At 49.5% G+C, this 57671-nt stretch carries 51 protein-coding genes; 31 read left to right on the forward strand and 20 right to left on the reverse strand.

Annotated elements, in window-relative coordinates; translation table 11 throughout:
• A partial coding sequence (locus JUF13_RS09705) for a KxYKxGKxW signal peptide domain-containing protein (RefSeq protein ID WP_203639507.1) occupies positions 1 to 476 on the reverse strand: 476 nt, incomplete at its 3' end.
• Between the two features lie 523 nt (positions 477 to 999).
• Here JUF13_RS09705 and xylA point away from each other — a divergent pair.
• Positions 1000 to 2349, forward strand: a complete 1350-nt coding sequence (gene xylA, locus JUF13_RS09710) for a xylose isomerase (RefSeq protein ID WP_125765399.1) — start codon at positions 1000 to 1002, stop codon at positions 2347 to 2349.
• 473 nt (positions 2350 to 2822) lie between these two features.
• Positions 2823 to 4331, forward strand: a complete 1509-nt coding sequence (xylB, locus tag JUF13_RS09715) for a xylulokinase (protein ID WP_203639509.1) — start codon at positions 2823 to 2825, stop codon at positions 4329 to 4331.
• Between the two features lie 132 nt (positions 4332 to 4463).
• On the opposite strand, the gene JUF13_RS09720 is transcribed toward xylB, so the two are convergent.
• On the reverse strand, positions 4464 to 4745 hold the full coding sequence (locus JUF13_RS09720) for a hypothetical protein (RefSeq protein ID WP_203639510.1): 282 nt from the start codon (positions 4743 to 4745) through the stop codon (positions 4464 to 4466).
• 404 nt (positions 4746 to 5149) lie between these two features.
• On the opposite strand from JUF13_RS09720, the gene JUF13_RS09725 reads away from it, so the two are divergent.
• Positions 5150 to 6523, forward strand: a complete 1374-nt coding sequence (locus JUF13_RS09725) for a sugar porter family MFS transporter (RefSeq protein WP_203639512.1) — start codon at positions 5150 to 5152, stop codon at positions 6521 to 6523.
• A 335-nt stretch (positions 6524 to 6858) separates the two neighbouring features.
• A complete protein-coding gene (locus JUF13_RS09730; protein WP_203639514.1) occupies positions 6859 to 8232 on the forward strand; it encodes a sugar porter family MFS transporter in 1374 nt (457 codons plus the stop codon).
• Between the two features lie 292 nt (positions 8233 to 8524).
• Here the strand turns inward: JUF13_RS09730 and JUF13_RS09735 are convergent, their stop codons facing one another.
• Complete coding sequence (locus tag JUF13_RS09735; RefSeq protein ID WP_203639516.1) at positions 8525 to 9745, reverse strand: RNA-guided endonuclease InsQ/TnpB family protein; 1221 nt, start codon at positions 9743 to 9745, stop codon at positions 8525 to 8527.
• 242 nt (positions 9746 to 9987) lie between these two features.
• Here JUF13_RS09735 and JUF13_RS09740 point away from each other — a divergent pair, with 242 nt between their 5' ends.
• The gene (locus tag JUF13_RS09740) at positions 9988 to 10767 is read left to right on the forward strand and encodes a (S)-acetoin forming diacetyl reductase (protein WP_125765394.1); all 780 of its coding nucleotides are present in this window, start codon (positions 9988 to 9990) and stop codon (positions 10765 to 10767) included.
• 821 nt (positions 10768 to 11588) lie between these two features.
• Entirely contained in the window at positions 11589 to 11963 is a 375-nt protein-coding gene (locus JUF13_RS09745; RefSeq protein WP_308439872.1) for an iron chaperone, read from the forward strand.
• Positions 11964 to 12016: 53 nt separating this feature from the next.
• Here the strand turns inward: JUF13_RS09745 and JUF13_RS09750 are convergent, their stop codons facing one another.
• Positions 12017 to 12532, reverse strand: a complete 516-nt coding sequence (locus JUF13_RS09750) for a universal stress protein (RefSeq protein WP_164511360.1) — start codon at positions 12530 to 12532, stop codon at positions 12017 to 12019.
• Positions 12533 to 12552: 20 nt separating this feature from the next.
• Positions 12553 to 13062, reverse strand: a complete 510-nt coding sequence (locus JUF13_RS09755; RefSeq protein WP_125765392.1) for a YbhB/YbcL family Raf kinase inhibitor-like protein — start codon at positions 13060 to 13062, stop codon at positions 12553 to 12555.
• A gap of 194 nt (positions 13063 to 13256) precedes the next feature.
• Here JUF13_RS09755 and JUF13_RS09760 point away from each other — a divergent pair, with 194 nt between their 5' ends.
• Positions 13257 to 14441 carry an ArgE/DapE family deacylase gene (locus JUF13_RS09760; protein ID WP_203639518.1) on the forward strand — a complete coding sequence of 395 codons (1185 nt, stop codon included), beginning with the start codon at positions 13257 to 13259 and terminating at the stop codon, positions 14439 to 14441.
• A gap of 296 nt (positions 14442 to 14737) precedes the next feature.
• The gene (locus JUF13_RS09765) at positions 14738 to 15499 is read left to right on the forward strand and encodes a potassium channel family protein (RefSeq protein ID WP_203639520.1); all 762 of its coding nucleotides are present in this window, start codon (positions 14738 to 14740) and stop codon (positions 15497 to 15499) included.
• Between the two features lie 30 nt (positions 15500 to 15529).
• Here JUF13_RS09765 and JUF13_RS09770 read toward each other — a convergent pair whose 3' ends face one another.
• A complete protein-coding gene (locus JUF13_RS09770) occupies positions 15530 to 16138 on the reverse strand; it encodes a hypothetical protein (RefSeq protein WP_125765389.1) in 609 nt (202 codons plus the stop codon).
• A gap of 206 nt (positions 16139 to 16344) precedes the next feature.
• Between JUF13_RS09770 and JUF13_RS09775 the strand changes: the two genes are divergently transcribed.
• The gene (locus JUF13_RS09775; RefSeq protein ID WP_125765388.1) at positions 16345 to 17208 is read left to right on the forward strand and encodes an aldo/keto reductase; all 864 of its coding nucleotides are present in this window, start codon (positions 16345 to 16347) and stop codon (positions 17206 to 17208) included.
• Positions 17209 to 17693: 485 nt separating this feature from the next.
• On the opposite strand, the gene JUF13_RS09780 is transcribed toward JUF13_RS09775, so the two are convergent.
• Positions 17694 to 18083 carry a hypothetical protein gene (locus tag JUF13_RS09780; protein ID WP_203639522.1) on the reverse strand — a complete coding sequence of 130 codons (390 nt, stop codon included), beginning with the start codon at positions 18081 to 18083 and terminating at the stop codon, positions 17694 to 17696.
• 170 nt (positions 18084 to 18253) lie between these two features.
• Between JUF13_RS09780 and JUF13_RS09785 the strand changes: the two genes are divergently transcribed.
• From JUF13_RS09785 to JUF13_RS09810, 6 genes are all read left to right on the forward strand, one after another.
• Entirely contained in the window at positions 18254 to 18790 is a 537-nt protein-coding gene (locus JUF13_RS09785) for a GNAT family N-acetyltransferase (protein WP_203639524.1), read from the forward strand.
• A 460-nt stretch (positions 18791 to 19250) separates the two neighbouring features.
• The gene (nhaC, locus tag JUF13_RS09790; RefSeq protein ID WP_203639525.1) at positions 19251 to 20693 is read left to right on the forward strand and encodes a Na+/H+ antiporter NhaC; all 1443 of its coding nucleotides are present in this window, start codon (positions 19251 to 19253) and stop codon (positions 20691 to 20693) included.
• Positions 20694 to 21097: 404 nt separating this feature from the next.
• Positions 21098 to 21592 carry a hypothetical protein gene (locus tag JUF13_RS09795; RefSeq protein WP_203639527.1) on the forward strand — a complete coding sequence of 165 codons (495 nt, stop codon included), beginning with the start codon at positions 21098 to 21100 and terminating at the stop codon, positions 21590 to 21592.
• A 494-nt stretch (positions 21593 to 22086) separates the two neighbouring features.
• Complete coding sequence (locus JUF13_RS09800) at positions 22087 to 22449, forward strand: hypothetical protein (RefSeq protein WP_203639528.1); 363 nt, start codon at positions 22087 to 22089, stop codon at positions 22447 to 22449.
• A gap of 80 nt (positions 22450 to 22529) precedes the next feature.
• A complete protein-coding gene (locus JUF13_RS09805; RefSeq protein ID WP_203639529.1) occupies positions 22530 to 23183 on the forward strand; it encodes a hypothetical protein in 654 nt (217 codons plus the stop codon).
• A gap of 126 nt (positions 23184 to 23309) precedes the next feature.
• On the forward strand, positions 23310 to 23603 hold the full coding sequence (locus JUF13_RS09810) for a hypothetical protein (RefSeq protein ID WP_203639530.1): 294 nt from the start codon (positions 23310 to 23312) through the stop codon (positions 23601 to 23603).
• Positions 23604 to 23720: 117 nt separating this feature from the next.
• Here the strand turns inward: JUF13_RS09810 and JUF13_RS09815 are convergent, their stop codons facing one another.
• Complete coding sequence (locus JUF13_RS09815; RefSeq protein ID WP_203639531.1) at positions 23721 to 24386, reverse strand: metal-dependent transcriptional regulator; 666 nt, start codon at positions 24384 to 24386, stop codon at positions 23721 to 23723.
• A 392-nt stretch (positions 24387 to 24778) separates the two neighbouring features.
• Here JUF13_RS09815 and JUF13_RS09820 point away from each other — a divergent pair, with 392 nt between their 5' ends.
• From JUF13_RS09820 to JUF13_RS09845, 6 genes are all read left to right on the forward strand, one after another.
• Positions 24779 to 26371 carry an Nramp family divalent metal transporter gene (locus JUF13_RS09820; RefSeq protein ID WP_125765378.1) on the forward strand — a complete coding sequence of 531 codons (1593 nt, stop codon included), beginning with the start codon at positions 24779 to 24781 and terminating at the stop codon, positions 26369 to 26371.
• A 3-nt stretch (positions 26372 to 26374) separates the two neighbouring features.
• The gene (locus tag JUF13_RS09825; protein WP_203639532.1) at positions 26375 to 26806 is read left to right on the forward strand and encodes a universal stress protein; all 432 of its coding nucleotides are present in this window, start codon (positions 26375 to 26377) and stop codon (positions 26804 to 26806) included.
• Positions 26807 to 27305: 499 nt separating this feature from the next.
• The gene (locus JUF13_RS09830) at positions 27306 to 28868 is read left to right on the forward strand and encodes an Nramp family divalent metal transporter (protein WP_203639533.1); all 1563 of its coding nucleotides are present in this window, start codon (positions 27306 to 27308) and stop codon (positions 28866 to 28868) included.
• 12 nt (positions 28869 to 28880) lie between these two features.
• Positions 28881 to 29312, forward strand: a complete 432-nt coding sequence (locus tag JUF13_RS09835) for a universal stress protein (protein ID WP_203639534.1) — start codon at positions 28881 to 28883, stop codon at positions 29310 to 29312.
• Positions 29313 to 29474: 162 nt separating this feature from the next.
• A complete protein-coding gene (locus tag JUF13_RS09840; protein WP_203639569.1) occupies positions 29475 to 30176 on the forward strand; it encodes a B3/B4 domain-containing protein in 702 nt (233 codons plus the stop codon).
• 95 nt (positions 30177 to 30271) lie between these two features.
• Positions 30272 to 31039 (forward strand): CPBP family intramembrane glutamic endopeptidase, encoded by a 768-nt coding sequence (locus JUF13_RS09845; protein WP_203639535.1) that lies wholly within the window; start codon positions 30272 to 30274, stop codon positions 31037 to 31039.
• 65 nt (positions 31040 to 31104) lie between these two features.
• On the opposite strand, the gene JUF13_RS09850 is transcribed toward JUF13_RS09845, so the two are convergent.
• Positions 31105 to 32091, reverse strand: coding sequence for a GMP reductase (locus tag JUF13_RS09850; RefSeq protein ID WP_203639536.1), 987 nt, complete (start codon positions 32089 to 32091; stop codon positions 31105 to 31107).
• 25 nt (positions 32092 to 32116) lie between these two features.
• Positions 32117 to 33403 (reverse strand): adenylosuccinate synthase, encoded by a 1287-nt coding sequence (locus tag JUF13_RS09855; protein WP_203639537.1) that lies wholly within the window; start codon positions 33401 to 33403, stop codon positions 32117 to 32119.
• A 274-nt stretch (positions 33404 to 33677) separates the two neighbouring features.
• Here JUF13_RS09855 and purB point away from each other — a divergent pair, with 274 nt between their 5' ends.
• From purB to JUF13_RS09875, 4 genes are all read left to right on the forward strand, one after another.
• Complete coding sequence (purB, locus tag JUF13_RS09860; RefSeq protein WP_203639538.1) at positions 33678 to 34976, forward strand: adenylosuccinate lyase; 1299 nt, start codon at positions 33678 to 33680, stop codon at positions 34974 to 34976.
• A gap of 48 nt (positions 34977 to 35024) precedes the next feature.
• Entirely contained in the window at positions 35025 to 35255 is a 231-nt protein-coding gene (locus JUF13_RS09865) for a hypothetical protein (protein ID WP_203639539.1), read from the forward strand.
• On the forward strand, positions 35256 to 35423 hold the full coding sequence (locus JUF13_RS09870; protein WP_203639540.1) for a hypothetical protein: 168 nt from the start codon (positions 35256 to 35258) through the stop codon (positions 35421 to 35423). It abuts the gene before it with no gap.
• 146 nt (positions 35424 to 35569) lie between these two features.
• Positions 35570 to 36022, forward strand: a complete 453-nt coding sequence (locus JUF13_RS09875; protein WP_203639541.1) for a hypothetical protein — start codon at positions 35570 to 35572, stop codon at positions 36020 to 36022.
• 383 nt (positions 36023 to 36405) lie between these two features.
• Here JUF13_RS09875 and JUF13_RS09880 read toward each other — a convergent pair whose 3' ends face one another.
• Both JUF13_RS09880 and JUF13_RS09885 read right to left on the reverse strand, forming a co-directional pair.
• Positions 36406 to 37344, reverse strand: a complete 939-nt coding sequence (locus JUF13_RS09880) for an alpha/beta hydrolase (RefSeq protein WP_203639542.1) — start codon at positions 37342 to 37344, stop codon at positions 36406 to 36408.
• Positions 37345 to 37421: 77 nt separating this feature from the next.
• Positions 37422 to 38216, reverse strand: coding sequence for a tyrosine-protein phosphatase (locus JUF13_RS09885; protein WP_203639543.1), 795 nt, complete (start codon positions 38214 to 38216; stop codon positions 37422 to 37424).
• A gap of 168 nt (positions 38217 to 38384) precedes the next feature.
• On the opposite strand from JUF13_RS09885, the gene JUF13_RS09890 reads away from it, so the two are divergent.
• Both JUF13_RS09890 and JUF13_RS09895 read left to right on the forward strand, forming a co-directional pair.
• Positions 38385 to 39269 carry an alpha/beta hydrolase fold domain-containing protein gene (locus tag JUF13_RS09890; RefSeq protein ID WP_203639544.1) on the forward strand — a complete coding sequence of 295 codons (885 nt, stop codon included), beginning with the start codon at positions 38385 to 38387 and terminating at the stop codon, positions 39267 to 39269.
• A gap of 568 nt (positions 39270 to 39837) precedes the next feature.
• Complete coding sequence (locus JUF13_RS09895) at positions 39838 to 41682, forward strand: S53 family peptidase (protein WP_225893605.1); 1845 nt, start codon at positions 39838 to 39840, stop codon at positions 41680 to 41682.
• A 534-nt stretch (positions 41683 to 42216) separates the two neighbouring features.
• Here the strand turns inward: JUF13_RS09895 and JUF13_RS09900 are convergent.
• The 4 genes from JUF13_RS09900 to JUF13_RS09915 form a co-directional block, all read right to left on the reverse strand.
• Entirely contained in the window at positions 42217 to 43881 is a 1665-nt protein-coding gene (locus JUF13_RS09900) for a MucBP domain-containing protein (RefSeq protein WP_203639546.1), read from the reverse strand.
• A 279-nt stretch (positions 43882 to 44160) separates the two neighbouring features.
• Positions 44161 to 46023, reverse strand: coding sequence for a DUF5776 domain-containing protein (locus JUF13_RS09905; protein WP_203639547.1), 1863 nt, complete (start codon positions 46021 to 46023; stop codon positions 44161 to 44163).
• Positions 46024 to 46424: 401 nt separating this feature from the next.
• Positions 46425 to 47081, reverse strand: a complete 657-nt coding sequence (locus tag JUF13_RS09910) for a DUF6198 family protein (protein ID WP_125765362.1) — start codon at positions 47079 to 47081, stop codon at positions 46425 to 46427.
• 81 nt (positions 47082 to 47162) lie between these two features.
• Complete coding sequence (locus JUF13_RS09915) at positions 47163 to 47888, reverse strand: gamma-glutamyl-gamma-aminobutyrate hydrolase family protein (RefSeq protein ID WP_203639548.1); 726 nt, start codon at positions 47886 to 47888, stop codon at positions 47163 to 47165.
• 643 nt (positions 47889 to 48531) lie between these two features.
• Here JUF13_RS09915 and JUF13_RS09920 point away from each other — a divergent pair.
• The 3 genes from JUF13_RS09920 to glpK all read left to right on the forward strand — a co-directional run bounded on the left by JUF13_RS09920 (position 48532) and on the right by glpK (position 51863).
• Positions 48532 to 48792 carry a hypothetical protein gene (locus JUF13_RS09920; RefSeq protein ID WP_125765360.1) on the forward strand — a complete coding sequence of 87 codons (261 nt, stop codon included), beginning with the start codon at positions 48532 to 48534 and terminating at the stop codon, positions 48790 to 48792.
• A gap of 404 nt (positions 48793 to 49196) precedes the next feature.
• On the forward strand, positions 49197 to 49847 hold the full coding sequence (locus JUF13_RS09925) for an endonuclease III domain-containing protein (RefSeq protein ID WP_203639549.1): 651 nt from the start codon (positions 49197 to 49199) through the stop codon (positions 49845 to 49847).
• Positions 49848 to 50345: 498 nt separating this feature from the next.
• Positions 50346 to 51863: a glycerol kinase GlpK gene (gene glpK / locus JUF13_RS09930; RefSeq protein WP_203639550.1), complete on the forward strand. Its 1518-nt coding sequence runs from the start codon at positions 50346 to 50348 to the stop codon at positions 51861 to 51863.
• Positions 51864 to 52007: 144 nt separating this feature from the next.
• On the opposite strand, the gene JUF13_RS09935 is transcribed toward glpK, so the two are convergent.
• Positions 52008 to 52865, reverse strand: a complete 858-nt coding sequence (locus JUF13_RS09935) for a DUF368 domain-containing protein (protein WP_203639551.1) — start codon at positions 52863 to 52865, stop codon at positions 52008 to 52010.
• A 648-nt stretch (positions 52866 to 53513) separates the two neighbouring features.
• Between JUF13_RS09935 and JUF13_RS09940 the strand changes: the two genes are divergently transcribed.
• Positions 53514 to 54257: an SDR family oxidoreductase gene (locus tag JUF13_RS09940; protein ID WP_203639552.1), complete on the forward strand. Its 744-nt coding sequence runs from the start codon at positions 53514 to 53516 to the stop codon at positions 54255 to 54257.
• Positions 54258 to 55149: 892 nt separating this feature from the next.
• Here JUF13_RS09940 and JUF13_RS09945 read toward each other — a convergent pair.
• The 3 genes from JUF13_RS09945 to JUF13_RS09955 all read right to left on the reverse strand — a co-directional run bounded on the left by JUF13_RS09945 (position 55150) and on the right by JUF13_RS09955 (position 57588).
• A complete protein-coding gene (locus JUF13_RS09945) occupies positions 55150 to 55527 on the reverse strand; it encodes a MerR family transcriptional regulator (RefSeq protein ID WP_203639553.1) in 378 nt (125 codons plus the stop codon).
• A 12-nt stretch (positions 55528 to 55539) separates the two neighbouring features.
• Positions 55540 to 56283: an SDR family oxidoreductase gene (locus tag JUF13_RS09950; RefSeq protein ID WP_203639554.1), complete on the reverse strand. Its 744-nt coding sequence runs from the start codon at positions 56281 to 56283 to the stop codon at positions 55540 to 55542.
• A gap of 855 nt (positions 56284 to 57138) precedes the next feature.
• Positions 57139 to 57588 (reverse strand): hypothetical protein, encoded by a 450-nt coding sequence (locus JUF13_RS09955; RefSeq protein ID WP_203639555.1) that lies wholly within the window; start codon positions 57586 to 57588, stop codon positions 57139 to 57141.
• Positions 57589 to 57671 lie beyond the last annotated feature (83 nt).

Genomic DNA, 57671 nt, shown 5'->3' on the forward strand with positions numbered 1-57671 from the left:
TAAGCAAGATCAAAAGCCGTCAGTTTTTGAAAAACATGAAAACTGACGACTTTTTTGGAAGGTATGAATAATTCAGGGTAGTTGTTCTTATGTAAGTTTGAAGGATTCGTTTCTTCATTATCTTGTAGGGTAACATTTTTATCAGGCGCATCACTAGGTGCAGGGTCGTTATCTGGTTGACTGTCCTTAGGCTCAGTCGGGATGTTATCTTCAGAGGATTGAACTGGGGCAGAATCAGAATCGGCCTTGGGCAGAGTAGTGGGGTTGTCTTGGCTTGATGGTTGTTCAACTGTTTTTTCGGGACTAACTTGTTCCGTCTGTGGTGCGGCAGAATCTGAATCTGCGGGTGTATCAGCGAAGGCTGTTTCACCACCAAAACTCAATAGTAGGCCAGCCGAAATGAGGCCGGCGAAGACCCACGACTTGCCACTCTTGTACATTTTATAATGAATTGAATGATTATTAGTATCTAGCATGACAATTCCTCCCCTAATGTCTGTGCAATCACTGCTAAGGTCAATGATGGTGGGGGATGACTGCCTATATTTATCAGTTGCTAACCCACACCATTCATCACCAGTATAGTGGGTAGTTTAAATAAAATCTACCATATACTAATAAAAGTTAAACATAGTTATTATATGAAAATACCGTCAACGTCTTTAGCAATTATAAGCTGTCATAGTCGTATTTATCCCCCATGGAAGGACATGCCCTTTTACGGATTTGTGCCTATATTTTAGTTGGATTAACTAACCACACGCTTTTCCTTAGTTGGCTAAATCAACAAACGAAAGTAAACTAACCTGCGAGAGTCAGTCAGATTCGACGATTCACCAAGCAACTTTCGAAAATCACGCCATGAATCACCCCAATACGCTCACCAAAAAGTTTTTCAACTTTCTTCAAGAAAACGCTTGCAATAACGAAAAAAGATTGTATACTAGGATTTGTAAGTTGGTTGTCGCAACGAACTAACTAGGAGGGTATTATAAAATTATGACTGAAGAATACTGGAAAGGCGTCGACAAGATTCAATACGTCGGCCATCAAGATAAAAAATCAGGTTTAGGTTTCCAATACTACAATCCAGAAGAAGTTATTGCTGGTAAAAAGATGAAAGACTGGTTACGGTTTGCCGTAGCTTACTGGCACACCTTTGATCAACGCTTAGTCGACCCATTCGGTGACGGGACTGCGCAACGTCCTTACGACAAGTACACCGACCCAATGGACTTAGCTTTGGCTAAAGTTGACGCTGCATTTGAATTCTACAACAAATTAGGCGTTGACTACCTTTGCTTCCATGACCGGGACTTAGCTCCTGAAGGCGACACGTTACGTCAAACTAACGCTAACCTGGACAAGGTTGTTGACAAGATTGTTGAATACCAAAAGACTTCTGGCATGAAGGTTCTCTGGAACACCTCAAACATGTTCTCCAACCCTCGTTTCGTCGAAGGTGCTGGGACTTCTCCATACGCTGATATCTTTGCTTACAGTGCTGCCCAATTGAAGCACAGCTTGGAAATTGGTAAGCGTGTCGGTTCTGAAAACTATGTCTTCTGGGGCGGCCGTGAAGGTTACGAATCACTCTGGAACACCAACATGAAGCAAGAACAAGAACATGCTGCTAAGTTATTCCACATGGCTAAGGACTACGCTAACGAAATTGGCTTCGACGCACAAATGCTGCTCGAACCAAAGCCTAAGGAACCAACGACGCACCAATACGACTTTGATGCCGCTACCACGATTGCCTTCATGAAGGAATACGACTTGGAGAAAGACTTCAAGCTGAACCTTGAAGGTAACCATGCTAACTTGGCTGGTCACACTTACCAACACGAAATTCGCGTTGCTCGTGAAGCCGGCATGCTCGGTTCATTGGATGCCAACCAAGGCGACAAGCTGATCGGCTGGGATATCGATGAATACCCATCTAACTTGTACGAAACCACTGCCGCAATGTACGAAGTTGTTGAAAACGGCAGCATCGGACCTCGTGGTGGGTTGAACTTCGATGCTAAGCCTCGTCGTTCATCATTTGCCCCAGAAGACCTCTTCTTAGGCCACATTGTTGGGATGGACAGTTTCGCTGCCGGCCTGCGTGTTGCTGCTGCTATGAAGGAAGACGGCTTCTTGGACAACTTGAAGGCTGACCGTTACAGCTCATACGAATCTGGTGTCGGTGCTGACATCGAAAGCGGCAAGGCTGACTTCAAGTCCCTTGAAAAGTACGCTATCGACAAGCCACAATCAGAATTGATTGCTGCTACGCACTCAGATCACCTTGAAGAAGTTAAGGACACGATCAACCATTACATCGTTGAAACCCTTAGCAAGTAATCTTCAGTTGAATACGAAATAACTGACATTAAATTGGCGGACGAACGGTGTGTTCGTCCGCCAATTTTCGTGACTGGATTGTGCGAAGTGGGCAAGTGTTATTGAGAAGTACAATCCGGTAAAATAAGGCTAGCTGATTGGGCGGTTTAAACCAATCTAACAACCAGTTAGTCAATCAATAAGTGAAATGCGATTAGTTTTGTTGGGCTAAACACCCGTTAGCCGCAGGGGTAGTGAAAATGAGCCTAGCCGTGGGAATTCTCTTAGCAGCGGACCTTGCTGGTTAGAGAATTGATAGTTTTGAGACTCGCTTTTGGAGGCTCAAAATAAGTCTGGAGACCGTTCTATGGCTCCAGACGTTCGCCCACAGCGTCCCGGTCTCATTTTCACTACCCCGGAGGCGCTGCCAACGAGGTGTTTCACACAATTCAAAACCTAAACCAAATGAAAAAGCCATCTAGGAGGTATAACCCATGGGGAAGTACGTACTCGGCGTGGACCTCGGCACCAGTGCCGTCAAGGTTTCCGCCCTCGACCATAGCGGGCAGATTGTTGCCCAAGAAAGTTTTGATTACGATTTGATCCAGAAGCAACCCGGCTACAACGAACAGAATCCGGAAGACTGGGTTTCTGGGACGACCGTGGCCATCGTGCGCTTGATTTTAAACGACCACCTGGCCGCTGAAGACATCGAAGGCCTGAGCTACTCTGGTCAAATGCACGGGCTAGTTTTGTTGGACGAAAACAAAAAGGTCCTGCGTCCGGCCATTCTCTGGAACGATACCCGGAGTACGCCACAACGTGAAGAGATCGAAGCCAAATTGGGCGACGAGTTTGTGGACATCACCCGGAACCAACCGCTGGAAGGCTTTACGCTGACCAAGCTGTTGTGGGTCAAGGAAAATGAACCCGACATCTGGGCCAAGGCCAAGTACTTTGTGCTGCCGAAAGACTACGTGCGTTACCGGATGACCGGCAACCTTGCCATGGATTACTCCGACGCCACCGGGACTGTTTTACTCGACGTTGCCAAAGGTGAGTGGAGCGAAAAAATCTGTGACACCTTCGACATTCCGATGAGCATGTGCCCACCATTGATCAAGTCGGTGGACTTTGCGGGGACGGTCACGGCCGCTTACGCCGAATTCTCTGGATTGACGACTGCCACCAAGGTCTTTGGTGGGGCCGCTGACAACGCTGCTGGGGCCGTGGGCGCGGGGATTTTACACCCGAACATGGTGCTCTCCAGCATTGGGACCTCCGGCGTTGTGCTGAAATACGAAGACAATGCCGACGTGAACTACCATGGCGTCCTGCAGTTTGAGGACCACGCCATTCCTGACAAATACTATTCCATGGGTGTGACCTTGGCTGCCGGCTACTCGTTGAGCTGGTTTAAGAAGACCTTTGCGCCGGCCGAAGACTTTACAGAATTCGTGTCGAGTGCTGCCAAGTCTACGGTTGGGGCCAATGGCCTGCTGTACACGCCGTACATCGTGGGTGAACGGGCGCCATACGCGGACGCTGATATCCGGGGAAGCTTCACCGGTGTCGATGGGACGCATCAACGCTACGACTTTGTCCGCGCCGTGCTGGAAGGCATCAGCTACTCTTTTAGAGATCTCTTTGATATCTATGAGGAAAATGGCGGTGACTTCGATACGGTCGTGTCCATTGGTGGTGGGGCCAAGAGTCCCCTCTGGCTGCAGATTCAGGCCGACATCTTTAACCGTAAAGTGGTCAGCCTGACTAACGAACAGGGACCAGGGATGGGGGCGGCGATGATTGCGGCCACCGGTCTGGGCTGGTTTGACTCGCTCCAAGACTGTGCCGAAACCTTCGTGCACTTCGGCAAGGCTTACGAACCAAACCCTGAGAACGTCAAGAAGTATGCCAAAATGCATGCGATTTACAAGCAAGTTTATCAACAAACCAAGAGCATCAGTGCGCAGTTACTGGCGTACCGGAAGGCTGAACTGTAGCCTGCTGGTCAGTGGCGACTGGCAACACGCTGTTTAATAGAGACAATACCCGAACTGACAATGACGTTGGTTGGGGTATTTGTCGTGGGATGAAAAAGGACCCGGAATAGGATTCCGAGCCCTTTGTGTTAACTAAATTAAGTGTAGCGACTGGCTAACGATGGTGGCGGCGAAGGCAAGCAAGGTTAAGCCCAGTGCGAGCCAACGTAACGCCCAAGCCACGGTATGCATGCGATTCACGCCCCGGTTGTCAGAAACAAATCCGTGAAAGGCAAAGTAGGTGATTGCTAGAATGATTAGGTAATTGACGATTGGCTTGTAAAAACCGCCCATATTATAGATGAGTGGCAATTGTGCAATGGCTAAAAGGCACCATAGATCGAAAAGGACCAGTAAAGGTGTTGTGGTTTTCATGTAGATTTCCTCCTAAAAATTTCCCCATACCTTTAGTGTAGCAGACCGCCCGCGAAAGATGAAGGTTGGTGGGAAATAGGCAGACTGACTTAACGTGGTTAGACCAATTTCACGGAAAATTTTCAGCCGAGAATTTTGGGTAACTCGTAAACCGCTAAAGCAAGGATTAAACCTAACCTTAGCGAGTGGTCGATGGCTTTCAGAAACTCGTCAAATAAGCTAAGATTCATATTTTTTAAAAGAAAACGCTTTCAAAAATAACTGAAAGATGGTATTCTACTTGCTGAGGTTGGTTTACCCGACCAACCAACAGCAAAACCAACTTACATGTTCAGCTATACTTCCACATACGTTGTCACTTTTTAAAGAATTTATGGCGCAAAGCCACATAAGGAGCGAAATCTATGCGAAAAGTTTCGACCGGATTTGTTTATTTTTTTGGCGCGTTGGGCGGCTTACTCTTTGGTTACGATACCGGGGTAATCTCTGGCGCAATCCTATTCATCCAAAAGCAGATGCACCTGGGTTCCTGGCAACAGGGCTGGGTCGTGAGTGCCGTGCTCTTGGGCGCGATCCTGGGGGCCGCCATCATTGGGCCATCCTCTGACCGCTACGGGCGGCGCAAACTGTTACTGTTATCAGCTATTATCTTCTTCGTCGGGGCGATTGGCTCCGGGTTAGCGCCAGAATTCTGGACGCTGATCATTTCCCGAATCATTCTCGGGATGGCCGTGGGGGCCGCTTCGGCGCTGATTCCCACGTATTTGGCCGAATTATCTCCCGCTGACAAACGGGGAACGGTCTCCAGTCTGTTCCAGCTGATGGTCATGACTGGGATTCTGCTGGCCTACATTACCAATTATGCCTGGGCAGGTGTGCCAACCGGCTGGCGGTGGATGTTGGGCTTTGCGGCGATTCCCGCTGCCTTACTATTCTTGGGGGGATTGATTCTGCCCGAGAGTCCTCGGTTCCTGGCAAAAACGGGGCATATGGATCAAGCCCGGGCCGTCTTGGATACCATGAACAAACACGATACGGCCGCAGTTGACGCGGAATTGAACCAGATTCAAGAACAGGCTCAGATGAAAAATGGCGGCTGGTCCGAACTGTTTGGGAAAATGGTCCGGCCATCGCTGATCATTGGATTGGGCCTGGCCATCTTCCAACAGGTCATGGGCTGTAACACGGTGTTGTACTACGCCCCAACCATTTTTACCGACGTTGGTTTCGGCGTGAACGCGGCTTTGCTGGCTCACATCGGGATTGGGGTCTTCAACGTGATTGTCACGGCGATTGCGGTGGCTATCATGGATAAGATCGACCGGAAAAAGATGTTAAACATCGGTGCCGTTGGGATGGGAATTTCCCTGTTCGTCATGAGTATCGGGATGAAATTCTCCGGTGGCTCACAAGCCGCAGCCATTATTTCTGTGATTGCGCTGACCATCTACATTGCCTTCTTCTCAGCAACCTGGGGTCCCGTGATGTGGGTCATGATTGGGGAAGTCTTCCCACTCAACATTCGGGGACTCGGAAACTCCTTTGCCAGTGTGATCAATTGGACGGCTAACATGGTCGTTTCCCTGACGTTCCCAGCCCTTCTGAACTTCTTTGGGACCGGGAGCCTGTTCATCGGTTACGGTGTGTTGTGTTTCGCTTCCATCTGGTTCGTCCAGAAGAAAGTCTTTGAAACGCGGAACCGTTCGCTGGAAGACATTGAAGCAACACTGCGGGCCAAGGCTGGCGAGACGGCTAATGACTTGAGTACCGCTAAATAATCTAAACACCCACGTGACTGTAGGCGTTTGAACACTAAAGATGGTTGTTCGCAATTTGCAGGCAGCCATTTTTAATTATTACAAAATAAACCGTTAAACAGAAAACGCTTTCAAAAATAGATGAAATGTGATAACATAATTGTCATGGTTGGTTGCGACAATCAACCAACTGGAATACCAACTTACACTTATTCACATAGATAGGCGTTTGCCACGCTACCAATCCAGAAATCAGACCGCGAGACGGCCGGTTGCCCGATTCCTAACTGACAGAACACCACAAGATTCTCGAAATTATTACGTCAACGGCTAAGGGCCGCATAAGGAGCGAGATTATGCGAAAAGTTTCAACCGGATTTGTCTATTTCTTCGGTGCGCTCGGTGGATTACTCTTTGGGTATGATACCGGTGTCATCTCCGGAGCCATCTTATTCATTCAAAAACAAATGCATTTAGGTTCCTGGCAACAGGGCTGGGTCGTTAGTGCCGTCCTGTTAGGGGCCATCTTAGGGGCCGCCATCATCGGGCCATCGTCTGACCGTTACGGCCGGCGGAAATTATTACTGTTATCTGCTATTATCTTCTTCATCGGGGCGTTAGGCTCTGCCTTTTCACCCGAATTCTGGACGCTGATTGTGTCACGGATTATCTTAGGGATGGCCGTCGGGGCTGCCTCAGCCTTGATTCCCACGTACCTGGCAGAACTCTCACCAGCTGACAAACGGGGGACCGTCTCCAGTCTGTTCCAACTGATGGTTATGAGCGGGATTCTCTTGGCCTACATCACCAACTACAGCTTTTCTGGCATGTACAGTGGCTGGCGCTGGATGCTCGGGTTCGCTGCGGTTCCAGCAGCCTTGCTCTTCTTGGGTGGGTTGATTTTACCCGAAAGTCCGCGGTTCTTGGTCAAATCAGGCCACATGGATCAGGCACGTGAAGTTCTCGAAACTATGAACAAGCATGACGAAGTTGCCGTTAAAAAGGAAGTTGACGCCATTGAAGCTTCAGCCCAAATTGTGAGCGGCGGCTGGTCCGAATTATTTGGAAAGATGGTTCGTCCTTCATTGATCATCGGGTTGGGCCTGGCTATTTTCCAACAGGTCATGGGCTGTAACACGGTGCTCTACTATGCACCAACCATTTTCACCGACGTTGGTTTCGGGGTGGACGCTGCCTTACTGGCCCACATTGGAATTGGGGTCTTCAACGTGATTGTGACCGCGATTGCTGTGACCATCATGGATAAGATCGACCGGAAAAAGATGTTGAACATCGGTGCCGTTGGGATGGGAATTTCCCTGTTCGTTATGAGTTTTGGGATGAAGTTCTCCGGTGGCTCGCAAACGGCGGCTATCATTTCCGTGATTGCCTTGACCATCTACATTGCCTTCTTCTCCGCAACTTGGGGTCCCGTGATGTGGGTCATGATTGGGGAAGTCTTCCCATTGAATATCCGGGGCTTAGGGAACTCCTTTGCTTCCGTGATTAACTGGACGGCGAACATGATCGTTTCCTTAACCTTCCCATCTTTGCTGGACTTCTTTGGGACCGGGAGCCTGTTCATCGGTTACGGTGTGCTGTGCTTCGTCTCCATCTGGTTCGTCCAAAAGAAGGTTTTCGAAACCCGGAACCGCTCTTTAGAAGACATCGAAGCCACGTTGCGGGAAAAGGCTGGCGAAGAAGCCACGACTTTGAGTGCAACGAAGTAAGTTAAATAGATAACTAACTGAGGGCCTGACACTGTTGTCGGGCTCTTTTTGACGGATCGGTTTCTTTGCGCAGAGGTTCCAACCGGAAAATTCTAGGTGGAGTCTTTCAGAAAGCTATCGGCACAGAGACGGCCTTTTTAAGTGAGCAAACTGTCAATTGCCCCTGAATAAATTCAGAGGCTTGTCGCTCACGTGTCTGGCGACACAGTAGTCCAACATGCCTGGCAGGCACTCCTACTCGTAGTGGCAACATCATCGGGTAATTGACGGCTACCCGTTTAACTATCAGGATCTACCCAACAGTCGTTAGTTTCTTAATCTTTGGGTGCTTGACACCATTCAACCACTCTTGACCAAGCATTTCGATGTTCATGGCTCCTAATCGGTCATTATTACACCGATACTGGCATTGTTTACACCAATACTCATGTGTATCGTGATGGCGGCTGGCTTTCTCAACTAGTCCACACTTGGGACAGCGTTGTGAGGTGAATGCTGGATTCACCTTCACGACGTTGCTTTGAATGGCCTGAGCTTTATACGTTAAGAACGATTCTAGCTGGAAGAAAGACCAAGAACGATGGCTGTTACGCAAAGACCTAGGTAAATCATCAGTGTTGAATGTTACGTTGGTCAAGTCTTCCAAGACAAAAAGTGTATGCGAACCATATAGGGCAACGAGTGTCTTGGCTATCCGGTGATTCAAATCGGACATCCAGCGGTTCTCTCGTTGAGCTAGTTGCTTAAGTTTTTTCTTGGCAGACTTGGTACCTTTACTCTGCAGTTGTCGCCGAATTTCTAGGAACCTCTTTCGCTTGCGTAAAACTTTCTGTCCGTCAAAGAACAACGTCTTGCCCAAGTGATCATAGATTGTTGCCAGGAAACGTAAACCGCGGTCAATGCCGACAATCTTCGGACAGCCCTGTTTATCAAAGTCGTCAACTTCCTTGGTGATACCAATATGGAGAAACCATTTGCCACGATTGTGGACTAACTTTGCGGTACCAAATTTCCAATTTCCGTGAAAATAGTCTTCGAAGCCTTTGTCGGTAAAGCACAGCTTCGTCCGCTTACCCAGGGTGGTGATTGATATTTGTTTCATCTCATCCACAAAGGAATAATTTCTTTGACGAACTAAATCTGCCTGTGGTCGACGAAAATAGATGGGTTTCACCAGCCAGTTCAAGTCTCTGGGAACTTGAATCCACTTGTTGTCTTCGTTCTTATAACGGCGAGAATGTTGCTTCATCTGTTCCTGAACAGTTTTGTAACGTGCTGCGACCGTCCGAAAGACAGACTGAATCATTTGACTGTTCAATGGCGATTCTTGTCTGAGGACTTGGTACAGCTGGTGATTGATTTTTAACCAACTTAACGGAAACTCGTGGTCAAAGATCCATTGACTGACAATATTAGCTAATCGCTGGTACTCTCGGCTCATTGCCAAAAATTCCGTCGACTGTTTACTGTCTGGATAGAGTCGCAATTTAATCGTTCGACCTAATTTAACCAATGGCTACCTCCCCTGAAGATTGGTCTAAGTATACCATGCTTAGTCTTCCAATAGGAGAACATATGTTTTAGAAAATGTTAAGTTCTGGCATTCATCTCGCGATTGAAATCGCAGGTTTCCTGCTTATTCTTTAATGAACATTTTTTCACGATTTGTAGTGTAATCGCTTTCCTTTTCATAACTTTTCCGTTATGATAAGAGCGTACCTGGAAATTTACTTATTCTGAAGGAGTGAATGGCACATGGCATCAAATGGAAAAGTAGCAATGGTTACTGGCGGCGGACAAGGAATTGGTGAAGCTATTTCTAAGCGCTTAGCTAGCGACGGTTTCGCAGTTGCAATTGCTGATTTGAACTTAGATAATGCCAACAAGGTTGCTTCTGCTATCGAAGCTGATGGTGGAAAAGCCGTTGCAGTCAAGACGGATGTCTCCGACCGCGACAGTGTCTTTGCGGCAGTTAAGGAAGCCTCAGAAAAGCTTGGCGGCTTTGACGTTATCGTCAACAACGCCGGCCTTGGCCCAACTACCCCAATCGACACGATCACCCAAGAACAATTCGACACAGTTTACCACGTTAACGTTGGTGGTGTTCTGTGGGGGATTCAAGCTGCTCACGCTAAATTCAAGGAACTCGGCCATGGCGGGAAGATTATCTCAGCTACTTCTCAAGCCGGTGTTGTCGGGAACCCTAACTTGGCCCTCTACAGTGGGACTAAGTTTGCCATCCGGGGGGTTACACAAGTTGCTGCCCGTGACTTAGCTGCCGAAGGAATTACGGTTAACGCATACGCACCAGGGATCGTTAAGACGCCAATGATGTTTGACATTGCCCACAAGGTTGGTCAAAACGCTGGTAAAGACGACGAATGGGGTATGCAAACCTTTGCTAAGGACATTACCTTAGGCCGTCTGTCAGAACCAGAAGACGTTGCTAATGGTGTTGCCTTCTTAGCAGGTCCAGATTCAAATTACATCACCGGTCAAACTCTCGAAGTTGACGGCGGGATGCAATTCCACTAAACATTTAATGATTCACAAAGATTGATTGGTAAGGTCACCACGCAGAGATGTGTGGTGATTTTTTGTATAAGAGTGCGGAACGAGCCGTTTAGGTCCTGAGCATTAACGTCGGCTAAGTGATGACCCTGGGCTTGGGTCATTGCTTAGCCGGGGTTAAGCGCAGGGACCTGGCTCGTGGAGCACGTTTCGGAAGCTGCCAGGTCCTGGATATAGGGGCGAGAGAAAGATTAACGGTCTAAGCAAATAGAAGATTATAGGGTTTGACGTTAAGCGGAACTGTCTGCCCGGTAGTGGCACGTTTCGGAAGCTGCCAGAATCAAGGATATAAGGGCGAGAGAAAGATTACCGGTCTAAGCAGGTAGAGAATTATGGGTTAAGCAAAACTGTCTGCAGTATCACGCCCCAACAGCGATAAGAAAACTGACCCAAATAATATGTAAGCGTAAACGCATTACCCCAATATCTATCCCCACAAACCGTAAACAAAAACATCCAGCAACGGAGGGTAAGGACGTTGCCAGGTGTTTTTGGCACTACTTTGATTGGAGTTCTTGGACGGCGGCAGTTAGACTGGGACTGCCAAAGCCGACCAGGAGAAGGGACAGCAAAACTAATTCGATGAGATTGGGTGTGTTGGTTTGAGACATTGATGAGGCCTCCTTAGGTATAATCGAAGTTCATTGTAGCAAGCTTATATAATGATTGCGTGTGGTTTATGTATTGAAGATGTAAAGGCCAAAATTGACGATTAATGCGGCAATAATCCCCCGGAAAACCATGGTACAATAGGGACGATTAATTAACCGTTTAGGGGTGAAAGCATGATTGCAGAATTTGAAGAATATCTCGCTAAGATTGATGATCCAGCGCACCAAGACCGCTTAAGGACCGTGTTGAATTGGGTCCAGGACACCTTCCCACAACTAGAGCAGCGGTTTGCTTGGAACCAACCGATGTTTACCGACCACGGGACCTTCATCATTGGGTTTAGCGTGGCCAAGGCGCACATGGCTTTTGCCCCGGAAGGACCCGTGATGGTCCAATTTGCCGATCAGATTGCCGCTGCGAAATATAATCCGGGCAAGAAGTTTGGTCGCATCAAATGGACGCAGGACGTGGACTACGACTTATTGAAGCAAATTATTGCTTTTAACATTGCCGATAAGGCCGACGTCACGACGTTCTGGCGCAAATAAATCAAAAAATTCCTCGCCGGCTGAAATACAGCTAGCGGGGAATTTTAGCGTTTTTAAGAAAATTTTGGTTGGTTCTTGTTCTTTGTCGCAACTGTTGAAGCGTCAATGGCCAAACCATTTTCATCGGTCCGGACCACGAAGACGTCGACCGCCGTCATTCGGCTAACGTAAGCCGTGACGGAGCCTTCAACCATCCGGGCAACGGCGCTCATCCCGGTGGCCCCAATGACGATCAAATCGTTCTTATGGTCGGTGACGAACTCGTGGGAAATGACCGTCTTGGGATTGCCGAAACGCACGTGAATGGCCATATCCTTGAAGCCGGTGGCCGCACGGGTCGTTTGGACCAGGGAGTCCAGGTAGGACGTGGCGTCTGCGACCAAGTCGTGAATCACGCCACCGGGCATGGAGCCACTCGCATAGAAACCGTAATGGTTGATGCGCAAGACGTTTAAGAGGTCAATGTGGGCATTGTCTTGTTGGGCAACGATGACCGCTTTCTTTAAGGCCAGTTCCGCTTGGACTGAACCGTCTACGGGAACCAGGATGTTGGTATAGTGCTGTTCCATAATTAGCCTTCTTTTTAAGTTTAAACGCGTCCGCGTAACGTAATCGTTGCGGTGTCGAGGACGTGGCCGTTGATTTGATGGAGCAGGTCGTTCAACCAGAAGCCCTCGTCCAGGTCTAGCTTGGTGTTCAGGGCGTAGACGGTCAGGCTGTAATCGTGGTCGCCGTTAGGTGGGAAGGGACCCGTGTAGTTTTGGAAAATGGCTGGGTCCGTGTTATTAATGAGGGAACCGGCATTGCTGTTGCGGCCGTGAACGTGGGGAATCGCGTTCGTCCGGGACACATCCGCGGTAATTTCACGCGTGGTGCCAGGGAAGTTCGCGGCCACCCAGTGAATCCACGGAAAGCCACTGACGGGAACGGCATCGAAGTCGATGAGGTTCAGCGCAATGGTCTGTGTTTTCTTGGGAATCTTGGATAGGCTGATAGGGAACGACTTGACGGGCGTCCCATCGTAAACGTCGTCGCCAGTGGCGTGCTTACTGTATTCGTCGGCTAAGAAGCCGTTTTCGGTTGGCACAAAAATTCTCATAAAACCCCTCCTATGATCAATCCTTAACATTATTATACCGCAGGAGGTAGTCGTTCCGCGAATATTCATTAATAATGTATAAAAATGCGTATAAAATAGATATAAGTAATAAAATTACAGAAATTGGTTGATTTTTTGGTTAACGGGCGTATGATGAATAACAATAAGTTTGGTACCGAGAAAGGATGACGCCCATGACGCCCGCAAAGAAAATTGAAATTTTACAAAAATTAATTCAAATTAAATCCGTTAACGACCACGAAACCGATGTGGCCGACTACATTGCTAGCCTATTCGCCTCGTATCCACAGGCCAAGGTCGAGAAGGTGCCGTTTGCAGAGAACCGCGACAATCTGGTCGTGACAATCGGCAACCCGGACGGGCCGATGATTGGCCTGTCTGGGCACATGGACGTCGTGTCCGCGGGGGATGAAGCGGCTTGGCAACACGCACCGTTTGCCGGTGAAGTTGTGGGCGACCAGCTCTTTGGTCGGGGCGCTTCCGACATGAAGAGTGGTCTGGCGGCAATCGTCATTACCATGCTGGAATTTTTGGAAACGGGCACGCCGCTAGCCGGGAGTATTCGCTTGCTGGCGACGGTCGGTGAGGAAACCGGTGAATACGGCGCCGCTACTTTGACTGATGCGGGCTACGCAGACAACTTAGCCGGGCTGGTCATCGCAGAGCCCAGTGGCCTCGACAACGTCGTTTACACCGCGCGGGGCGTGATTGATTACAAGGTCGTTTCTACCGGGAAGGGCAGTCATAGCGCGCACCCAGAGAAGGGCATCAACGCCATTGATAATTTGATGAAATTTTATAACGCCGTGGGTCCCCTGATGGCACAACACACCAAGACCGACCCTGTGCTGGGCGGCCTGTTACACAACGTTGATCTGATTTCTGGTGGGGAGCAAATCAATTCGATTCCCGCCCATGCCGAGTTGATGGCCAACATGCGGACGATTCCGGCTTACCCCAACCAGGTCATCTACGACGAGCTAGAGGCCTTGATCGCCCAACTGAACCAGGAGGATGGCGTGCAGCTTGAACTGAGCTACAGCTACCCTGAGGAGGCCATTCCGGGTGATCCCGATGCGCCACTGGTGCAATTGGCTAAGCAAATCAGTGATACGGTCTGTGATCACGATACGCAGGTGGTCGGGTCAGGCGGCGCCAATGATGGGGCGGAATTCTTGCGAGCTAAGGGCGATTTCACCAGCATTGAAATGGGTCCTGGCAGTAATACCTCACATCAAGTTGACGAGTACATCTCCGTCACGGAATATCTGCAGGCCATTGAGGTCTACAAGCAGTTAGTGCCGGCCTTCTTTGACCAGGTTGCTGTGAAAAATGCGCACGCAACCGCTAATGATTAACTAAATTGAACCGGGTCCAACCAGTTGACTAGGAACTGGTTGGGCCCGGTTTTTGCTTGGGTGGAGAATGATTTGGGGGATGGGTACGATGACTGTAGAAATGACTTTGCCGTTTGGGTATACTGGGGAGAACTTTGGCTAGAGACACCTTTTTAGACGAAACATTAAGTTTGCAATTATTTTCTTACTAAATCACTAAAATTAACGATTATGGCTGGAAAAAATGTGGAATCTGACTATATTAGAAGGTAACTTATGTCGGACAACAAATAAGTCATGGGGGAAGGGGAAACACTATGGCCAAGCAATCACGTGGCCTGATTGCCTATCACGTGGGGGTTACTGCCTTGACGTTGGGCTCGGTACTGAATGTCGGGTTACTCTTTTTAAAGCAGGGAAACTACGCAGTCGAAATGGCGATTGCCAACGGGTTGTTGGCGATTTTTGCCATGGATTATTTGGTGCGCCTGATGATCACCAAGAATCGTAAAATTTTTCTGATTCAGTCGGCGTTTGACCTGCTGGGTATCATCCCGTTACACCCGGTCTTCGCCTTCTTTCGGCTGGCCCGCTTAGTCCGGCTGATTCGGTTCCATCATCTGTTCTGGCGGTTAGGCATCTCTGGTAAGTGGACCAAAGCCTATCACCGGTTCATTTATCAAACGGGGTTTATCTATTTATTCTCAATTAGTGTGGCGATCATTGTATTGAGTGCTTTTCTCTTTTCGCTGACGGAGAAGCAGAGCCTGGCCGATTCGCTGTGGTGGGCCATCACGACGGCGACCACCGTGGGGTATGGGGATGAGACGCCCCACACGGCCTTTGGTAAAATCATTGCCAGCTTCCTGATGGTTGGCGGTATTGGTTTTATTGGGTTGCTGACCAGTACGATTACGGACTTTATCGCTGACCGGGCCTCTCAATCGGCTACGGCGCAAGAGGTCCAGCAGCAGACGGATATCACCGCGCTCTTAACGAAAATTGATACGCTAACCGGCAAGGTCGACCAGTTACAGAATCAGCTCGACCGACTGGAAAAATCGACGCCAAAAAAATAGCCCGAACCCGGTTAGGCTCGCGCTAAAAAGTTAACGGACAAACTGTAAATTGTAATTACCTTGACCATCGGACGTGATGGTATAGGTGGTGTAGCCTGCCTGCAACCATTGGTCCTTAGACGCTTGGGCCCAGTTTTGAGCGTCAGCGACAGAGGAGAAGGTATGGGTGCTAGCAAACGTGGCATCGGCATGGCTGCTAGCCGAAGAAGAACTCGTTGAATTGGCCGAACTCTTTTTGGTTTGGGCCTGATTCAATAATTTCTGCTCGCGGTCTTGCACGGCGCTGTTAGACTCTTCATTGATGGTGCTTTGTAATTTTTGTTTTTGCGTCACGGTTAACCCGTTGTCATTGTAGCTGCTGTACGTTGATTTAAAGCTCTCGAAGGCGGCCTGTTCCGACGCGGATGATGACTTGGCCACGACGGAGGCACTGGTGCTCGATGATGCACTGGTGTTGGAGCCAGCGTTATTGTGATGATTGATGGCTAAGACCAACAAGATGGCAATCGCCAACGTAATCAGTGTCATGATCCAAGGCCACCAACGTCGCGGCTTCCGTTGCCGCTGGCGGGTAGGTTGGTCCGGCCCCTGATTAAAGTTATACCGTTGTACGCGTGATTTTGGTTCTTGGTTGTTCAACTGAAAAACCTCCATGTCCAGAACGGTGTGAAAAAACGAGTTTGCCGCCGAGACGACAAACTACCACACCCTCCATAATACCTCAAAACGCCAAGAGAAGAAAATTTTACTCCTGATTTCGGCCATTTTTCAATCATTCTAATCCCGATATTTCCGAACGTATTGTATGATAGGAGTGGAACTAACTTTGAAAGGTGGTTTTATTTTTGCATAATGATATTCCCGAATTACCATTAAATAATGGCAACCGGATTCCACAGCTCGGTCTGGGTGTCTTCCAAGTCGATAACGCTGAGGATACGAAGAATTCAATCAAGTGGGCCTTGGCCGCTGGCTACCGCCACATTGATACGGCCGCATACTACGGCAACGAGCAGTGGGTGGGCGAAGCCATCCGCGAGAGTGATGTCAAACGCGAAGACGTTTTCGTGACATCTAAGCTTTGGAACAGTGTCCGGGGCTACGATGAAACCAAGGCAGCCTTCCAAGAAACGCTGGATAAGTTAGGCTTTGACTACTTAGATATGTACCTGATTCACTGGCCAGCACCTGGCTATCTGGATAGCTGGCGGGCCATGGAAGACCTGTACAAGGCCGGCAAGATCAAGAACATTGGGGTGTCTAACTTCAATCAAAAGCAGATGGAAGATATCCTGGCAAACGGCACGGTTAAGCCCGTCGTTGACCAGATTGAAACTCATCCCTACTTACAACAGGACGAAATGCACGCCTACCTGGAAAGCAAGGGAATCCTGCATGAGGCCTGGAGTCCATTAGGTGGCGGTTCAAACAACGCCTTAACGGACCCGGTCATCAATGAATTGGCCGCTGCCCATGACGTGAGCGCCGCCCAAATCATCTTACGTTGGCACGTGCAACGCGAAGAAATCGTGATTCCAAAGTCCATCCACGAAGAACGCGTCCAACAAAACCGCGACATCTTCGCCTTTGGCTTGGATGAAGACGAAATGAAGGCCATCGCAGACCTCGACGCTGGCAAGCGCGTGGGTCCTAATCCCGATGACGAAGAATGGTTGAAGAAGTCCCAGACCTATTCGGGACGGAAGTAAAAGAGAAGAGTGCGGAAAGAGCCGCTTAGACTCTGAGCATTAACGGAAATAGGGCTTCTGGTCGACAACGTCGGCCAGAAGTCCTATTTTGGTTAAGCGCAGGAGTCTGGCTCTTTCCGCACGTTTCAGAGGCCGCCAGTTTCCGGATAGACTGGCGAGAGCAAAGTTAGCGGTCTACGACAGTATCATCAGCTAAAATTTTACTAACTCAAAAATATTCGGACAGCAAGTAAAAGCCCCATAAACACCTACGCAACATAGCGTGAGTATTTATGGGGCTAAAATGATATCTGAAAAGTTCGACGGAGATAATCCGATACAGAACAAGGGCCTAAACGTACAATGTAAAAAGTCCACCAATGTAAGTGACCAGAGACGGGCCAAGTTGACCAGCTGCGAGGCGGAAGACCGTTTCTCAGGCTGGAGCCGTTCCCCACAGCAGGGCAGCTTGAGCCCGCCGCCGGGAACGTAAATTTACCAATAAACTACTTATACAGCGAAATCCCCTGTTCCTTAGCCAAAGGAATCAGCTTATCGGATAAGACGTTTACCACATTAATCGGTACCTTCGCAAAGGGACTAAAGAAGTCCGGATGGTCGGGGTCGGGAACGTCCTGGGTCTCCTTGCGATTGGGCACTAACGCCTCTAAATCAGCCTTATGGAGACCCAGTTCCTTAGCATAGTAGACGATTTCACGGTAGGTAACGTTTTTAAAATAAAAGTAGTAACAGAGCGCGGCAACGACAAAGTACCAGAAGATGGTCCACTCTAGACCAATTTTACTGGGGTCTAAAAAGCCAATCATGATGGCCGCAACCACGAAGACGACGTAAATCAGGGCTGAAATAGCGGCCCAACGCTGTTTGTGCGTCAAATTTAAGTACCTCGATTTCCTTAATTGTGTTGGTACCAGTGTACGGGGTTTGGGGTGGTAAATTCAAGCGATTTCGCTAAAATCTAACTGGAAAGGTCGATTTTCCGCGTCAATCGTGTATAATAACACGGTAATGTTGCCAATCGCTTAGGAAATGAGAGGTAGACGAAGTGAGTTTAAGTTTTGAAACAATCCAACCAACAGATTTCAAACAGGTAGACCAATTGGTTTCAGCAGCGTTCACCCCCGTCGAAGAGAGTGACGGTCGCGAGGTCGACTTGATTCACCAGCTCCGGTCAACGTATGAGTACCAGGGCAGCCTGGAAGTCGTTGCGAAGCCCGCAGTTGATCAGGTCGTGGGCCACGGCTTACTGAGCCCGGTCACGATTCGAGGCAACCAACACAAGACGACGGTGGTTGCCTTGGCGCCACTGGCCGTTCATCCCGACTGGCAAGGCAAAGGTGTCGGGAGCCAACTACTAAGTGAGTTAGAGACACGGGCCCGGCAAGCTGGCTTTCCCGCTATCAGCGTGGTCGGCGACATGAACTACTATGGCAGTCGCGGCTACGTGATGGCCGAAGACTTTGCCATCCACAACACGTTACCCGTGCCGATGGGCAGCCACTTGATCAAGCCATTAACGGCAGGGGCCTTGGCCCACGTTGGTGGGATGCTAGAATATCCCGGCGTGTTTTACAATGATTAACGTTTGCTGAGAACGGCTGAACTTGATGGCGGAAAAATTAATTAAACTTTTTTGAAATCACCGTTAAAGTCAATGGCCGCACCGGATTCAACGACCAACCATTAAGATTAAAATTAAATTAGAGGTTGACGGGTATCTGTCGTCGTGATAGTATCAAAGTCAATCAAATACAGAACGCTAATTTCCATTACCAAGTAGCGTGTCATCTGAGTGTCAGAAAGTCGGTGGTTGCTGCGAACCGATCAGGGTGATTACGATGAAATACAGTGGAATGTCCTGGTACGCCAGGCGGAGAATGACTAGAACCGTTACCTTCTAGAGAGTGGAGTTACTGGGTCTAGAACCAGTGGCTCAAGTTGGGTGGTACCACGGTTTAGTCTTAATCGTCCCTGTTGCATAGTTGCAGCGGGGACGATTTTTTTATTACATAAAACTTGGCAAATAAGAGGGAGCGATTTTTATGAAAGAACAATCCAACAAGAGTCACAAGCCGGTTAGTTTCGGCGAAGCCATTATTATTTTATTAGCAATGTTAGCCATCATGGGTCTCGGTGTTATCAAATTTGGGCTTTCCCCAACTACGCCAGTCCTGCTGGTTATCGCGTTAGTGATTCTGTGGGCGAAGGTCCGCGGCGCCGACTGGGATACCATCCACGGCGGGATTACTGAAGGAATCAAGACCGGGATCATTCCCATCTTTATCTTCCTGTTGATTGGGGCCTTGATCAGTGTCTGGATCGCCGCTGGGATCATTCCATCTATGATGGTCTTCGGGTTCCATTTGATCTCTGCGCAATGGTTCGTGCCATCCGTCTTCCTGGTCTGTGCCATCGTTGGGACGTCCATCGGGAGTGCCTTCACCATCATCTCCACGATTGGGATTGCCCTGTTCGGGATGGGGACCACGATGGGCTTCAACCCCGCATTAGTCGCTGGGGCCATCATCTCCGGAGCTATCTTCGGTGACAAGACTTCACCTCTATCTGACTCCACGAACCTGGCATCAGCCATCGCTGAATCCGAATTATTTGCCCACATCAAGAACTTAATGTGGTCCACGATTCCCGCATTCTTTGTTTCCCTGATCCTCTACTTCATTCTGGGGACCGGGGCATCCGACAGTAACGCCATGGGTAAGATCAATACGACTGTGGCCACGTTAAACGCCAACTTCTCCATTACTTGGTGGGCGGCCTTACCAATCATCGTCATGTTCGTCTGTGCTTGGCGGAAAATCCCAGCCATTGAAACCTTGTTGTTAAACGTTGGTTTAGGGATCGTGATGTTATTCATCGAAAAGCCTTCAACGTCAATTAGTAGTGTCGCTACCATGATTGAATCTGGATTCGTTTCTAAGACCGGTAACGCCAGTGTTGATGCGTTACTGAGCCGTGGTGGGATTAGCGCCATGATGGCGACTGTCTCCTTGATTATCTTGACGCTGACCTTAGGTGGCCTCCTGATGCAGTTTAACATCATCCAAACGGCCATGGTGCCATTGGCTAAGCGTTTAAAGAGTTCTGGTTCCTTAGTCACCGCTGCCATCCTGTCCGGGATCGGTGTGAACATCTTCGTTGGGGAACAATACCTCTCCGTGATCTTACCAGGGAAGGCTTTCAAGCAAACCTTTAATGATCGTGGATTAGACAACTTGGCCTTGAGCCGGGTCTTGGAAGATGGCGGGACCGTCATCAACTACTTGATTCCTTGGGGGGTTGCGGCCGTCTTCGCTGCCAATACGTTGGGCGTCTCCACGTTGGCTTACCTACCATTCTGTTTCTTCAGTCTCTTCTCACCCGTCTTCTCCATCCTCAGTGGGTTCACTGGCGTTGGCCTGAAGCGGTTGCCATCATCTGATGATCAAAGCGCCACGGCTGCCTCAATGGCCGCTGACGGACGTTAATCGCTAGTTAGAATAGAAGCATCGCGGGTGGTTGCACGACCAGCAGTCGTTCTTGTGGGTGGCCTCAGGTTAGGGGCCGAGGATGAGTGGGTGGTTGTGAAATGACCGTGATGGATATGAATGTTAGTTAAAATAGTCGTTTTCGCTGGATAGTCTTTCCAGCGGGAGCGGCTATTTTTTTTGAAATTGGTGAGTTAAATGGTTTTTGGCTATAACTATTAGCGGTAAAAATAGAAAAGGTATTTACTATGCTTGACATTAGGCTTACTCTTAAATGTAAAGAGATGAAAATAGCCACGGTAGCAAATGTGTGTGGGTAACAACAAGTGCAAAAGATGGTTAACAGTCACTTTTACAGGATGTACACTGTTAGCCTATTAGAGCCGTTACAGCATAGTGGGAAAATGGCTAATTTATGGGGACAGGAACTCAGTAGAAATGGATTTGATTGGATGAACTTCGTTACTAAACGGCAACTTGCAATAAGCGCTCTATTCTTTAATTTAGTCTCTATAGGAGTACTGACAAAATGGAGAATTGGGTGGTTTCATCTGAATCAATCAGGGACTATTTCCGCTGTCTTGTGTTTGGGGTGGTGTGTAGTAGCGCTGGGACTGGTGATGTTTCAGCATGGAGAAGAAACTAGCGAGAACATCGGTAGTTTTCGCTACAGAAGTTTATCCGAATGGGAAAAATTTGGTGTTGCAATAGTCTTTATCGCGGACGTTTTCCTGGCCAATACGGTCATAATTGGGTTCTTCATTATTTTCTTTATGATCTATTGGATTGTGACTTTTCGGATTGGTCATCGTCATATTTCAGGTGAAGCTGGCTATCAAATTGTGGGATCCATGCTGTGGGTTAATTTGATACCTATTTGGACGCTGTTCTCGGTATAAATTAGTTGTGCATCTGTCTGGTCAATCTTAAGCCGGTGAGGGTTCTACAGGTAATTGGCTTACAAGTAAAGGGGCAAACATGAATCAGAGAAGAACAATCGCAACGTGGCTAAACATAATCATGGCCCTCTTAGTATTGGCTATTGCATTGGTAAATGGATTAAGCACTGTGGCAAGCAATCACGAATTGGCTCCAGGACCATGGAAAGTAAGCTGGATAGTTGTCAATATTGAGATGTGGGTAAACTTGTTTTGGGGCGTAGCTATCTTGATTAAGCGGGTTCCAAATTGGTTCTTATTTATCTTAGGATTAATGGGAACATCTTTATTTGGTTATCTGAATATCTACGTTCAGTATTTTTTCTGGTTCCAGGACTTGATCTTAAGTCTGGCTTGTCTATTCTTCGCATATGGGACTTATCGCAATTATAAAGTTAGGACGAGCAATGCTTAACGTGAGACTTGTATGAGAGCGGGTGGCGGAGGAGTTTAGTATGAACAGAAAAAGAACAATGAACAAATGGGGCAATATGATAATCGGGTTGGTGGTACTGTTTCTAGCTTTGGGACACGGACTAGAAATTTTAGCAAGCAATGCTGGTGCTGGTTCGGAACCGTGGGGAATACGCTGGACAATCGTGAATATTGGCATGTGGGTAAATTTACTCTGGGGTATCTTAATTTTCGTGAGGCGCCTACCTAACTGGATTTTACTGATTGTGAGTGTGAGTGGCTTAGCCTTTTTTGCTTATTTTAATTATTATGTTCAATATTTCTTCTGGCTTCGGGTTTTGATTCTGACAATTGTTTGTGGGTATTTTGTGTATGGGACTTATCGAGACTACCGGGAACGGTAGCTAAAGGTGCATCAGATATGCTTTACAGAGTCTATTTTAAGCAGTGATTCGAAAAAATATAAGGAAAGTTGGTGAGTGGTATGCGCGATAACATTAAGCAATGGCTCAAAAAGCCTGTTAGCTGGTTGGAGATGATACTAGTATTGTTGGTGTTGTTTCTGACATTTACCCCATTTATTCCGAGCAATGCCGTTAGACTGTGTATTTTGCAAAGTGGTCATCCAATTGCGGCTGTGCTTTCAGGACCCAGCAAGCTGCCTAAATCAGAAATTAAGTACTACAGTGGCAGCAAGAGTCAGTTACATTATCAAATCAATGTGCCTTTTTCTACAGAGAGCGCAGACGTGGACGTTGTAGTGGTACATAAGGTTTCTAAGAATCATTTCTATGATAAATATGTTGCGACGCCTGCCTATGCGGTTGGACCGTGGTTAATGTACTTATGGAATGGTTGGGGAGAAGGGATGACATTGCGTAATAATCAAATACCCATGAAATTATTTGGATTCTTTGGGCTCGTAGTTACGGCATTTTGTATTCTAGGTTACATGATAAATGAGGAAGCCATTTCCGCTCAGGCGGCTTCCCCGATTAATAATTGGGTGTGGGGGATAACCACAGTCTTTGCGATAGCATTTACAATCTGTTCATTCTTAAATCAAAAGCGATTCGCGATTATTAGTTTTAGTTTTATGGTGCTGGGGATGGTTATCTATTTTGGATTTTTGAGTTAGATAACGTTCTAAGCGAACAGATTGAAGGAGCTTGGCATGAATAGAAAAAGAATGACGAACAAATGAGTCAATCTTGCGTTGGGTACTGTGATACTGTTCGTTGCACTTAGTAATGGAGTAGATATTTTGGGGAGTAATGCCAGTTGGGGACGGAATTCATGGGGAATAGGCTGGACAGTTGTGAATATTGAGATGTTGGTGAATTTGTTTTGGGGCGTTTTGATTTTCGTAAAGCGTGTACCCAATTGGATTTTAATGGTATTTGGTGTGATTGAAATTCCTTTGTTTATCTATTTCAATTTCTATATCAAATATTTTTTCTGGTTTCAAATCGTAGCCTTGATGATTGTTTGTGGCTATTTTGCATATGGCACCTATAGAGATTACCGGGAAAATAACAGGGTGTGTATTGGCAGATGATTGTCGTAAACTTAAGGCTAATAATTTTCCATTTTATCTCCATAACAATCTAAAAAGGCAGCAGGCACGACGTAGTTTCTAAAGTCGTGTCCGCTGCCTTTAACGTATTCTAATCGTTTAACTTTCAACCGAAGCCATAACTGGCACCGTATACAAGTACGTGGCCACCAGCGCGTTCACGGTCACTTCCCGGTCGTCCGGCAGCTGTAGATAGAGCAGATGGAGTTCCTCATCGCGCGCGGTAATCGTAATTGGCACGTTCAACGGGAGGTCCAGGTGATCGACGTAAGCCACCAAATTAGCCGTTTCCAGGTAGCCGGTCAGGGTGACGGTCGTCGCCACTGGCACGTCACTGAGACGGGTGATGTGGCTATCGTCCGGCAGGGCCGTCGAATCTAGCAGGCCGCCAAAGGGACTCCGCTGTGGGTGGTCGAGGTACTCGGCCAGCGCACGCACCGTGACGGGGGTTAAGGCATCGGCCATTTGCCAGGCCTGTGCTGGAATTTGCGCGAGAGGTAGGTGTAACTGCTGATCACAAAAGACCTCGCACAACCGGTAAGCGTAGAGCAACTGGCCGGCGACGGCCTTACCCTGTTCGGTCAGGGTCACCCCCGTATAGCGGCGTCGATGAACGAGGCCCTGCGCCTGTAGCTGGCGGGTCGTCTCGGTGACCGTGGCGGGTGTCACGTTGGCGAAGTGAATAATCTGTTTATTGCTGACGCGAGTGCGGGCAAAACTACACTCCGCGATGATCTTTAAATAAGTATTTTGATGGTTCGACATCCAATCAACTCCCCAGTGAATTGAAAATAGTTAAGTACCCCTAAAAATTTATTTTACTAGTTTAAATTCTACTGGTAACGGCCGAAAGTTGCAAATCTTTCTGCGTAATCATAATTATCGTGATAGTCTTATATGCTTATTTTAAAATAAATTGTCTAATTAACGGCATTTATCGTGCAAAAGTTTTGTGAACCAAAAAATTTTTTCGATGGATTTCACTTATTCAGTTCACTAAATTCAGTGGCGAAAGGCCGGGGATGAAACCGCTTAAATTACGAATATTATTATTAACAAGTTCACATTTTAAAGTTAAGTCACCCTAAATTTCTATTTGATTTAAGTAAACTTTACGGTACAATGGGCCTTGTAGGAAACAGAAGGGGGTCTTGATTTTGAGTGATACACCAAAGAAGCACAAACTCATTGAATATGCCAATGGGCGGTCACTTGAAGAGATTAACGGTACCGTTAAAGTACCAAAGGGGAAAGGGTTCTGGAAAACACTATTTATGTACTCCGGGCCTGGTGCGTTAGTTGCGGTCGGTTACATGGATCCAGGTAACTGGTCAACGTCCATCACTGGTGGGCAAAATTTCCAATACTTATTAATGTCGATTATCTTGATTTCAAGTTTGATCGCGATGTTACTGCAATACATGGCGGCTAAACTTGGTATCGTGAGTCAAATGGACTTGGCCCAAGCCATTCGGGCACGGACCAGCAAGTCCCTCGGCATCGTGCTGTGGATCATGACGGAGTTTGCCATTATGGCAACGGATATTGCGGAAGTTATTGGGGCCGCAATTGCCTTATATCTGCTGTTCCACATTCCATTGGTCATTGCCGTGTTTATCACGGTGTTAGATGTTTTGCTCTTATTGTTACTGACCAAGATTGGGTTCCGGAAGATTGAAGCCATCGTGGTTTGCCTGATTTTAGTGATTTTGGTGGTCTTCGCTTACGAAGTCGCCTTGTCTAACCCTGACTGGGGTGGCGTCTTTGGCGGCTTGATTCCTAGCATGAAGACGGTCGCTTCCACACCACACATTGGTGGGCAAACGCCTATCAGTGGGGCTTTGGGAATCATTGGGGCGACGGTTATGCCCCATAACCTTTACCTGCATTCAGCCATTTCGCAAACGCGGGAAATTGATCATAACGATGAAGAAGACGTGGCCCGGACGGTTAAATTTACCAGCTGGGACTCCAACATCCAATTGACCTTGGCTTTCTTCGTGAACGCCTTACTGTTGATCATGGGGGTTGCCGTCTTCAAGAGTGGGTCCGTCAAAGACCCATCGTTCTTCGGTCTGTTCCAAGCCTTGTCGGATACCAGTACCATGAGTAACGGTGTGTTGGCTGGCGTGGCGCGGACGGGGATTCTGTCAACGCTGTTTGCCGTTGCCTTGTTAGCTTCTGGGCAAAATTCAACGATTACCGGGACCTTGTCTGGTCAAGTTATCATGGAAGGTTTTGTGCACATGCGGATGCCATTGTGGCTGCGGCGCTTAGTCACCCGGCTACTGTCCGTGATTCCCGTACTAATTTGTGTCATGCTGACCAGTGGCAAGAGTGCCATCGATGAACATGAGGCATTAAATGATTTGATGAACAACTCGCAAGTCTTCTTGGCCTTTGCCTTGCCATTCTCTATGCTGCCGTTGTTAATGATGACGGACAGTGCGGTTGAAATGGGCAAGCGGTTCAAGAACGCGATGTGGATCAAGGTGCTCGGCTGGATTTCTGTGCTGGCCCTGACCTACTTGAACCTGATCAACATGCCAGCTTCTATCCAAGGATTCTACGGCAATGCCATCACGGCGAGCCAAACATCCACGGCAAATGTGATTGCTTACGTTTTGGACGCGGCCATTATTATTCTGTTAGCTTGGATGATTCTAGAACTCCACAAGGGGAGCAAGCGGTTAATCGCAGAACTGGCAGCTGAGAAGGCTGAAAAGTCTTTAGGAAATGAGGAGGCTTAGCGTATGGCAACGACATTTAAACGAATTTTAGTGGGGGTCGATGACTCGGCAGACGCGTTACTAGCGTTTGACTACGCCATCCACCAAGCTAAACGAGATGCAGCCGAATTGATTATTGTGTCAGTGCTGGAACACGATGACATGAACGTCTACCAGGCCTTAGATAGCGACTACGTCCACGGGGAACGAGACGAGTTGCGTGAGCACATGCAAGCCTATCAAAAGCAGGCTCAAGATGCCGGTGTTGCAGACGTGAAAATGGTTATCGCGGAAGGCGAACCCGGGGAAACCATCGTCCGCGACGTGATTCCCCACGTCAAGCCAGACTTACTGGTCATCGGCTCAATCGCCAAAAAGGGTGTCAGCCGCTACTTCGGGAGCCAAGCGGCTTACATGGCAAAGTACGCACCAATTTCTGTGATGGTCATTCGGTAGGGATTAAAAGTAGAAATATAGAAAATTTGAATTTATTAATGCAGATACTGACTGATTTATTGGCTTAGTAAGTGTTAGTCATAGAGAGAGGTTTCAGTCAGAGCTGATGAGTGACATCGATGTTAGCCGAGAGGGCAGTTAAAAATAGGCTCAGCCGTGGGATTTCCTGAGGATTTTCCTCAGGAAATGGCGACTTTGAAATGCGGTTTATGCGGTTCAAAGCGAGTCAGAAGACCGCTTCTCAGGCTTCTGGCGTCCTGCCCACCGCGTTCCGGCCTATTTTTAACTGCCCGGTAGGCGATGCAACATCGATGTAAGATAGTAAAAGCGTACGAACTAAGCCGTTAGCCCACTAAAACGTGGTTTAGCGGCTTTTTTAATTCCTTAAAATTAACCGCCACCCCCCTAAATTTAACGACTCGTCATTTAACAGTGCCGGTAGCTAGGCATTGCCGTACACTAGCTTTGGTCAGAAAAGTTGACCAGGAGGAGTGAGAGCATGCCAGAAGAAAAGAAGCACAAGCTGATTGAATATGCGAACGGCCGCTCACTAGAAGAAATCAATGGGACGGTCAAGGTGCCCAAGGACATTGGTTTCTGGAAAACCTTGTTTGCGTACTCAGGGCCTGGTGCGTTGGTTGCCGTGGGGTACATGGATCCCGGGAACTGGTCGACGTCAATTACCGGTGGTCAAAATTTCCAGTACCTGCTGATGTCTGTCATCTTGATGTCAAGTTTGATTGCGATGCTGTTGCAATACATGGCGGCTAAACTTGGTATCGTGAGTCAGATGGATCTGGCCCAAGCCATTCGCGCGCGGACCAGTAAATCACTAGGGGTGGTTTTATGGTTATTAACTGAATTGGCTATCATGGCGACGGATATCGCGGAAGTTATTGGGGCAGCGATTGCGTTGTACCTGCTGTTCCACATCCCGTTAGTCATCGCCGTCTTCATCACGGTCTTTGATGTGCTGTTGCTATTATTGCTGACCAAGGTCGGCTTCCGGAAAATTGAAGCCATCGTGGTTTGCCTGATTATGGTGATTCTCTTCGTCTTCGTCTATCAGGTTGCCTTGTCCAATCCCGATTGGGGTGGCGTCTTCAAGGGCCTGATTCCCACCGGTGAAACGTTCTCAACTGGACATGCGGTTGCTGGAATGACGCCATTAAACGGGGCCCTCGGCATCATCGGGGCTACCGTCATGCCGCACAATTTGTACCTGCATTCGGCCATTTCACAGACGCGCTCGATCGACCACAACGATGAGGAAGACGTGGCGCGGACGGTTAAATTTGCCGGGCTGGATTCGAACATTCAACTGACCTTTGCCTTCTTCGTCAACGCGTTACTGCTGATCATGGGGGTCGCCGTCTTCAAGACCGGTGCCGTCAAAGATCCTTCCTTCTTCGGCCTGTTCCACGCGCTGTCAGATACGACGACCATGAGCAATGGTGTTCTGAGCAGTGTCGCACGGACCGGGGTCTTATCCACGTTGTTCGCCGTGGCTTTACTGGCTTCCGGGCAAAACTCCACGATTACCGGGACACTATCCGGGCAAGTCATCATGGAAGGCTTCGTGCACATGCGGATGCCCCTGTGGTTGCGGCGGTTGGTGACCCGTCTGCTGTCCGTGATTCCCGTCTTGATCTGTGTCATGTTGACCAGCGGCAAGAGTGCGATTGCGGAACACGAAGCACTGAATGATTTAATGAACAATTCGCAAGTCTTTCTGGCGTTTGCCCTGCCATTTTCCATGCTACCTCTCTTGATGATGACCGATAGCAAATTGGAAATGGGCGAGCGTTTCAAGAACTCCTGGTGGCTTAAAATTTTAGGCTGGTTCTCCGTCATTGCCTTGACCGGGTTGAACCTGGAAGGCATGCCGGGGCAAGTTCAGGCTTTCTTCGGCAGTAACGTGACGGGTGGCACGCTGGCCTTGGCCAATGGCATTGCCTACGCGTTGATTGCGGCCGTATTGGGCTTGCTGGCGTGGACCATCGTGGAATTACATTTTGGCAACAAGCGCCTAGCCGCATCGCTAGCGGCGAAGGAAAAGTAGGGGGATGAGTGCATGCCAACCACGTTTAAACGAATTTTAGTCGGCGTCGACGATTCGGCGGATGCCTTGTTAGCCTTTAGGTACGCGATTCATCAGGCGAAACGAGACGGTGCCGAGTTGGTGATCGCGTCGGTTTTGGAAAAGGAAACCATGAACGTTTACCAGGCGCTGGATACGGATTTCATTCACGGCCAATATGATGATTTGAAACGACACGTCCGCGAGTACCAGCAACAGGCAGAGGACGCGGGGGTTGCCGACGTCCGCATCATGATTGCGGAGGGGGAGCCGGGTGAGACCATCGTGAAGGAAATCATTCCCCAGATTAAGCCGGACATTCTCATTGTCGGGTCAATCGCCAAGAAGGGTGTCAGTCGTCACTTTGGTAGCCAGGCCGCGTACATGGCTAAGTATGCGCCGGTCTCGGTGCTGGTGATTCGGTAAAGCATAGTTAGAAAATGTTATAATAAAAAACACAAAACGACTCATCCACAAAATAGGATGGGTCGTTTTTGACTATCGTTGCAAATTTTTACCAGTAGCTTATGATGAGAGAGTAAGTAATTAAACCAGCGATTAACCGAAAGGATGAATAGAACTATGACGATGAAGGATGTTATTATTGACGATAGTTTTTGGCAAACGTATCCGGAGGCCCAGATCAATTTGATGTGGCTGACGGGTTTTGATAACCACGATACGGATGATAATCTGGCTGAACGCCAAGAATTATTGCGCACGGCGACGGCGGAATCCGACAAATTTACCAAGGTTGACCCCTTCCGGAACAACCCGGTGGTGGCCGAATGGCGGGAGGCTTACCAACAATTTCCCAAGCGTAAAGGCGCGCGTTCTTCGATTGAAGCCTTGTTAAAGCGGGCTAGTCAGGGCCACGAGTTTACCCCAATCGAGCCACTGGTTGACGTGTATAACAGTATTTCACTGCGTTACGGCGTGCCAGTCGGCATTGAAGACCGGGATAAAATTGCCGGTGACCTGCATTTAGGCAAGGCACAAGGCGGCGAATCCTTCTTCCCATTGGGTGCAGAAGAGGATGACCCGGCCCGGGCTGGCGAAATGATTTACTACGATGAAGATGGCGCCGTATGCCGGAGTCTGAACTGGCGGGAAGCCCAACGGACCATGTTGACGGACGACACCACCAACGGGATTGTCGTGATGGAATCGGTCAACGCCGACCAGGCTGCCCGTGCCAATGAAGCCATGGCAGCCTTAGCCGAATTGATTCCAACCTATTTCGGGATCAAACCGGATAAGACGGCCGTTTTGACCGCTGAAACGAAGTAACTAGCTTAATCGCTACTGATGCAGAAATTTCGGGGAAGCTTGTGTTGGTTAGCGATAGACTGAATTTTAAGTGGAAAAAGAAGGGGAGAGTTTTTTTGGAATTAAATCAGGGGAGAAGACAACCGGCGTACCAGCTCATTTTAACGTGGGTACTGGTGATCGTTGTGATGAATGTCGTCGGCTATTTGCTGAAAAAGGCCAGTTTGTCGACGATGTTAACATCGTTTTTGGAAGAAATTGTTGTCTTAACGATTGTTTGTTTGGCTAATCGGTTTTGGTTAGGTGTGCCGATCCATTTAAAGTCGGAACTGTCATTTTGGCAACAGGTTAAGACTAACGGGGTACCCGTATTTTTTATGGTTTTGAACGGGTCCTTACTGGTCACGGCCAAACACTTTACGGGGCACTCAGCCCTGCTGGTGTTACTGGCGTTGCTGATTGCCATCTTTGAGGAGACACTGTTTAGAGGCATCTTGCTCGGCGGATTTCTACGGCGGTTTGCCAACCATGTGCGTTGGGGCGTGTGGCTGGCGGTGATTTGCAGTAGTCTATTGTTTGCTGCGAGCCATTTGATCAATCTGTCACACCAGAGTCTGACGATGACTATCGGGCAAGTTCTGATGGCGTTCGGGTTTGGCTTACTGACGAGTGCCATGTATCTCCGGACGGGGAGTTTATTGTGGACGATTGCGTGGCATTTCTTGGAGGATGCCCAGGTGTTGGTCAATACGGGACTGCTTCAGCAGGGCGTAAATTTACCTGCCTGGGCTGGCATCGGACCACTGGTCGTCTATGGCGGCGTTGCCTGGTTCATGTTACGGCGGTCTAAGTTGGCTGATATTCGGGCTCGTTTTTTAAACTAAATTATGTAGCAAAAAGTCACGCGTCACTTTCCACACCGGAAAGGACGCGTGACTTTTATTTTTGTCTAGTAATTGTCGCCGTTCATGATGGAGCTCTTCACGATAACGTAGTCCACGGTCCGAATGTCCAGCAGGTTACGGCCACCTGCGTAGGAAATTGAGGATTGCAGGTCTTCTTGCATGGCGTTTAACGTGTTGGCGATGTCGCCGCGGTAAGGGACCAGCATCTGCTTGCCCTCAACGTTGCGGTAGGCGCCTTTTTGCTTTTCAGAGGCGGAACCCCAGTATTGCTTGAAGGTCCGGCCGTCGATCGTTAACAGACTACCAGGCGATTGTTCGTGACCGGCTAACATTGAGCCAATCATGACCATGCTAGCACCGAAACGAATTGACTTGGCGATGTCGCCGTTGTAGCGAATCCCGCCGTCAGCGATAATTGGCTTCCGGGCAGCCTTGGCGCAGAGCCGAACGGCCGCGAGTTGCCAGCCACCGGTCCCGAAGCCCGTCTTGAGCTTGGTGATGCAGGCCTTACCAGGTCCGATACCGACTTTGGTAGCGTCCGCACCGGCGTTTTCCAATTCCCGAACGGCTTCAGGAGTGCCGACGTTTCCGGCAATCACGAAGCTATCGGGCAACTTGGTCTTGATTTGCTTGATCATCCGAATGACTGCGTCACTGTGACCGTGCGCGATATCAATCGTGATGTATTCAGGTACCAGGTCGGCTGCGGCAAGTTCGTCAATGAAGGCGTGCTCGTCGTCTTTGACCCCCACACTAATGGAAGCAAAGAGGGACTTGGCGTGCATCCGTTCAATGAAGCCGCGGCGTTCTTCTGGGTGGAACCGGTGCATGACGTAGAAATAATCATGCTGGGCCAGCCAAATGGCTAGGGGTTCGTTGATGACCGTTTCCATGTTCGCGGGAACGACCGGAATTTTAAACCGGTGGGGGCCAAATTCAATACTGGTATCGGCCTCGCTTCGACTGTCGATGATACATTTGTTAGGAATCAGTTGAATATCTTCGTAATCAAATACTTCAGCAGGATGCATGTGCAGTCACTCCTTGTTCGTGGGGTTAGGCGTTCCAGACGTCTTGTAAAATGTTGGTCTGTTCACGGTCGGGGCCAACGGAGAGCGTGGCGATATCCACACCCACCAATTCGGCGAGGCGTTTGACGTAGTTTTGGGCGTTGACGGGAAGTTCTTCGACTGAGTGACAGCCGGTGATGTCTTCCGTCCAGCCAGGGAATTCTTCATAGATGGGTTGGCAAGCGTCCAGGTCAACTAGGCTAGCGGGGTAGTGGTAAATAGCCTCGCCGTTTAATTCGTAAGCCTTGCAGATCTTGACAGTCTTGAGACCAGTCAACACGTCGAGACAGTTCAGAGACAGGCTCGTTAAACCAGAAACGCGCTTGGCATGGCGAAGAACGACGCTGTCGAACCAGCCGATTCGGCGAGGACGCTTGGTAACCGTCCCGTATTCGTGGCCAGTCTCACGGATGGTGTCCCCAATTTCATCAAAGAGTTCAGTCGGGAAAGGACCATCACCGACTCGTGACGTGTAGGCCTTGCAGACACCGACAACGTGGTCGATCTTGGTTGGGCCCACACCGGCACCGATGGTTACTCCACCGGCAACGGGGTTCGAGGACGTGACGAATGGGTAAGTCCCGTGGTCGATGTCTAACATTACCCCTTGAGCGCCTTCGAAGAGAACATTCTTGCCGGCGTCAATTGCGTCGTTGATCACGACGGATGTGTCGGTGACGTGGCCTTTGATTTGTTGGCCCAGTGCATAGTATTCATCGAAAACATCATCAAAGTTAAGCGGTTCGACATCGTATAACTTGGTTAAAACATTATTCTTTTCAATTAAGTTTTGGCGTAATTTATCAGCGAAAATGTCGTGGTCCAACAGATCCGCGATACGAATCCCGATTCGTTCGGCTTTATCCATGTAAGCCGGGCCAATCCCCTTGTTGGTGGTCCCAATCTTGTTTTCCTTCGCCTTTTCTTGCGCTTGGTCTAACAAAATGTGGTAGGGCAAAATCACGTGCGCCCGGTCGGAAATCCGTAAATTATCGGTAGAAATACCATTTTCATGGAGGTAAGTCAGTTCTGCAATCAGAGACTTCGGATTGACGACGACCCCATTACCAATCACACTCAGCTTGTCGGCGTAGAAAATTCCAGAAGGAATCAGCCGTAACTTGAACGTTTGGCCATTGAAAACAATGGTGTGGCCGGCATTGTCACCACCTTGGTAGCGGGCAATGACATCAGCCTTCTCACTCAGAAAATCCGTGATCTTTCCTTTACCTTCATCGCCCCATTGACTACCAACTACTACTGTTGATGACATTGCAAACACCTCATCGTTATTATTTGCCGGGCCGAACACCCAGCAAGAATAAGTGTATCAAGTTCGGAATTAAAAATCAAGTGAAAAGCGAACAATTTATTTAATAATGCAGTATAAAGTTCTTTTAATTATGGGTAGAAATTAATTAATAAGGGATATAACGCGTAAATCACTAGCTAAAGTGGGATGTTCTGTGATAAAATAGATATCAGAGAAAAGAACGAAAATTAAAATTAATGTTCGTGTTTTACCTATTTTCGAGGAGGAAATGTGCATGTTAGAACGCTATACCCGACCAGAGATGGGCCAGATTTGGTCCCTAGAAAACCAGTACCAGTCTTGGCTTGCCGTGGAGATTGCCATTGATGAGGCTTGGGCAAAGTTGGGCGAAGTCCCTGCTGAAGATGCACGTAAGATTCGTGAGAACGCGACCTTTGATGTCGACCGCATTGCCGAGATTGAAGCCGTCACCCACCATGATATGGTTGCCTTCACGCGGGATGTTTCGGAATCATTAGGCGCCGAACGCAAATGGATTCACTTTGGGGTCACCAGCACGGACGTGGTCGACACCGCTCAGGGTTACCGATTAAAGCAAGCCAACGCCGTATTACGACAGGATTTGGTGACGTTGATTGCGACGCTTAAGGACATGGCGCTTCATTATAAGGACACGGTCATGATTGGTCGGACCCATGGGGTTCAGGCCGAACCCACCACGTTTGGCTTAAAGATTGCGCGCTTCTACGCGGAAATGGAACGGAACTTGGCGCGTTTTGACCAAGCCGCAACCGCCGTGGAGACCGGGAAAATCAGTGGGGCAGTCGGGACGTTTGCCAACGTGCCACCAGAAGTCGAAGCCTCAGTCTGTGAAGAGCTGGGCATCAGTGCGCAACCAATTGCCAGCCAAGTGCTGCCGCGGGACCTGCACGCGGACTACATTTCAATGTTGGCCTTGATTGGGACGGGTGTTGAAAATATTGCCACGGAGATTCGGAGCCTACAACGCTCAGAAATCCATGAAGTGGAAGAACATTTTAGTGCCGGACAAAAGGGTTCCTCAGCCATGCCGCACAAACGTAACCCCATCGGTTCCGAAAATGTGACCGGCCTGGCCCGCGTCTTACGGGGGACCATGGTCACGGCGTATGAGAACGTGAGTCTCTGGCACGAACGGGACATTTCTCATTCTTCAGCTGAACGCATGATTTTGCCTGAAAGCACGACGCTGTTAGACTACATGCTACACCGGATTAACGGCATCTTGACGAACTTGGATGTTTTCCCAGAAACGATGAAGGCCAATATGAACCGGACGTACGGACTGATTTACAGTCAACGGCTATTGTTGAAGCTGATTGAATCGGGACTCAGTCGTGAGGCTGCTTATGACTTGGTCCAACCGTTGACCGCCCAAGCCTGGGACCAACAGACGCAGTTCCGGCCACTGGTGGAAGCCAATGCGGAAATTACGCAACGGTTAACGCCAGCTCAGATTGATGATGCGTTTGATTATCATTACCACTTGCGCCGCGTGGACTTTATCTTTAACCGCTTAGGGTTAACCAAATAGGTTTGTCGACGTCGTTAGCTTGTCTGTGAACTATGGGAGGAATGGCCAATGGAAAAAGTGTATTCACCAATTGATGCGCAACAGAATCTACTAGACTTGTTACGGCAAGTTCATGCCGGAAAGGCCGTCAAGATTGCATCGTCTCAGCAAACCGATGACGGCGCCATTTTGATGAGTGAAGCCCAGTGGGCGGCCATTCAAGCACAGCTCGTCCAGTCAACTCAGACGCACGAGACGCAGCACCGGCAGGATCTGTATAAGGCTTGGCGGTGGTTGTAAGTGAGTGAGAAGAATTCGGAAAAGATTGTGGTGGATGCGGATGAGTGGCATTCACTACAAGAAACCTTGTTTTTGATTAATCAGGGTGTTGACCGGCAGATTAAGGAACGCGGTAACGATAAGACTGTCGGATTTGATGAAGCTTGGCGGCAGATTAAAGATAAATAGCATAAAGCAAACAGGAAAAGTCCAGGAGAAGTCTTCTGGACTTTTTGGTGTCCAATGGTGTTCTGCCTTACATCCCGCACTTTCTAATGTTGGTTAGTTCGTAGTAAGCTGACCGTGAGTCTACACATAATAAGGAGTGACAAGCTTTGAAGTTCAAAAGACTGATTTTGATACTACTAGCAACCCTTTCCGTTGCCTTAGTATTTGGGAGTACGCCCCGGACGGCACAAGCAGCTAGCTGGAAGACTAGTGTCCCAAAGGTATTGCGGGGGCATTGGTGGAGTAGCTATGTGCCAGGCAGCGTGCGGGTTCGCTATAAATTCAGCAAGAAGTCTATTAGTGATACAGATTGCTTTTTCAAAAGTCATGGCAGATGGGTGAATAGTCACCGGGAGTTGAGCTCGGTCAATACGTTCAATCATCTCGTAAAAATTAAGCATTATGCTAAGAACAAGTATGTGATTAAGCCCGCCGATAAGCTTCCATCTAGCGGTAGTAATCGGGTTAAGATTACCAGAAAAGGTAAGAACAAAATCGTCATGACCTCTCGGTTTAAGCACACGTGGTCAAAGCCAGAGACTTTAACACGGGCGAAGTAAGCTGTTCGCCAGGCGGAGCAGAATTCCAGCCCAAAATAAAAGGTTCGTCGCACTCTCGGGGAAGAGTACGGCGAACCTTTTTTCATGAGGAGTGCATTTACATAGGGGGTGTAAACGCAACTTAGAGGGGTGATTAGGCTTGAGGGAACCTAATCAGGAAGGATTCTCTTAGGGGGAGAGAATCTAAAAGGGATTGGATATAGAATTTGGTTAGTAATAGTTATTGGCTAATTACTATGATGTTTACTATACCCGCCGCTTGTGAAGAGAAAAGGGCCAAATTCGTGATGACTTTTTGACAAATTGCTAAAGAAAAACTAAAGTGTGAAGATTCTACGTTAATCATAAGGAAGCTGTAAACGCCGTTAAGTTAGGCTTAAGCTTCAGTCCTCGTCGAAGTAAGTTTGGAGAAATTCCGTGACGTGTTGTTGATAACGCGCCGGATTAGTCCAGAAACTTTCCGCATGGGAGGCGTTTTTCACAATCCATAATTGCTTCGGGGCGTGTGTCGCCGCGTAGTTTTCGTAAGCCATGCCCACGGGCACGTAGACGTCTTTTTCACCGTGGATAAAGAGAATTGGCCGCCGATTTTTCCGCAGTTGGTCCGTAGCGGTCACGTCGCCCAGGTAGTAGCCCAACCGACGCTTGGAAATGGTGCTGACGAGGGGCTCGATGGGGTACTTGGGCAAATGGAACTGCCGCTTCAACAGGTAGGTCAACTCGGCTTCAATACTGGAGTAGCCACAGTCGGCGATGATGGCTTTGACCTGCGTGGGGAGGCTTTCACCAGAGAGCATCTCCATTGTGGCCCCACCCATACTGACACCGAACAACAAAATTTTGACATCGTTGTCGGCCCGGTCGATGACCTGTTGGATCCATTGCAGGTAGTCCAACCGGTCTAGCCAGCCAAAGCTGATGTACTTGCCGGCGCTCTCACCGTGGCCTCGGTCATCCGGCAACAGGACATTGAAGCCTAGGCGATGATACATCTGGGCAAAGTTTGCCATGGTTTCACCGTTGCCCTTGTAACCGTGAGAGATGATCACGGTCTTGGCGCTCGGCGTTTCCGCGGGGATGTACTCCGCCACCATCCGGTTCTGCGGGTCGTGTTCGTGCAGGTACCATTTTTCCTTAGGAATCTTCTGGTACCAGTCGACGTAGGCGTAATAGGCGTCGGCGTATTTTTGCTTGTCCGCGGAGGTTTCTGGGACGTAATTCACGCGTTTAAAGGCAAAGTTAAAGAGGTGCTCACTGGCGGCCAGTGAGGTCAGGGCGATTCCAGCAAGTGGAAGGGCCCAAGTCAACGTTTTCTTCTTCATTAGCAATCAGTTCCTTTCGTATAGGTGAGGTTAAAAAACCAGACTACCCGTTAAAACGGTTAGCCTGGCGTGGATGTTTAGTCCAAATAAAGTCGTTTCAAAGTGGTTAATTCGCTGTGGGATAAGCCCAAAACGTCGTGTAGGTAATCCTGCGTGCCGCCGTACTGGGTGTTGATGACCTTCGTCGCCGCGGCCAAATAGTCGGGGTTGACCGTGGACAGTGCCCGGATGTTGGTCACAAAGGCTTCTGAATGGCCTTCTTCACGAGCCTTGTCACTTTGGCGGTCTACTAGTGGCATAACGTTTGGATTCGTTAACAGGTAGTCCTGATGAATGGTTTGGGGATCAACATTTAGGGCGCTCAAGGCTAAGAATGCCCCCATCCCAGTCCGGTCCTTACCAGCGGTACAGTGGAAGAGCACGGATTGATCGGCTTTTTCGTTGCTGAGGAGCGTGCCGAAGAAATTGTGGTAGGCTTCCTGCGCCGTGGGCATCGTCACCATCTTTTGGTAAACGTCTAACATGTGGCGGTACCCGGCCTGGTCATCGCCGTTGAAGCGGGCTTCGAGTTCTTCCTGGGTGGCTGAAGCGTCAGTTTCGTCGCCAGCCGGAAAGACCGGGAGAAAATGATAGGTTACCCCAGCCGGAACCTTGTCCGGCGCCTGTTTCTTTTCATCGTTGGAGCGAAAATCAACGTCGGCAACGACGCCATAGTCCGTTAATAATTGTTGGTCATCCGGGGTGAGGCGCGCTAGCCCGTCTGTCCGCAATAACTTGTGCCACTTAACCGAGTGGCCGTCAACGGTGGTGTAGCCGCCCAGTTCTCGGAAGTTCCAGCCGCCCGTCACGTTTAATTTTCGGTTATTTGTCATTGGTTTCTTGCCACCCTTTCAGATTTACTGTTACGCCTTCTATTCTAACGGTTTTTCGGAAAATTACCTAGTAATTCAATCTGAGGGAAGCGTTTTTAGTGGAAACGCTGTATACTGGCAATATGAGTCGAGCAAAAAACGAAGTCAAAAAAGATAAGGGTGATAGTCGTGAGTTTGCGCGGGAAATGGTTACTCTTCAAGACCCAGCACAGTCAGCTCAAACAGCAGATTCAACAAGCATTTTTACAGCCTAGCCGGCAAAACCGGGCCGTGGTGCCAGAAAAGTTTCCGGCTACCATCGTGACCAAGGAACGCAAAGTCTTCGGCGGTCGCATCCTGACCGCTGCGTCGGGTGCACCATTACCGCAACACGTGTTGTTATTTCACGGCGGTGCGTACACCATGCAGGGCATCGACAGCCATCGTGAACTGATGGAAACGTTGGTCCAACAGGCTAATTTGCGAATCTCCTACATTGATTACCCCCTGGTTCCAGAGGCAACGGTTGACGAGACGGTGATTTTCGCCATGAACGCCTACGATTACCTGCGGGCTCAGTATCCGGACGACCAGTTCTTCTTGATGGGGGACTCGGCCGGGGGCGGCTTGGCGCTGACTTTGTTACAACAATTGAAAATTCACCAAGAACCCTTGCCAGCTGGGACGGTGCTGATTTCGCCGTGGACCGACCTAAGCATGATGAATCCTGACCTCCAAACGGCGGCCAAGCACGATCCATATCTTACACTGGCCACTTTGAAAAAAATCGGCTTCGATTACGCGGGGGATCACCCCGTGACCGATCCCCTTGTCAGTCCCATTTATGGCGACTTTGACGACTTGGGACCAATCCTCCTATATTACGGGACTAATGAATTGTTGGCGGCAGATGACGAACGGCTGATTCAAAAGCTAAACGAAGCCAATGGCACGCCAGCCAAGGTTCACGAACTGAAGTCGATGCTCCACGACTACATCCTGTGGGGCAAGCTGCCTGAATCCAAGCGGACATTGAAGGAAGTTAAGCAGTTTATTTTGACTGGAAAGTTATAGAGTAAAGAGTGTGGAGCGAGCCGTTTAGGTTCTGAGCATTAACGTCGACTAAGTGATGACCCTGGGCTTGGGTCATTGCTTAGTCGGGGTTAAGCGCAGGGACCTGGCTCGCGGAACACGTTTCGGAAGCCGCCAGGACCAGAATTGTTCCGTGTAGAACCAGAGCAACGAACCGAGACAATCCAAAATAAAAGGGATATCTCGGGCTAAGCAGTCTCAGACTAGTCCCAGTATTAACCCCCAACAATCATTATGTGCAAAACACATTCAACCAAAAACACAACCAAAACAACAGGTTTCCGCGACCAAAAAACAAGGCCACGGAACCTGTTTTTAGTTAACCCACCAAAAGTCCGTCAAAATCACGAAATTGCCCCGCCCTTAACCTGTGAAACCATTCTAATTGCTCGCAAACATAAGCGGCAAGACCACTACGGTCGGTAACGACCACCCACCATTTAGCGGGACCTTGGTTCGACCATTTAATTATGTCATCATCAACTAGTGATTTGCGCCACCTTTTCGCGGAGTGACGGGGTATAATAAAGCATAAATGGAGGGGATGCTCATGAGGATTCGTCTGATTGTGGCCGGCTTGATTGTGGGGCTGGGCAGTTTCGGTGGCGTCACAGCGACCGCGGCTAGCACCAGCACGCTGGCGACACCGTACCGTGAGAGTGAATTAACCAATTTAAAAAATGTGAAACCCGTTTCTGGCAGTAAAACCGTGACGCTGGACCTGGTCTTAAACACGCGGAATAGCGCGCAGCTGACCAAGACCGCCTATGCCGTGAATACGTCGGGAAATAAACAGTTCAAGTCTTATTTGACGCCCAAGCAGTTTCGGCAAAAATTTGGGCAGTCCACGACCACCACGAAGCGTTTGGCCAAGTATTTCAAGTCACGCAAGTTTAAGGTGACGACCTTTAACGATGGCCTGATCATGCAGATCAAGGGGAGCACGGCGGCCGTGAACAAGACCTTCGCGACGAACCTGAAGACGGCGACCTACCATGGCAAGAAGATTCAATTTTCCAAGAAGACGCCGAAGTTGCCAAGCAACGTGGCTAAGCCTATCAAGGCCGTCGTCGGTATCACCAACTTGGCGAAAATGAGTAGCTTGGCGGATACGTCCAGCACCAGTTCCGACGGCCCAACCAGTGATGGTGCGCCGCAGAATTTCCTGAGCCAATACAATGCGACGAGCCTGGCCAAGGGCAATGACGGCAAGGGCCAAACGATTGGCATCATTAGCTTCAGTAAGGTCAACAAGAATGACATCACCCATTTCTGGTCCGAGGAGGGCGTTTCGTCGTCCGCCAGCCGCATCAGTGTGAAGACCACTGGCGGCATGAATATCTGGGGCAACGTCGATCCGGGCAATGAAGAAACCTCGTTAGACATTGAACAGGCCGGAGCCATTGCGCCGAAAGCCAAGATTCGCGTGTACACGGCTTCGCTGAGTGACGTGGGTTGGCTCAATGCCTTTGCGACAGCCTTTGGTGAAAACCAAGCCAGTTCGTTGTCGTTGAGTTGGGGCCTATCCGAAGGCGTGCTCCAGAGTCTGAATAAGGAGCACCTGTTAACGCCACTTTACGGTAGCATCATGAACACGTTGCTAGCGCAGGGCGCGATTCAAGGTATTTCGACCTTTGCGGCAAGCGGGGACACCGGGGCCTACGGCGAAGAGCTCGACAGCCGGGGCAACACCAACGAAGGTATTTACGCCAACTTCCCCGCCAACAATCCGTGGGTCACGGCTACTGGTGGGACTACGTTGCCAGTCTCTGGCACGCTGGCCAACGGCATCAAGGTCGACATCCCCAAGGAACGGACCTGGGGCGGCGACGAACTCTTTGACGCCTACTTCCAAGATGAAGGCTTTTTCAAAAAGAATTCTGATTTGATGGATACACTTCAGAGCGGCAGTGGCGGCGGTATTTCCGAACTGTACGCCACCCCGCAGTATCAAAAAGGCGTGTCTGGCGTGAATACCTATAACGCTCGGCAATACCTGACGGCGAGTGGGTTGCCACGAGAGAATCCGAGCCTGATTACCGGGACGGCCAGTGGGCGAAACTTCCCAGACGTCGTGGCCAACGCCGATCCGTTGACGGGGTATGACGAGTACACTAGCGCGGATGGCTGGGAATTGACCGGTGGGACCAGCGTCGTGGCACCTCAGTTTGCGGCGATGGCGGCCGTCATCAACAGCGGTCGCAGTAAGCGCATGGGGCTGTGGAATCCACAGCTGTACGCGTTGGCCCAGACCAGTCAGTCACCGTTTACCAAATTGGATTCGGCCACGAACAACGGGAATTTGTTCTATGTTGGGCAGCCGGGGAAGACTTATAACCAGGCGGCCGGCTTGGGTACGCTGGACTTTGACCAGCTAGCCAAGGTCTTCAAATAACCGGGTTAAACTGGTGTAGCATCGCCTCCGGGCTGGTGAAAATGGGTCGTGACGTGGTCCTGGTCGCTCCCGACGGCGGACTCAAGGTGTCCTGCTATGGGGCCGGTTCCAGCCTGAGAAGCGGTCTGGAACCTCGACTTTGAGCCAAAGAACGGTCTCAAAGGTCGTCCCGCGGACTAGGTTGGGCAAGAACCCCAACCAAGACCGCCGACACAGCTGGACACCTTGGTCCGCCTCTGGTCGCTGACATTGGCCGCGTAGGTTCATTTTCAGTAGCCCTGCGGCTGACACGGGTTTAACCCGTAAGTTGGTGAGTGGTTGGCTAACTAGTTTATCTGGTTCGTTGGATAAATGTGTGGCCATGTATTTCTCAATAATTAATCATAAACAACGTAATCAAAAAGCAGCAGCTCACCCAAGTGGTGGACTGCTGTTTTGGTTTACACAGAAAGTAGATAATCGACGTCACTAACGCAACGGATGTTGGTCAGATGGGTAAACACAATGTTAGCCATGAGGGCGGCCAACAATGGGCTATTTAACCGTCTGAACCAGCTTCTTGTTAGCGGTGACGTAGGTGCCATTGGTGAGGACGAACCGGGTCGTCAGGTTGTGAGCCACAATTTTCTTCACCTTGAGAATCTGGCCTTGACGGTAGTGGTGGCGCTTGCCCGTCAGTGTTTTCTTACTATAGGCGTTGACGCCGGCTTTGTTGATCACGGTGATCTTAGGTTGCTTCTTAGCGTAGTACACGCGAGTGGTGTAGCGGCTGTTGGCCGTGATGTAGCCGGTCTTGCCAGCCGTCTTACTGTGGTGGTTGACGTCCTTCACGCGGTACCGTTTGACACCGTTCTTGGATTTGGCGTAGCCGGTGACGACAAACATCGGCCGGTTTTGCCGGGACTTTTTCGCGTACCATTGTTTACGAGCCTTTTTAGTGAAGGTGGCTGACCGATACAGGCCAATCTTCTTTGTGGCGTAAACGACTGTGCCCTTGGGTGCGACAACTGCGGCCCCGGCACCACTCGTCAGGATGGCCTGATACACGTAGGTGACGGTCTGCGCCTGGCTGGTAAATTTACCAGTGGCGTTGGTTGGTGTCGTCTTTAAGGTATAGTTGGCAATCTTCAGTGCGGTACTCTGGTAGCCCGCACCCAGGTCACCCGTCAACGTTTTGGCCGGGGCGATTGCCTTGCCAGCGGTATCGACGTAACGAACCGTTACGGGTTGACTGGTCACGGGGTCTGGGTCAGGCGTCGGCTGTGGGTCGGGAGTCGGATCTGGCGTCGTGGTTGGTGGCAGCAATGCGTCATCGAAACTGAAAATTTTGAATTCGATGGCCATCAGGAGGCCACTGATTTGGTAGGTGCCATCTCCTTGTGGTAACAGGAAGTCAGCCATCGGTTGATTCAAGGCCCGTTCCGTTTCCGCCGCGGAGATTTCTGGATTCAATTGGGCCAATTGTTCGTTGGTATACTGGCCTAGGTAGTTCGCTTGGATGAGACCGGGAAATAGCTGGGTGTAGAGCATGTTCTGAATATATTGGTCTTCAAAATTTTCTTGCGCAGCGAACATGGAGTCATACTGGTTCATAACGCTGGCGTCCGCGCCAGTGGTAATCAGGTAGTCACGCAAGAAACTGTGGTAATCCGACTGCATTTGCGCATAATTACTTTGATTGATTTGGTATTGCGCAAGATTCTTCAGCCACCAGGTGGTGATGAAAGTGCTGAGGCGGCTACTTTCAACATAGTCGGTGGCGCTAGAAAAGTCCTCGGTATTCTGGATGTATAAGAATTCGCCAACAGTCGTGTCCTTGGCAATGGTTGGGTCGGCGTAGAGGCCTTGATAAATATAAGGCAGGCTAGCGGCCATGTCGTCGTTATTGTTGTATTTGACGAAGCTCCCCATGTAGGTGGTATCTACTAACTGGCCCACCGTGAGGGCGTTAGGACCACCGGTAGGGTCAACGGTCATATCCTTTTGGAACCAGTAGTCCTTGGTAACTTGCTGGTTCGCAATCAGTTTCGTGTACGGCAGTTCAACGGAGTTAATGGTGTAGGTTTGTTTGGCAGCTGGTGTCGTAGCGGTCGAGACGGCGGTGGCGGCTTCAGCGTGAATGACGCTGGGACTGAGAATCCCACCAAATAAAATCATGGCAAGACTCGCGGTCACGAGTTGTCTAAAGCCCCTAGTCATTTTTGAACACTCCTTTTACTTTTTGTCCTATTATCTAGTAGCAGTATATCATGGATAGGGGACTAAAAGCTATAACAATCGCCCATATAACGGCGATTATAGCTAGTCTGGTAAATGATTTTAACGGTCGTTAATCAGTTGAATTAACATTGCACAGATTTTATATAATGGGTTAACGTGAGAAGGCCATTTCCATGGCGATTGCTGCAAAAACTGGGAGAAATCCGTAAAAAATAAGCTCCGACCAGTAGGGCCAGAGCTTCATTTCAAGGATCCTCGTTAACGAACGGTTTTCACCAGGTGCCGGTTAGCGGTGATGTATCCGCCAGCCACGTGGTACCGTAGCGTGTCGTGCTTACTGAAATTATTGGCATTTGAGTAAGCCCAGCCGCGGACGGCTAATTTGGTGCCCTTCTTGAGGTGTCTATTCTGCTTGGTGAGATTAACGTTGCTGTAACGGTTGATGGCGTGTTTCGTCTTGATCTGCCGTGGCATCGTGACTTTGCCCGCCTGAACCAGTTTCTTGTTAGCGGTCACGTAACGGCCATTCTTGAGAACGAAGCGAGTCGTTAACTTGTTGGTAACCACTTTCTTAACGGTCAGCGTTTGTCCTTGACGGTAGTGGGTCTTTTTGCCAGTTAACGTCTTCTTGGCGTAACTGTTGACCCCGGTTGGATTGATCACCGTCACGGTCTTGTGCTTAGCCGCATAGTAAACGGGCGTGGTGTAGGCGTTGTTGGTCGTGAGGTACCCGGTCTTGCCAGCCGTCTTGCTGTGGTGGTTGACGTCCTTGACGCGGTACCGTTTGACGCCGTTTTTAGAGGTCGCGTAGCCGATGACCACAAACATCGGCCGGTTCATCCGGGACTTCTTCACGTACCAACGCTTCAGGTTCTTCTTGGAGAAGGTGGCCGTCTTGTAGAGACCGACCTTCTTGGTAGCGTAAACGACGGCGCCCTTAGGAGCCAGCGTGTTGGTCTCAATGGTGTCGGCCGCCGAACCGCTTTGCAGCGTGCCTTGCTTGGTGTACACGTAGGTCACGGTCTGCGCCTCGCTGGTAAACTTGCCAGTGGCGTTAGTGGGTGTCTTGCTCAGCTTGTAGCCAGCGATGTTCAGGGCGTCACTCTGGTAGGTGGCATCCAGGTCGCCGGTCAACGTCTTGCTGGGCGCCAGGGTCTTACCTTGGTCATCAACGTAGGTCACCGTCACCGGTTGGCTCTTGGCAGGCGTTGGTGTCGGCGTTGGGTCGGGGATGACGGGGTCGGGCGTACCAAAGTTTAGAAATTGGAAGCTACCTGACATCAGTCCACTTACTTTATATGAACCATCGGGAAGTTTAGTGTAGTAATTGGAGAGGGGGGCTAACCACAGCTTTAATTGCTCATTGATAGTCTTAGCGGGGTCGAGTTTGATGAACTGCTCATCAGAAATCTTGCTAAAAAGTTGATTTTCTTTGAGCATGACATAATCGCTTTCGTATACTTTAGTCAGCTTATCGTTAAAGGTTTCTTCTGGGTATTTTCCAGGATTGTAGGCGTCAATAATTGATTGAGGTGTGTCTAGTTCGACTAGTTCAGGCGTGACATTTTCTGCATAATCCTTAATAACATCCTCGCGATTCATAATATTCAGGCTTAAGTTTACGTGCACATACGCATCCCAAAGCTTCACGTAAGAGTCTAGGAGCGCCCTTTTTGCAGCGTCCTCTGCGGTGAAACCATTACCAGCCGGTCCTGCAGAAGCTAGCAGAAAGTCTGCATAGGATTCCTTGGGACCCGCTGTAATTTCACTCATGGCGATTCCAAGCATGCCGTCTCTAACGTCATTAGAATCACTGACTGTGTTTTCTGGATGATCAGCGATAAACTTTGTCATGTAGTCGTCATCGTTGAGCTGTTCAGTTGTTAAAGAATCTGGCCAACCAGTAACAATTGGGGTCTTCTTGATGCCGCTGGTTGAAGAAATCAAAACATATGGTGTTTCGACGGCACCAACGTGATAGGTAATTTTGTCGTCAGCTTTAGTCGTAGCTGTGACAGTATCTGTCGAAGAATCCGCGTAAGCCACCGCTGGTGTGGCCACGCCCCCTAATAAAATCAGTGTGAAGGTGGCAGTCATTAATTTGCTAAGTCCCCTAGTCATTTAGCACACTCCCTTTACTTTTATTCTATTTATTAAATGCAGTATACCATGAGTTTGGCAATAATTGCTAGTGTAAATCGTATTATGACGGCATTCATGAAGATTGAATAAAAGCTTAATGTGTAAATGTAACCGCTTAAATAAAATTGCACACAATTGATGTAATGGCAAAAGGGCGGAACGGTTTTGGCCCGGGAAGTTCCGTGGGGATGGTAAGTTGAACCAAATAACGCGTTCAAAACTGATGAGGTCAGTCTTTTTGAACGACGATAGTTGTCTTTGAATTTATCGACCGATTAGTTGACTAGAAAAACCAAGGCAAATAAAAAGCGTCGTTCGGCTCCGAGGAGTCAAACGACGCTGTAGTAGTTAAATGAGAAAAATGTTAGTAAATTTTGAGGTTACACATCCACATGATGTTTTAACTGGGGGAAAACGTGGTAATCCGCCCAACCCATGACGATTCCCTGGGTGACCAGCGCCCAAACCGTGCCGAAGCCAATCGCGTGTAACTCGCCCGTGAAGATGTAGGAGAGAATGATGATCAGCAGGGGTGGCGCGTAGCTGGCCCACTGGGCAATGATGGCCGATCCGCGCAGGTATTTGAACCGCAGGATGTAGGCTAGATCGTCGTTAGGATGCATAATAATATTACACCGGTTATAAATGGACACGGCAAAGGCCACGCCAAACAGGCCGATGATATCGACGATGACCCGCCCGGTTAACGGCAGGCGGCCGACGCCAATCCAGTTCCAGAAGTATCCGATCCACTCGACCAGATAACTGAAGGGGATGATGTATAGCAGGTTAGAAATAAAACGCCTGCGGTCAAATTGTCCCAGTAATAGTTGGTTCAACAAGGTAATCACGATGCCGTACATGAATAGGGTGGTTCCCAAGGGGACGTTGATCCAGTTGGCCAAGTTGACGGAAGACCCCGTCCAGACGGCACTCCCGAGGTTGGTTGAGATGGTTAAAGCGTTAGCGGCTGAGTTCAGGACGATAGAGAAACCCAAAAAGCGCATGCGTTGCCCAAAGTCCTTCATTTTTGCCACTGATGCTCGCCTCCGATTTTTTTGCTACAAGGTCTAGTGTATAGGAAGTGGCGGCCAATGAAAAGGCCCTTTACCACAATTTTACATGCGCGCTGCGGCCCGGTCGACGAAATTTTGGAAAATTTGCCGCGATTCGGCATGGTGTTTGTACATGTTTTCTGGGTGCCACTGCACACCTAAGATTTGATCGGTGTCCTTGGATTCCAGGGCTTCGATGACCTGGTCGTCGGCCGTCGCCGTGACGCGTAGACTTGGCGCGACAGCCTTGATGGCCTGGTGGTGGCGGGAATTCACGTAGGGCCGGTCGCCAGTTAGCGTCGCCAGTGTGCTGCCGGGAACGACGGTGACGTGGTGACTGGGTTGGTTGCCCATGGCGGCCTGACTGTGTTTGAGCTGAGCCGTGGGGTCCTCGCTCAAGTCCTGGTAGAGCGTGCCACCCAGGCCAACATTAATTAATTGAAGGCCGCGGCAAATACCAAGAATAGCCTTGTTGGCGGCAACCGCCTGCTTCAGCAGTTCGATTTCAAATAAATCACGCTTGCGGTAGGTCTTGCCTAACCGGACGTGCGGTTCCTCGCCAAAGAAGGTCGGGTCAACGTCGGCGCCACCCAAGAAGGCGACTCCGTCAAATAGGGACAGGTAATCGGCAACGTCTTCGGGGTCGATACTAGGTAAAATAATGGGCAGACCGCCAGTTTTGACAATGGCTTCAACGGCCGGTCGGGGCGCAAAGGCCGCGTTTCTTTCATTAATAATGTTCGTCGCCTCGTCGAGTGTGTCGGCGGGCAAAGCAATACGTGGACGCATAGCGTCGCTTCCTCTCTTTTTTCGGGTTAAACTGGTGTTGTCAGCGCCTTACCGGGCGGCCCCAATCGACCGGAACGCGGTAGGCGAACGCACGGAGCTGAAGAGCGGTCTCCGTACTTACTTTGAGCCTCAAAGAGCGAGTTTCAAAGATGCCAGTGCTCTAAACGGCAAGGTTCACCGTTAAGAGCACTCCTACGGCTGAGTCGATTTGGGCCGCCCTCACGGCTAACACGAGTTTAACCCACACTATTCGTTCTCTAACTGGAATTGACGAATGAGTAAGTGGGCCATAACTGATGGGGTTAAACAAATGTTAGCCGCAGGGATGGTGAAAATGGGCTCAGCCGTGGGAGTTGCTTTAGCGGTTTACCGCTTAGGCAACTGATATCTTTGAGACGTGGTTTTCGGCTCAAAGTAAGCCCGGAGACCGTTCTTTGGCTCCGGGTGTTCGCCCACAGCGTCACGGCCCAATTTTCACCATCCCGGAGGCGTTGACAAAGACTAGTTTAGACTTAACCCTATTCTAAGGACCCAAAGAACGTTTGTCACCCGAAACTTAGTGAAGGTGTAACAAAATAGTTAACAAACTTTGAAAAGAACCCTACAATAGAGAAGTAGACTAAATTTAAGCGAGGTAAACATGATGACAGAACGGCAGTTGATTCAAGAAATTTTGAATTCCGAAGCGGTTGAATACAGTTTCGAAAACGTCGATGAAGACTCAAAAGAATACACGCTTTTATTGAAACGGCAAGACCAAGATGTTCGCGCCGTAGAGACAATCAACGATGAAATCAAGAAGTACTTCCAGAGCGCCAACTTCGATTACAAAGAAGAGTTGAACCCAGAAGGTGTTGACGACGATATTCGCTTGGTCATCAAGCGTAATAGCGACGCCAAATAAACAAAAGAGTTAGCGGCCAGCCACGTTTTTTGTGGTTGGCTTTTTTGATTTGGTGATAGAGTTGGAGACAGCTAAGTCCCGAATTGATTGCGGTAGTTGTATAATTGAAAGCCTAGTGTGCACATTGTTAAGTAGAGCATTATTTACAATTGAAGTGTTATTTGGTGGTTAAACAAATGTTAGCCGCAGGGCTGGTGAAAATGGGCTCAGCCGTGGGAGTTGCCTTAGCGGTTTACCGCTTAGACAACTGATATCTTTGAGACGCGTTTCTTAGCGGCTCAAAGTAAGCCTGGAGACCGTTCTTTGGCTCCGGGCGTTCGCCCACAGCGTCACGGCCCAGTTTTCACCAGCCCGAAGGCGTTGACAAATCATCAGTTTAACCAAAGAAATAGGGAGAGAATCGGATGACAATTGAAGAATTATACCGCGAAATGGGCAAGCAGATGGGCCCACAACCCTGGCTGAAGCCCGGAACACCTTGGGCCGAGACGCCGGTTGAAATTATGTTGGGCGCCATTCTGGTGCAAAACACCAATTGGCGCAACGTGGAACCGTCCCTGATCAATCTAAAACGAGAGACCGGGTTCGTGCCCGCTGAGTTGCGAAAATTAACGCCGGCGACGATCACACCCCTGATCAAGACCAGTGGCTTCTACAATCGCAAGGGACCCGCCATCCTGGCACTCGCTGACTGGTTAGGCCAAGCAGATGATAATCTAGACGTGTTGAAGCACCGTGACGGGGCTAGTCTACGCCAAGACCTAATGAGCATCACCGGTATCGGCAACGAAACGGCCGATTACATTTTAATGTACACGCTGGACCACGGCATCTTCATGGTCGACACCTACGCCCGCCGACTGTTCACGTGGCTGGGCGCAACAATGCCCAAGACGTACCCGGCTTTTCAAAAGAAAGTCCTTAGCCAATTTCAGTTGGAACTGGCGGACTATCAGGAGTTTCACGCGCTAATTGACGAGTTCGGCAAGAAAATCAAGAATGATGCGGACTTTGAGAACTCGTTTCTAGCGGGTCAAAAGCTAGTTGTGGACTAAATAGGTTGGCTTAACAGAACGTGTTTAGGACGTTTAGTTAGATACCTTAGCTACTAAGCCATTGTCGAATCAAACAGATTCAGTAAGAACAATAACAATTAAAAGTTAACCTAAGAAGACAACTGAAAACACAATCAGGACCGCCGACTTAACGGTTTAAGCGGATGTTAGCCGGAGGGTGGGGGAAAATGGTCTCAGCCGTGGGAATTGCCTTAGTAGCGGGTTGGGCTGCTTAGGCAATTGGTAGCTTTGAGACTCGTTCTTAGAGGCTCAAAGTAAGTTGGTAGACCGCACTTTGGCTACCAACGTCCGCCCACAGCGTTCCGGTCCATTTTCCCCCGCCCGGAGGCGACAAACCATCTGCTCAAACCTTAAGAAAGTTTCAAGGGCGGGGGAGGTTGGGACAAACCCTAGCGTTTTTCACAAGCGGCGTGCTATGATAGACGCAGCGAATTTGGAACCGCTTACCACAGTGATATTTTGGAGGGAGTTTTACATATGGCACTTAAACAGCCGGAAAACTATATCTTAGCGATCGACCAAGGGACCAGCAGCACGCGGGCAATGATTTTCGATCATACTGGACGCAAGGTCATTGAAGGCTACAAGGAGGTTCCCCAGTACTATCCACACAAGGGCTGGGTCGAATCCGATGCCAATGAAATCTGGAACAGTGTGTTGTCCGTGATTGCTAGCGCGCTGATTGATGCGTCGATTCACCCGGAAAATATTCAGGCCATCGGGATCAGTAGCCAACGGGAAACCACGATTGTGTGGGATAAGGTGACCGGCGAACCCATTTATCATGCCATTGGTTGGCAAAGTCAACAGACGGCGCCCCTGGCCAAGGAATTGGTTGCGGCGGGCCGGGCGGAAACGATTAAGGAAAAGACCGGTCTGGTGGTTGATGCGTACTTCAGTGCCACCAAGGTGCGCTGGATTTTAGACCACGTGCCGGGTGCCCAGGAACGCGCTGAGAATGGCGAGTTACTCTTTGGGACCGTGGATAGTTGGTTGGCTTGGAAATTGTCTGGCGGGAATATTCACGTCACCGACTATAGTAATGCGAGTCGGACCATGCTCTTCAACATTCACACGCTGGAATGGGACCAGGATATTTTAAGCTGGCTCAACATTCCGGCAGCCATGTTGCCAGAGGTTAAATCGAGTTCGGAAGTCTATGGCGTCACCCAGAATTTCCAATTTTACGGGGTGGAAGTGCCCATCGCGGGAATCGTCGGGGACCAATCGGCGGCCTTACTGGGCCAGCTGGCCGTGGAACCTGGAACCGTCAAGAACACTTACGGCGACGGGGCCTTCGTCATGATGAATACCGGGAACGAACCGCAACTGTCGAAGCACAACCTGTTGACGACGATTGCTTATGAAATGAACGGCGAGGTGACCTACGCGCTCGAAGGGTCCATCTTGGTGGCCGGAACCGCGCTGGCTTGGCTACACGAAAGCATGCAGATCATCAGTAGCGTGCCCGAATCCCGGCAGGCGGCCATGGCCTCGACCGACGAGGATGAAGTCTACGTGGTCCCCGCCTTTAACGGATTGGGTGCGCCGTACTGGGATCCGGACGCCAAGGGGGCTGTGTTTGGCCTGACCCGCGGGACCGACCGCAACGATTTCGTGAAGGCGACCCTGCAGTCGATTGCATACCAGACACGCGACGTTCTCTTAACGATGAAGCAGGATACCGGGATCAAGGTGCCTGAATTGATGGCCGATGGTGGGGCGTCACGGAACCGCTACCTGATGCAGTTCCAGGCGGATATTTTAAACATTCCCGTTCAACGGGCCGCCGATGAGGAGACTACGGCGATGGGGGCGGCTATCGTGGCCGGCCTGGCCGTGGGCTTCTGGCAGAGCATTGATGAAATCAAGGAAATCAGAAATGCCAGCCGGACCTTCACGCCAAACATGGATGACGACCAACGGCACCGCCTCTATGCGGGTTGGCAACAGGCCGTTGCGGCAACGCGGGCGTTTAAACCTAATCAAGATTAAAGGCTAATAAAAAACAGCTAATCCACTTTGCGGCGGGTTAGCTGTTTTGGTGTTAAGTCAATTGCCTCTGAATTTATTCAGGGACAATTGACTCGGACACACTAAAAAAACCATCCAACTAGGCTGAGTCGGATGGTTCATCGGTTACTTATATTTTTCTTCGAGCTGACTCATCCAATAGCCCAGGGCAATGCCTGCGACTAATGCCAGGGCACTCCACACCAGCGTCAGCCAGGTCGCACCGGCATACGAAATGCTTTCGGCGGCATGACTGTTGGGGACGAGAATCAAAATGGTGCTGGCGGTCACGATGCCCAGAATGAAGTGGTAGACTCGCGAATGAAAATGGTGAATCAGGTAGTCCATGCCCTTAGAGAAGAGCGCCATGGACAGGATGCCGCCCAGTGCAATTGGCAGGTAGACGCCCAAAATGTCGAAATTTTTAAATCCAGTTAACATGGGCGTGAACAGCCCCAGAATCAATAGGAGGTTGGACGGACTCAGCCCGGGAACCAGGACGCCCAGCGCAATCAGGGCGCCGGCCACCACGAAGCCCCAGAAATTGGCGGGCAGGGTGCCAAAGAGGTCACTCATGAAATACAAGAGAGCGCCGCTGATCAGCAGCGTGCCCCAGAACCAGAGGTGGTCGATGCCATCCCGGGGTGTTTGGGAGCTAGCGGTCTGGGTCAAAGCCGGTAGGGTGCCGACAATGGCGCCGGCAAAGCCCCAGAGGACAATGACCTGCCAGTGGTCCAGCAAGTATTCCAGCGGGGCGGACAACAGGGCGATGCCCACGATGCCGCCTAGGCCCACCGGCACAAAGTACCAGAAGTCCTGTTTGAAATTTTGGCGAAAATGGGCCATGAATCCCAGGAGTCGTTCGTAAATTCCGAGGATGGCGGCCAATACCCCGCCAGAAACACCGGGGAGGATGAAGCCCAGGGCGATGATGATGCCTTTAAAGAAGCGTTTCACCGGGCTGTCGGGTCGAGTCGTTTGCATAAGCGTCTTCTCCTTAGTTCGTCGGTTCGCGTTTTCCCCTAAGATACCAGAATTGGTGGGCGGAGGCAATCACTCGCCCACAATCACAGGATAACTTAACATTTGCGGGTGGGTCTTTGTCATTGCCTCCGCGATGGTGAAAATGAGCCGGGACGCGGTGAGCAAACAAGTCGTTCCCGGCGGCAGACTCAAGATACCCTGCTGTGGGGAACGACTCCAGCCTGAGGAGCGGTCTTCCGTCTCGCCTTGGAGCCTGAAATTCACAGTCTCCAAGGTCGTCCCATGGTCTAAACTGAGAAAATCACTCAGTCAAGACCATCGACACAGCTGGGTATCTTGGCCTGCCTCTGGTCACTGATACTTACCCAGCTGGCTCATTTTCACCATCCCTGCGGCGAAGACTGGCCTAACCTACAAGTAAGTGATTCCGATTGTGTGGTGAGGTGTTTGGGTTGTGGTGAGAGTGGTTGTAGTCTAGCAGTTGGCGGGCGTTAACCGTTGCCGTTCCGGCGTGTTGGTACTGCACAATAAGGCGTTGGCCGTATCCCTGTCGTCAGTCAAAAATTAATTTCAACCGGACGCTTGACTTCGAGTCGCTCGAACCTCATATACTAAATGCATCAATTATGAGATAGGAGCGATTTATTTATGACTGTTGCAAATAAAGTTGTTGTGATTACCGGGGCATCCTCAGGGATTGGGGCTGCGACCGCGAAGTTATTGGCTAGTAATGGGGCCAAAGTGGTTCTGGGTGCGCGGCGGGAAGACCGGCTACAGAGCCTGGTCCAAGAGATTACCGCTGCTGGCGGGCAGGCTGCTTACCAGGTGACTGATGTGCGGGATGCCGCTGAAGTTCAGGGCTTGGTTGACCTGGCCAAGTCTCAATTTGGCGGGATCGACGTCATCTTCAACAATGCCGGCATTATGCCAACGTCACCCATCAGTGCGCTGAAGACGCAGGAATGGAATGACATGATCGACATTAATTTGAAAGGGGTGCTCAACGGGGTCGCCGCTGTGATGCCTGACTTTACTGCGCAAAAGCATGGCCAAATTGTCACGACCTCTTCCGTTGCTGGTATCAAGAGTTTCCCTGGCGCTGGGGTTTACGGGGCCACGAAGTTTGCGGTGCGGAATTTAATGGAAGTTATTCGGACTGAAAGTGCTCAGGAAGGGACCAACATCCGGACGGCCACGCTGTATCCAGCCGCCATCAATACGGAATTGTTGCACACAATTACGGATACCGCGGCTAAACAGGGCATGGACCAATTGTACGATGCGGTTGGAATCACCCCAGATGCCATCGCGCGCGTGGTCAACTTCGCTATCGACCAACCGGCCGAGGTCAATGTTAACGAGTTTACAATCTACCCAACCAAGCAGGCTTAATGATCGGATGGCATTCACGGGTGAAAAACTTTGTGGGTTTCGCCTGTAGCATGGTATACTGAAACGGTCGAAAGTTTAGAGGATGATTTCTTAGATATCCGGATGTTTAAATTGGCACCACGTCTTTTGTAACTTAGTGATAGATTTAAATGGTGGGAATCAATTAACTCTCATGGTATACTGAACGCAACAAAGGCGAAGGTGTTGGACCACCCCCGCCAATGGCAGAGTCGTTATTCACGACCGACAGTTATAAACCGAACAAAAATCGTCCTAAACCGTCGTAAGTTGAGAGGACGATTTTTTATTTGTCTGGGTGTTTAAACTCACGCCACGTTTTTTGAAACTTAACGATAGCCTTAACGAGGCTCGTCAATCGATGTACCAGCAAAGTACAGAGCGATATCAGAACGACGCCAAAAGCGACTAGGTCAAGTAACGTGACAGCTATCCAAGACAAGGCAACCTCCTTTCGTTTGGCATGGTGAAACTGCACTAGCCTTTCGTTCCCGACGGCGGATTCAAGTTGCCCTGCTGTGGGGCCGGTTCCAGCCTGAGAGGCGGGCTTCCACCTCAACTTTGAGCCTGAGAAGCGGTCTCAAAGGTTGTCCCGTGGGCTAAACTGAGAAAACCACTCAGTTAAGACCACCGATACAGCTGGTCAGCTTGATCCGCCTCTGGTCACTAACATCGGCCAGGCTTTTTCACCCGACACATGGTGGGGTCGCTAGTCTGCCTATTGGTTGAGAGCATTATGTGGTCTGATATTTGGTATCCCCACGTTTAGCGTCTAAAACAACAATCATCTGCACCAAAAAAAGGATTGATCCAGCCATCAAAGCTGAGTCAATCCTTTTCGCTTAGATAAAATCTAACTGTCAAATTAGCGGTGCTATTGCGACAATTTGCCATGGTAGCCCTCAACGTGGGCTTCATAGTGTTCAGTTTTTTCCTTGATCAAATCATACGTGTGTTGAATCTCATGCAGCCGCTGGGCAATCGTCTCTAGTTGCTCGCCTAATAGGTCCTTACGTGCCTGCAATGTGGTATCTCCTTGCTTGAATAACGTGAGGTACTCAATAAGGTATTCAATGCTGACGCCGGCTTCGCGCATGCATTTTGCAAACGTAATCCAGTCGAGATCCTCGTCATCGTAGTCCCGGTAGCCGGCCTTATCGCGACTAACTGGGGGAATGGCGCCCTCCCGTTCCCAATAGCGGAGGGTGTCGGCTGAGATGTTGAATTTAGCTGAAACTTCTTTGATTTTCATAGTAGCTCCAGTTTACCATGGTTGATCGGTGGGGCCTACCGTGAATTCATTAACGTTGGTATCTTCAGGTTGATCGATGGCAAAAGCAATCACGTTGGCGATACGGTCGGGGTCAATTTGGTAATCGTCGTAAAGTTGTTGCGCATTCTTTAGCGTGGCTTGATCAGTCGTTGTTTCGAGTAATTCTGTTTTGATAGCAGCGGGGTAAATGGTGGCAGTCCGAATATGACTATTTTCCTGAGCGGATTCCATTCGGAGAACTTCCATCAGGTCACGGACGGCCCATTTAGTTGCGCCGTATACTGCACCACCGGGGTAGGCTTTGAGCCCAGCCACGGAAGACGTCGCAATGACGTGACCAGACTTTTGAGCTTTGAAAGTTGGGAGTACAGCAGCGATACCGTTAAGCACGCCTTTAATATTGACGTCAATCATACTGTTCCATTCGTCCGTCTTCAGTTCAGACAGGGGGGAGTTAGGCATCAGACCGGCATTAAGAAAGACGACATCTAACCGGCCGAAAGTCTCCTTGGCAAATTGAACGATTTGTTTGTTAGCTTCAGCGTCAGTCACGTCAAGGGTTTGGTAAGCGGCAGTCCCGCCAGCAGCTTCAATTTCTTCGGTCAGAGCCTGAAGCTTGTCTTCGCGGCGGGCACCAAGCACCAATTTGGCCCCTTTACTTGCGAGTAGCTTTGCGGTTGCGGCACCAATGCCAGAGGAGGCACCAGTGATGAGAACAACTTTGTTTTTAATCATCAGACAAAACATCCTTTCAGAATTTGATGACTGAAGTATAAACCTTGGAGTCGACTTCAAGGCAAGTAGAAAATTTTTCTGACGATTAAATGATGGGAATCAGTTAAATCTCATGGTATACTGAACGCAACAAAGGCGAAGGTGTTCGAGCACCCCCGCCAATGGCAGAGTCGTTATTCACGACCGACAGTTATAAACCGAACAAAAATCGTCCTAAACCGTCGTAAGTTTAGAGGGCGATTTTTTATTTGTCTGGATGTTTAAACTTGTGCCACGTCTTTTGTAACTTAACGATAGCCTTAACGAAGCTCGTCAATCGATGCACCAACAAAGTACAGAGCGATATCAAAACAACGCCAAATGCGAGTAGGTCAAGTAACGTGACAGCTATCCAAGACAAGGCAACCTCCTTTCGTTTGGTATGGTGAAACTGTACTGGCCTTTCGTTCCCGGCGACGGATTCAAGTTGCCCTGCTGTGGGGCCGGATCCAGCCTGAGAGGCGGGCTTCCACCTCAACTTTGAGCCTGAAAAGCGGTCTCAAAGGTTGTCCCGTGGGCTAAACTGAGAAAAACCACTCAGTTAAGCCCACCGACACAGCTGGTCAACTTGATCCGCCTCTGGTCACTAACATCGGCCAGACGTTTTCACCAGCCATATGGTGGGGTCACCCAGTCTGCCTATTGGTTGAGAGCGTTGTATTAAGCATTATGTGGTCTGCGATAACGGGTTTTGTATTCTCGCGTTTAACGTCTAAAACAATAATCATCTGCACCAAAAAAGGATTGATTCAGTCATCAAAGCTGAGTCAATCCTTTTCGTTTAGGTAAAATTTAGTAACCGAATCCCTAAGCCACTTACTCTTTGGGTTGGGACCAGTAATGGGTCCGCGTTAAGAGGTCGCGTGACCGCGCATCTGCTGGGCGGAAACCGCGGTTGAATAGGTGCTTGAAGTACATCAGGTTGTAAAGTGATCCCCACACCAGTCCGAAGAACAGGGTGAAGGAGGAGTTGATGATCACGGCAAACTGGCTGGCAGTCGTGGTCATCGATAGGAGCATGAACGCGCCCAACTCAACTCCGACAATACAAAGGAAGTTGTACCAGTCCGCCCGAAAAATACTAGGGAGGGGACTGAAGAAGAACATCGTCCACGAGAAACCAACCTTGGCGATCCGCATATTCCCCGTCTCAGGGTTAACGACGGTCGCATAGTTTGGGGGTAACGGCAGTCCTTGAGGGCCGTCACCATTTTGATTGTTTTGATCATCGTCATCGTCGTTAAAGCCCTTGAAAGGATCTTGCATGTCATTTGCCAACTTTCTAAAAATTCGATAGGTATCATTGATTTGGTGTTTGTCCAAACATCGGGGGGTACTAGTAATCCAAT

The sequence above is a fragment of the Levilactobacillus wangkuiensis genome (genome assembly GCF_016861605.1).
Lineage (GTDB): Bacteria > Bacillota > Bacilli > Lactobacillales > Lactobacillaceae > Levilactobacillus > Levilactobacillus wangkuiensis.

Excerpts from the sequence above, each read along its gene's own strand:
- JUF13_RS09950 (WP_203639554.1), bottom strand. The coding sequence starts at position 56,283 with ATGATTAAAAACAAAGTTGTTCTCATCACTGGTGCCTCCTCTGGCATT.
- JUF13_RS09755 (WP_125765392.1), bottom strand. The coding sequence starts at position 13,062 with ATGAGAATTTTTGTGCCAACCGAAAACGGCTTCTTAGCCGACGAATAC.
- JUF13_RS09815 (WP_203639531.1), bottom strand. The coding sequence starts at position 24,386 with ATGTCGAACCATCAAAATACTTATTTAAAGATCATCGCGGAGTGTAGT.
- JUF13_RS09850 (WP_203639536.1), bottom strand. The coding sequence starts at position 32,091 with ATGCATCCTGCTGAAGTATTTGATTACGAAGATATTCAACTGATTCCT.
- JUF13_RS09795 (WP_203639527.1), top strand. The coding sequence starts at position 21,098 with ATGGCTAATTTATGGGGACAGGAACTCAGTAGAAATGGATTTGATTGG.
- JUF13_RS09865 (WP_203639539.1), top strand. The coding sequence starts at position 35,025 with ATGGAAAAAGTGTATTCACCAATTGATGCGCAACAGAATCTACTAGAC.
- JUF13_RS09915 (WP_203639548.1), bottom strand. The coding sequence starts at position 47,888 with ATGCGTCCACGTATTGCTTTGCCCGCCGACACACTCGACGAGGCGACG.
- JUF13_RS09935 (WP_203639551.1), bottom strand. The coding sequence starts at position 52,865 with ATGCAAACGACTCGACCCGACAGCCCGGTGAAACGCTTCTTTAAAGGC.
- JUF13_RS09945 (WP_203639553.1), bottom strand. The coding sequence starts at position 55,527 with ATGAAAATCAAAGAAGTTTCAGCTAAATTCAACATCTCAGCCGACACC.
- JUF13_RS09740 (WP_125765394.1), top strand. The coding sequence starts at position 9,988 with ATGGCATCAAATGGAAAAGTAGCAATGGTTACTGGCGGCGGACAAGGA.
- JUF13_RS09760 (WP_203639518.1), top strand. The coding sequence starts at position 13,257 with ATGACGCCCGCAAAGAAAATTGAAATTTTACAAAAATTAATTCAAATT.
- JUF13_RS09920 (WP_125765360.1), top strand. The coding sequence starts at position 48,532 with ATGACAGAACGGCAGTTGATTCAAGAAATTTTGAATTCCGAAGCGGTT.
- JUF13_RS09840 (WP_203639569.1), top strand. The coding sequence starts at position 29,475 with ATGAAGGATGTTATTATTGACGATAGTTTTTGGCAAACGTATCCGGAG.
- JUF13_RS09895 (WP_225893605.1), top strand. The coding sequence starts at position 39,838 with ATGAGGATTCGTCTGATTGTGGCCGGCTTGATTGTGGGGCTGGGCAGT.
- JUF13_RS09720 (WP_203639510.1), bottom strand. The coding sequence starts at position 4,745 with ATGAAAACCACAACACCTTTACTGGTCCTTTTCGATCTATGGTGCCTT.
- JUF13_RS09725 (WP_203639512.1), top strand. The coding sequence starts at position 5,150 with ATGCGAAAAGTTTCGACCGGATTTGTTTATTTTTTTGGCGCGTTGGGC.
- JUF13_RS09750 (WP_164511360.1), bottom strand. The coding sequence starts at position 12,532 with ATGGAACAGCACTATACCAACATCCTGGTTCCCGTAGACGGTTCAGTC.
- nhaC (WP_203639525.1), top strand. The coding sequence starts at position 19,251 with ATGAAAGAACAATCCAACAAGAGTCACAAGCCGGTTAGTTTCGGCGAA.
- purB (WP_203639538.1), top strand. The coding sequence starts at position 33,678 with ATGTTAGAACGCTATACCCGACCAGAGATGGGCCAGATTTGGTCCCTA.
- JUF13_RS09835 (WP_203639534.1), top strand. The coding sequence starts at position 28,881 with ATGCCAACCACGTTTAAACGAATTTTAGTCGGCGTCGACGATTCGGCG.
- JUF13_RS09830 (WP_203639533.1), top strand. The coding sequence starts at position 27,306 with ATGCCAGAAGAAAAGAAGCACAAGCTGATTGAATATGCGAACGGCCGC.
- JUF13_RS09745 (WP_308439872.1), top strand. The coding sequence starts at position 11,589 with ATGATTGCAGAATTTGAAGAATATCTCGCTAAGATTGATGATCCAGCG.
- JUF13_RS09955 (WP_203639555.1), bottom strand. The coding sequence starts at position 57,588 with ATGCAAGATCCTTTCAAGGGCTTTAACGACGATGACGATGATCAAAAC.
- glpK (WP_203639550.1), top strand. The coding sequence starts at position 50,346 with ATGGCACTTAAACAGCCGGAAAACTATATCTTAGCGATCGACCAAGGG.
- JUF13_RS09925 (WP_203639549.1), top strand. The coding sequence starts at position 49,197 with ATGACAATTGAAGAATTATACCGCGAAATGGGCAAGCAGATGGGCCCA.
- JUF13_RS09885 (WP_203639543.1), bottom strand. The coding sequence starts at position 38,216 with ATGACAAATAACCGAAAATTAAACGTGACGGGCGGCTGGAACTTCCGA.
- JUF13_RS09805 (WP_203639529.1), top strand. The coding sequence starts at position 22,530 with ATGCGCGATAACATTAAGCAATGGCTCAAAAAGCCTGTTAGCTGGTTG.
- xylB (WP_203639509.1), top strand. The coding sequence starts at position 2,823 with ATGGGGAAGTACGTACTCGGCGTGGACCTCGGCACCAGTGCCGTCAAG.
- JUF13_RS09905 (WP_203639547.1), bottom strand. The coding sequence starts at position 46,023 with ATGACTAGGGGACTTAGCAAATTAATGACTGCCACCTTCACACTGATT.
- JUF13_RS09825 (WP_203639532.1), top strand. The coding sequence starts at position 26,375 with ATGGCAACGACATTTAAACGAATTTTAGTGGGGGTCGATGACTCGGCA.
- JUF13_RS09900 (WP_203639546.1), bottom strand. The coding sequence starts at position 43,881 with ATGACTAGGGGCTTTAGACAACTCGTGACCGCGAGTCTTGCCATGATT.
- JUF13_RS09730 (WP_203639514.1), top strand. The coding sequence starts at position 6,859 with ATGCGAAAAGTTTCAACCGGATTTGTCTATTTCTTCGGTGCGCTCGGT.
- xylA (WP_125765399.1), top strand. The coding sequence starts at position 1,000 with ATGACTGAAGAATACTGGAAAGGCGTCGACAAGATTCAATACGTCGGC.
- JUF13_RS09940 (WP_203639552.1), top strand. The coding sequence starts at position 53,514 with ATGACTGTTGCAAATAAAGTTGTTGTGATTACCGGGGCATCCTCAGGG.
- JUF13_RS09855 (WP_203639537.1), bottom strand. The coding sequence starts at position 33,403 with ATGTCATCAACAGTAGTAGTTGGTAGTCAATGGGGCGATGAAGGTAAA.
- JUF13_RS09765 (WP_203639520.1), top strand. The coding sequence starts at position 14,738 with ATGGCCAAGCAATCACGTGGCCTGATTGCCTATCACGTGGGGGTTACT.
- JUF13_RS09880 (WP_203639542.1), bottom strand. The coding sequence starts at position 37,344 with ATGAAGAAGAAAACGTTGACTTGGGCCCTTCCACTTGCTGGAATCGCC.
- JUF13_RS09800 (WP_203639528.1), top strand. The coding sequence starts at position 22,087 with ATGAACAGAAAAAGAACAATGAACAAATGGGGCAATATGATAATCGGG.